At 25.9% G+C, this 57671-nt stretch carries 55 protein-coding genes and 6 tRNA genes (1 of these 61 cut by a window edge); 28 read left to right on the forward strand and 33 right to left on the reverse strand.

Features of this window, described 5'->3' with window-relative positions; genetic code table 11:
* Window positions 1-20 precede the first annotated feature (20 nt).
* Both AB4W64_RS01880 and AB4W64_RS01885 read right to left on the reverse strand, forming a co-directional pair.
* Window positions 21-2888, reverse strand: a complete 2868-nt coding sequence (locus AB4W64_RS01880) for a valine--tRNA ligase (RefSeq protein ID WP_367677810.1) — start codon at window positions 2886-2888, stop codon at window positions 21-23.
* A gap of 99 nt (window positions 2889-2987) precedes the next feature.
* Window positions 2988-4493: a leucyl aminopeptidase gene (locus AB4W64_RS01885; RefSeq protein ID WP_367677811.1), complete on the reverse strand. Its 1506-nt coding sequence runs from the start codon at window positions 4491-4493 to the stop codon at window positions 2988-2990.
* Window positions 4494-4780: 287 nt separating this feature from the next.
* Here AB4W64_RS01885 and argF point away from each other — a divergent pair, with 287 nt between their 5' ends.
* The 4 genes from argF to AB4W64_RS01905 all read left to right on the forward strand — a co-directional run bounded on the left by argF (window position 4781) and on the right by AB4W64_RS01905 (window position 7736).
* The gene (gene argF / locus AB4W64_RS01890) at window positions 4781-5797 is read left to right on the forward strand and encodes an ornithine carbamoyltransferase (RefSeq protein ID WP_367677812.1); all 1017 of its coding nucleotides are present in this window, start codon (window positions 4781-4783) and stop codon (window positions 5795-5797) included.
* A 103-nt stretch (window positions 5798-5900) separates the two neighbouring features.
* Entirely contained in the window at window positions 5901-6836 is a 936-nt protein-coding gene (pyrB, locus tag AB4W64_RS01895; protein ID WP_367677813.1) for an aspartate carbamoyltransferase, read from the forward strand.
* Window positions 6837-6838: 2 nt separating this feature from the next.
* A complete protein-coding gene (gene pyrI, locus AB4W64_RS01900) occupies window positions 6839-7300 on the forward strand; it encodes an aspartate carbamoyltransferase regulatory subunit (RefSeq protein WP_367677814.1) in 462 nt (153 codons plus the stop codon).
* A gap of 49 nt (window positions 7301-7349) precedes the next feature.
* Window positions 7350-7736 carry a Rid family detoxifying hydrolase gene (locus AB4W64_RS01905; RefSeq protein WP_367677815.1) on the forward strand — a complete coding sequence of 129 codons (387 nt, stop codon included), beginning with the start codon at window positions 7350-7352 and terminating at the stop codon, window positions 7734-7736.
* Between the two features lie 115 nt (window positions 7737-7851).
* Here the strand turns inward: AB4W64_RS01905 and AB4W64_RS01910 are convergent, their stop codons facing one another.
* From AB4W64_RS01910 to greA, 13 genes are all read right to left on the reverse strand, one after another.
* Window positions 7852-9651: a DEAD/DEAH family ATP-dependent RNA helicase gene (locus tag AB4W64_RS01910; RefSeq protein ID WP_367677816.1), complete on the reverse strand. Its 1800-nt coding sequence runs from the start codon at window positions 9649-9651 to the stop codon at window positions 7852-7854.
* Window positions 9652-10094: 443 nt separating this feature from the next.
* On the reverse strand, window positions 10095-12176 hold the full coding sequence (pnp, locus tag AB4W64_RS01915) for a polyribonucleotide nucleotidyltransferase (protein WP_367677817.1): 2082 nt from the start codon (window positions 12174-12176) through the stop codon (window positions 10095-10097).
* 167 nt (window positions 12177-12343) lie between these two features.
* The gene (rpsO, locus tag AB4W64_RS01920; RefSeq protein ID WP_367677818.1) at window positions 12344-12613 is read right to left on the reverse strand and encodes a 30S ribosomal protein S15; all 270 of its coding nucleotides are present in this window, start codon (window positions 12611-12613) and stop codon (window positions 12344-12346) included.
* A 105-nt stretch (window positions 12614-12718) separates the two neighbouring features.
* Entirely contained in the window at window positions 12719-13651 is a 933-nt protein-coding gene (gene truB / locus AB4W64_RS01925; protein ID WP_367677819.1) for a tRNA pseudouridine(55) synthase TruB, read from the reverse strand.
* Between the two features lie 54 nt (window positions 13652-13705).
* Complete coding sequence (rbfA, locus tag AB4W64_RS01930; protein ID WP_367677820.1) at window positions 13706-14065, reverse strand: 30S ribosome-binding factor RbfA; 360 nt, start codon at window positions 14063-14065, stop codon at window positions 13706-13708.
* Window positions 14066-14109: 44 nt separating this feature from the next.
* Complete coding sequence (infB, locus tag AB4W64_RS01935; RefSeq protein ID WP_367677821.1) at window positions 14110-16752, reverse strand: translation initiation factor IF-2; 2643 nt, start codon at window positions 16750-16752, stop codon at window positions 14110-14112.
* A gap of 17 nt (window positions 16753-16769) precedes the next feature.
* A complete protein-coding gene (nusA, locus tag AB4W64_RS01940; RefSeq protein WP_367677822.1) occupies window positions 16770-18257 on the reverse strand; it encodes a transcription termination factor NusA in 1488 nt (495 codons plus the stop codon).
* 279 nt (window positions 18258-18536) lie between these two features.
* Window positions 18537-18619: transfer RNA gene (locus AB4W64_RS01945), tRNA-Leu, on the reverse strand.
* 53 nt (window positions 18620-18672) lie between these two features.
* Entirely contained in the window at window positions 18673-19002 is a 330-nt protein-coding gene (secG, locus tag AB4W64_RS01950) for a preprotein translocase subunit SecG (RefSeq protein ID WP_367677823.1), read from the reverse strand.
* Window positions 19003-19257: 255 nt separating this feature from the next.
* Window positions 19258-20592: a phosphoglucosamine mutase gene (gene glmM / locus AB4W64_RS01955; RefSeq protein WP_367677824.1), complete on the reverse strand. Its 1335-nt coding sequence runs from the start codon at window positions 20590-20592 to the stop codon at window positions 19258-19260.
* Window positions 20593-20817: 225 nt separating this feature from the next.
* Window positions 20818-22653 carry an ATP-dependent zinc metalloprotease FtsH gene (gene ftsH / locus AB4W64_RS01960; RefSeq protein WP_367677825.1) on the reverse strand — a complete coding sequence of 612 codons (1836 nt, stop codon included), beginning with the start codon at window positions 22651-22653 and terminating at the stop codon, window positions 20818-20820.
* A 67-nt stretch (window positions 22654-22720) separates the two neighbouring features.
* Entirely contained in the window at window positions 22721-23341 is a 621-nt protein-coding gene (gene rlmE / locus AB4W64_RS01965) for a 23S rRNA (uridine(2552)-2'-O)-methyltransferase RlmE (protein WP_367677826.1), read from the reverse strand.
* A 71-nt stretch (window positions 23342-23412) separates the two neighbouring features.
* On the reverse strand, window positions 23413-23889 hold the full coding sequence (greA, locus tag AB4W64_RS01970) for a transcription elongation factor GreA (protein WP_367678296.1): 477 nt from the start codon (window positions 23887-23889) through the stop codon (window positions 23413-23415).
* A gap of 456 nt (window positions 23890-24345) precedes the next feature.
* On the opposite strand from greA, the gene AB4W64_RS01975 reads away from it, so the two are divergent.
* From AB4W64_RS01975 to cgtA, 5 genes are all read left to right on the forward strand, one after another.
* A complete protein-coding gene (locus AB4W64_RS01975) occupies window positions 24346-24612 on the forward strand; it encodes a BolA/IbaG family iron-sulfur metabolism protein (protein WP_367677827.1) in 267 nt (88 codons plus the stop codon).
* Window positions 24613-24657: 45 nt separating this feature from the next.
* Window positions 24658-25908, forward strand: a complete 1251-nt coding sequence (gene murA, locus AB4W64_RS01980) for a UDP-N-acetylglucosamine 1-carboxyvinyltransferase (protein WP_367677828.1) — start codon at window positions 24658-24660, stop codon at window positions 25906-25908.
* Between the two features lie 155 nt (window positions 25909-26063).
* Window positions 26064-26387, forward strand: a complete 324-nt coding sequence (rplU, locus tag AB4W64_RS01985; RefSeq protein ID WP_367677829.1) for a 50S ribosomal protein L21 — start codon at window positions 26064-26066, stop codon at window positions 26385-26387.
* 3 nt (window positions 26388-26390) lie between these two features.
* The gene (gene rpmA, locus AB4W64_RS01990; RefSeq protein WP_367677830.1) at window positions 26391-26645 is read left to right on the forward strand and encodes a 50S ribosomal protein L27; all 255 of its coding nucleotides are present in this window, start codon (window positions 26391-26393) and stop codon (window positions 26643-26645) included.
* Window positions 26646-26761: 116 nt separating this feature from the next.
* On the forward strand, window positions 26762-27766 hold the full coding sequence (gene cgtA / locus AB4W64_RS01995) for an Obg family GTPase CgtA (protein WP_367677831.1): 1005 nt from the start codon (window positions 26762-26764) through the stop codon (window positions 27764-27766).
* A 56-nt stretch (window positions 27767-27822) separates the two neighbouring features.
* On the opposite strand, the gene rpsI is transcribed toward cgtA, so the two are convergent.
* Window positions 27823-28215 (reverse strand): 30S ribosomal protein S9, encoded by a 393-nt coding sequence (gene rpsI / locus AB4W64_RS02000; RefSeq protein WP_367677832.1) that lies wholly within the window; start codon window positions 28213-28215, stop codon window positions 27823-27825.
* Between the two features lie 19 nt (window positions 28216-28234).
* Window positions 28235-28663 (reverse strand): 50S ribosomal protein L13, encoded by a 429-nt coding sequence (rplM, locus tag AB4W64_RS02005; protein WP_367677833.1) that lies wholly within the window; start codon window positions 28661-28663, stop codon window positions 28235-28237.
* A 142-nt stretch (window positions 28664-28805) separates the two neighbouring features.
* On the opposite strand from rplM, the gene AB4W64_RS02010 reads away from it, so the two are divergent.
* From AB4W64_RS02010 to rplS, 6 genes are all read left to right on the forward strand, one after another.
* Window positions 28806-29963: a chorismate mutase gene (locus tag AB4W64_RS02010; protein WP_367677834.1), complete on the forward strand. Its 1158-nt coding sequence runs from the start codon at window positions 28806-28808 to the stop codon at window positions 29961-29963.
* 170 nt (window positions 29964-30133) lie between these two features.
* On the forward strand, window positions 30134-31489 hold the full coding sequence (ffh, locus tag AB4W64_RS02015; protein ID WP_367677835.1) for a signal recognition particle protein: 1356 nt from the start codon (window positions 30134-30136) through the stop codon (window positions 31487-31489).
* A gap of 94 nt (window positions 31490-31583) precedes the next feature.
* On the forward strand, window positions 31584-31841 hold the full coding sequence (gene rpsP, locus AB4W64_RS02020) for a 30S ribosomal protein S16 (RefSeq protein ID WP_367677836.1): 258 nt from the start codon (window positions 31584-31586) through the stop codon (window positions 31839-31841).
* Complete coding sequence (rimM, locus tag AB4W64_RS02025) at window positions 31832-32377, forward strand: ribosome maturation factor RimM (RefSeq protein WP_367678297.1); 546 nt, start codon at window positions 31832-31834, stop codon at window positions 32375-32377. The genes rpsP and rimM overlap by 10 nt, the downstream gene beginning before the upstream one ends.
* Window positions 32374-33147: a tRNA (guanosine(37)-N1)-methyltransferase TrmD gene (gene trmD / locus AB4W64_RS02030; protein ID WP_367677837.1), complete on the forward strand. Its 774-nt coding sequence runs from the start codon at window positions 32374-32376 to the stop codon at window positions 33145-33147. The genes rimM and trmD overlap by 4 nt, the downstream gene beginning before the upstream one ends.
* A gap of 26 nt (window positions 33148-33173) precedes the next feature.
* Window positions 33174-33521 carry a 50S ribosomal protein L19 gene (gene rplS, locus AB4W64_RS02035; RefSeq protein ID WP_367677838.1) on the forward strand — a complete coding sequence of 116 codons (348 nt, stop codon included), beginning with the start codon at window positions 33174-33176 and terminating at the stop codon, window positions 33519-33521.
* 95 nt (window positions 33522-33616) lie between these two features.
* Here the strand turns inward: rplS and tldD are convergent, their stop codons facing one another.
* The gene (gene tldD / locus AB4W64_RS02040) at window positions 33617-35068 is read right to left on the reverse strand and encodes a metalloprotease TldD (RefSeq protein WP_367677839.1); all 1452 of its coding nucleotides are present in this window, start codon (window positions 35066-35068) and stop codon (window positions 33617-33619) included.
* A gap of 161 nt (window positions 35069-35229) precedes the next feature.
* Here tldD and aroQ point away from each other — a divergent pair, with 161 nt between their 5' ends.
* Complete coding sequence (aroQ, locus tag AB4W64_RS02045; RefSeq protein ID WP_367677840.1) at window positions 35230-35679, forward strand: type II 3-dehydroquinate dehydratase; 450 nt, start codon at window positions 35230-35232, stop codon at window positions 35677-35679.
* A gap of 130 nt (window positions 35680-35809) precedes the next feature.
* Here aroQ and fis read toward each other — a convergent pair whose 3' ends face one another.
* A complete protein-coding gene (gene fis, locus AB4W64_RS02050; RefSeq protein ID WP_367677841.1) occupies window positions 35810-36106 on the reverse strand; it encodes a DNA-binding transcriptional regulator Fis in 297 nt (98 codons plus the stop codon).
* Between the two features lie 134 nt (window positions 36107-36240).
* Entirely contained in the window at window positions 36241-37188 is a 948-nt protein-coding gene (rluD, locus tag AB4W64_RS02055) for a 23S rRNA pseudouridine(1911/1915/1917) synthase RluD (protein WP_367677842.1), read from the reverse strand.
* A gap of 136 nt (window positions 37189-37324) precedes the next feature.
* Between rluD and AB4W64_RS02060 the strand changes: the two genes are divergently transcribed.
* The 6 genes from AB4W64_RS02060 (at window position 37325) to gshA (ending at window position 43181) form a co-directional block, all read left to right on the forward strand.
* Entirely contained in the window at window positions 37325-38059 is a 735-nt protein-coding gene (locus AB4W64_RS02060) for an outer membrane protein assembly factor BamD (RefSeq protein WP_367677843.1), read from the forward strand.
* A gap of 120 nt (window positions 38060-38179) precedes the next feature.
* A complete protein-coding gene (gene alaS, locus AB4W64_RS02065; RefSeq protein WP_367677844.1) occupies window positions 38180-40813 on the forward strand; it encodes an alanine--tRNA ligase in 2634 nt (877 codons plus the stop codon).
* A gap of 157 nt (window positions 40814-40970) precedes the next feature.
* Window positions 40971-41156: a carbon storage regulator CsrA gene (gene csrA / locus AB4W64_RS02070; RefSeq protein WP_367677845.1), complete on the forward strand. Its 186-nt coding sequence runs from the start codon at window positions 40971-40973 to the stop codon at window positions 41154-41156.
* Between the two features lie 153 nt (window positions 41157-41309).
* Window positions 41310-41402: transfer RNA gene (locus tag AB4W64_RS02075), tRNA-Ser, on the forward strand.
* Window positions 41403-41421: 19 nt separating this feature from the next.
* Window positions 41422-41495 (forward strand) — tRNA-Arg (locus AB4W64_RS02080).
* Window positions 41496-41600: 105 nt separating this feature from the next.
* Window positions 41601-43181 carry a glutamate--cysteine ligase gene (gene gshA / locus AB4W64_RS02085; RefSeq protein WP_367677846.1) on the forward strand — a complete coding sequence of 527 codons (1581 nt, stop codon included), beginning with the start codon at window positions 41601-41603 and terminating at the stop codon, window positions 43179-43181.
* A 113-nt stretch (window positions 43182-43294) separates the two neighbouring features.
* On the opposite strand, the gene metK is transcribed toward gshA, so the two are convergent.
* A complete protein-coding gene (gene metK / locus AB4W64_RS02090) occupies window positions 43295-44434 on the reverse strand; it encodes a methionine adenosyltransferase (protein ID WP_367677847.1) in 1140 nt (379 codons plus the stop codon).
* Between the two features lie 315 nt (window positions 44435-44749).
* On the opposite strand from metK, the gene AB4W64_RS02095 reads away from it, so the two are divergent.
* Entirely contained in the window at window positions 44750-45427 is a 678-nt protein-coding gene (locus AB4W64_RS02095) for an endonuclease (protein WP_367677848.1), read from the forward strand.
* Window positions 45424-46179: a 16S rRNA (uracil(1498)-N(3))-methyltransferase gene (locus AB4W64_RS02100; RefSeq protein ID WP_367677849.1), complete on the forward strand. Its 756-nt coding sequence runs from the start codon at window positions 45424-45426 to the stop codon at window positions 46177-46179. Before AB4W64_RS02095 ends, AB4W64_RS02100 begins: the two co-directional genes overlap by 4 nt.
* A 14-nt stretch (window positions 46180-46193) precedes the next feature.
* Here AB4W64_RS02100 and AB4W64_RS02105 read toward each other — a convergent pair whose 3' ends face one another.
* The 5 genes from AB4W64_RS02105 to AB4W64_RS02125 form a co-directional block, all read right to left on the reverse strand.
* Window positions 46194-46787, reverse strand: coding sequence for a 5-formyltetrahydrofolate cyclo-ligase (locus tag AB4W64_RS02105; RefSeq protein WP_367677850.1), 594 nt, complete (start codon window positions 46785-46787; stop codon window positions 46194-46196).
* A gap of 16 nt (window positions 46788-46803) precedes the next feature.
* Complete coding sequence (gene rpiA / locus AB4W64_RS02110; RefSeq protein ID WP_367677851.1) at window positions 46804-47472, reverse strand: ribose-5-phosphate isomerase RpiA; 669 nt, start codon at window positions 47470-47472, stop codon at window positions 46804-46806.
* 186 nt (window positions 47473-47658) lie between these two features.
* A tRNA-Gln gene (locus tag AB4W64_RS02115) sits at window positions 47659-47733 on the reverse strand.
* 37 nt (window positions 47734-47770) lie between these two features.
* Window positions 47771-47852: transfer RNA gene (locus AB4W64_RS02120), tRNA-Leu, on the reverse strand.
* Between the two features lie 5 nt (window positions 47853-47857).
* Window positions 47858-47934: transfer RNA gene (locus AB4W64_RS02125), tRNA-Met, on the reverse strand.
* 134 nt (window positions 47935-48068) lie between these two features.
* On the opposite strand from AB4W64_RS02125, the gene glnS reads away from it, so the two are divergent.
* The 4 genes from glnS (at window position 48069) to queE (ending at window position 53730) form a co-directional block, all read left to right on the forward strand.
* Entirely contained in the window at window positions 48069-49754 is a 1686-nt protein-coding gene (glnS, locus tag AB4W64_RS02130; RefSeq protein ID WP_367677852.1) for a glutamine--tRNA ligase, read from the forward strand.
* A 237-nt stretch (window positions 49755-49991) separates the two neighbouring features.
* Window positions 49992-51614: a CTP synthase gene (locus tag AB4W64_RS02135; RefSeq protein WP_367677853.1), complete on the forward strand. Its 1623-nt coding sequence runs from the start codon at window positions 49992-49994 to the stop codon at window positions 51612-51614.
* Window positions 51615-51667: 53 nt separating this feature from the next.
* Window positions 51668-52972: a phosphopyruvate hydratase gene (gene eno, locus AB4W64_RS02140; protein WP_367677854.1), complete on the forward strand. Its 1305-nt coding sequence runs from the start codon at window positions 51668-51670 to the stop codon at window positions 52970-52972.
* Between the two features lie 101 nt (window positions 52973-53073).
* Window positions 53074-53730: a 7-carboxy-7-deazaguanine synthase QueE gene (gene queE / locus AB4W64_RS02145; protein WP_367677855.1), complete on the forward strand. Its 657-nt coding sequence runs from the start codon at window positions 53074-53076 to the stop codon at window positions 53728-53730.
* Between the two features lie 11 nt (window positions 53731-53741).
* Here the strand turns inward: queE and queD are convergent, their stop codons facing one another.
* From queD to cysN, 7 genes are all read right to left on the reverse strand, one after another.
* On the reverse strand, window positions 53742-54119 hold the full coding sequence (queD, locus tag AB4W64_RS02150; protein ID WP_367677856.1) for a 6-carboxytetrahydropterin synthase QueD: 378 nt from the start codon (window positions 54117-54119) through the stop codon (window positions 53742-53744).
* Between the two features lie 37 nt (window positions 54120-54156).
* Complete coding sequence (locus AB4W64_RS02155; RefSeq protein WP_367677857.1) at window positions 54157-54936, reverse strand: peptidoglycan DD-metalloendopeptidase family protein; 780 nt, start codon at window positions 54934-54936, stop codon at window positions 54157-54159.
* A 244-nt stretch (window positions 54937-55180) separates the two neighbouring features.
* Complete coding sequence (ispF, locus tag AB4W64_RS02160) at window positions 55181-55660, reverse strand: 2-C-methyl-D-erythritol 2,4-cyclodiphosphate synthase (protein ID WP_367677858.1); 480 nt, start codon at window positions 55658-55660, stop codon at window positions 55181-55183.
* Between the two features lie 14 nt (window positions 55661-55674).
* A complete protein-coding gene (ispD, locus tag AB4W64_RS02165) occupies window positions 55675-56388 on the reverse strand; it encodes a 2-C-methyl-D-erythritol 4-phosphate cytidylyltransferase (protein WP_367677859.1) in 714 nt (237 codons plus the stop codon).
* 56 nt (window positions 56389-56444) lie between these two features.
* Window positions 56445-56654, reverse strand: coding sequence for a septum formation initiator family protein (locus AB4W64_RS02170; RefSeq protein WP_367677860.1), 210 nt, complete (start codon window positions 56652-56654; stop codon window positions 56445-56447).
* 42 nt (window positions 56655-56696) lie between these two features.
* Window positions 56697-57317: an adenylyl-sulfate kinase gene (gene cysC, locus AB4W64_RS02175; protein ID WP_367677861.1), complete on the reverse strand. Its 621-nt coding sequence runs from the start codon at window positions 57315-57317 to the stop codon at window positions 56697-56699.
* 1 nt (window position 57318) lies between these two features.
* Window positions 57319-57671: the final stretch of a sulfate adenylyltransferase subunit CysN gene (cysN, locus tag AB4W64_RS02180; RefSeq protein WP_367677862.1), read on the reverse strand. The gene runs 1069 nt beyond the window's last position; the window shows 353 of its 1422 coding nt (coding positions 1070-1422); its start codon lies beyond the right edge, outside the window — the gene reads right to left on this strand; the stop codon is at window positions 57319-57321.

Here is a 57671-nt window from a genome sequence, read left to right on the forward strand (position 1 = left end):
CCTTTTATTTTTTAAAAAAATTATTTTTTTTCAGATAAATTAGTAAAAATTTTTATTTGTCGTGATATTTTTTGATATATTTTATTCAATTTTAATAATTTTATTTTCTCTTGCATAACTATTTTTTCTGGAGCATTAGATATAAAATTTTTATTTGATAGTTTATTTTTAATTTTTATTAAATTCATTTGTATTTTGTTAAACTCTTTTTTTAATCTATTTAATTCTATTGTTTTATCTACAAGATTTAATATAGGTAATATAATTTCTGCTCCATCAATTATTTCTTTAATACATAAATCTTGATTATATGCTTCAAATAATATTGTAATTTCATTTAAAAAAGATATTTTTTTTAGTAAAATAGCATTTTCCTTAATTATTCTTTCTTGTTCAGAAGTTATTTTATATAAAAACAATGGGATTAATTTAGTAGCATTAATATTCATATTAATTCTAATATTTCTTAAAAATATTATTATTTTTTTAATCCAATAAACATGTAATAATATTTTTTTATCAGATAATAAATAATTATACTTTGGAAATTTTTGCAACATAATTGTTTCAGCTTGAATATTTTTAACTATTTTTACACGTTGCCAAATTGTTTCAGTAATAAAAGGTATAATAGGATGAGCTAATCTTAAAATTGACTCTAAAACATATATTAAAACATTTTTAGTAAAATATACTTCTTCAGAAGTATTATTTTTAAAAATAATTTTTACAAATTCTAAATACCAATCACAAAAAATATTCCAAATAAAATCATATAAAATATTAGATGCAACATCAAAACGATAAGTATCTAATGATGCACGATATAATTTAATTGTATTATTTAATTCTATTAAAATCCATTTATTTACTATTAGCATTCGATCTGTTATATTAAATTTTACAAAAAAATGATTTTTTGTATTCATTAAAACAAAACGACTAGCATTCCAAATCTTATTACAAAAATTACGATATCCTTTTAATCGATTCATATCCCACTGTATATCACGTGTATTAGACGCTAATGCAGAAAAAGTAAAACGAAGTGCATCTGTACCAGTAGATTCAATACCTTGAGGAAATTGATGAATAGTACGCTGAACAATACTATTAAATACATTTGGTTGTAACAAATTACTTGTTCTTTTTTTAATTAATTCTGTTAAAGAAATGCCATCTATCATATCTAAAGGATCAAGTACATTTCCTTTTGATTTTGACATTTTCTTCCCCTCTTCATCGCGAATTAAACCTGTTATATAAACATTTTTAAAAGGAACTTCTGGTTTTCCATGTTCATCTTTAATGAAATACATAGTTAACATAATCATTCTAGCTATCCAAAAAAAAATGATATCAAATCCGCTAACTAAAATATCCGTGGAATGAAAAATTTTTAAAAATGATGTTTTTTCCGGCCATCCTAAAGTAGAAAATGTCCATAATCCAGAAGAAAACCAAGTATCTAATACATCATCATCTTGAATTAATAATATATCTTTTGATATAGAATATTTTTGACGTATTTCTTTTTCGTTTCTTCCAACATATGTATTTTTTTTATTATCATACCAAACTGGAATACGGTGACCCCACCATAGTTGACGAGAAATACACCAATCTTCAATATTGTTCATCCAAGATAAATACATACTTTTATACTGCTTTGGGATAAATGTAATTTTTTCATTTTTTACTGCATCAAGAGCTGTTTTTGACAATTCTGATATCTTTAAATACCATTGATTAGTAAGCATAGGTTCAATAATTGCACCACTTCGCTCACTATAAGGAGTAATAATCTCACATTCTTCAATCTTTTCTAGAAATCCTATTTTTTCAATTTCTTCCACAATTTTTCTTCGTCCAGATAAAATGTCTAAACTTTGAAATTGCAATGGAATATCTGTATTATATACATTAGATTTATGGCCATCATAGCTGTAAACTTCGGAAATACATCTAATTTTTCCATCAAAACTAAAAATATTAATCATAGGTAATTTATGATTAAAACCTACTTTATAATCATTAAAATCATGTGCTGGCGTGATTTTAACACAACCAGTTCCTTTTTCTATATCAGCATATTTATCTGAAATAATTGGAATAATTCTATTAATTAATGGGCATTTTACAAATTGACCAATAAATTTTTTATATTTATTATCCTTAGGATTTATAGCAATAGCTGTATCACCTAATAAAGTTTCAGGTCGAGTTGTCGATACAATTAAATACTTTATTTTACTATTTGAAACAATATTATTCTGAACAATAGGATATCGAATAAACCACTTTTTACCTTTTACTACACGATGTTCAACTTCTAAATCAGAGATTACAGTTTCTAATTTTGAATCCCAATGCACTAATCTTTTTTTCTTATAAATTAATTTTTTTTTGTATAATAAAATGAAAGCTTCTCGGACAGCAACAGAAATATCATCATCTAAAGTAAATTTTTCACGGTCCCAATCAACAGAAACACCTAAACGTCGCATTTGTTTAGTAACAATACTATTGTATTTTTTTTTCCAAATCCAAATTTTTTTAATAAAGTCATCTCTACTATAGTCTTTTTTAGTTTTTTTTTCTTCTAAAAATATTTGACGTTCAACTAACAATTGCGTTGCTATTCCAGCATGATCTGTTCCGACTTGCCATAATGTATTTTTTCCTTGCATTCGATGATAACGAACTAATATATCCATAATTGTTTGTTGAAATGCATGCCCCATATGCAAGCTTCCTGTAATATTAGGAGGAGGCATCATAATACAAAAAGCAGGTTTTTTTTGATTATTAGGTTTAAAATATCCATTTTTTTCCCAAAAATCATATAAAGATTCTTCAATATTCTTAGGATTATAAATTTTTTCCATTTTCTTCAACTATTTGTATTAATAAAAAGGCGATATTGCCATATTATGCAACATAATATCTAAATTTAAAATAAACTTATTTTCTGCAATTAAATAAACTTAATATAGTTTATATTCTTTAATTTGATTTAACAAAAATTGACATAAAAGTTCAACAGGACGACCTGTCGCTCCCTTACTACCAGATTTCCATGCAGTTCCGGCAATATCTAAATGGGCCCAATTATATTTTTTTGTAAAATAAGAAAGAAAACAGGCTGCAGTTATAGCTCCAGCTTTACTGCTTCCTATATTAGAAATATTTGCAATAGGAGAATGCAATCCTTTTTTATATTCTTCCAGTAATGGTAAACGCCATACTTTATCATCTGTTTCTTGGGAAGCATATTTTAATTCTCTTGAAAGATCTTCACTATTAGAAAAAAGACCACTGATGGATTCACCTAAAGCTGTAACGCATGCTCCAGTCAATGTAGCAACATCAATGACTATACTTGGAAAAAAACGTTCTACATACGTTAACGAATCACATAAAACTAAACGTCCCTCGGCATCAGTATTTAATATTTCTACGGTCTGTCCTGACATAGTAGTTACAACATCTCCAGGTCTAAAAGAATTACTTCCTAGCATATTTTCGCAACCAGATAAAACTCCTATTATTGTTAAAGGTAAATTTAATTGAGCAGCCATAATTAAAGTCCCATATACTGCCGCTGCACCACACATATCATATTTCATTTCATGCATATTAGAGGCAGGTTTTATAGATATTCCTCCTGAATCAAAAGTTAATCCTTTTCCCACTAAAGCAATAACTTTATTATTATTACTATTTCCAGTATATTTTATGACAGACATAAATGGTTTATTTTTTGCTCCACTTCCTACAGCTACATAAGCATTCATTCCTAATTTTTTCATTTTTTCTATATCAATTATTTCAACTTTAATATTATCTTGATATTTTTGAGCAAGTTTTTGTGCTTGATAAGATAAATACAAAGGATTGCAAATATTAGGTGGTAAATTACTTATATTTTTTGCAGACGTAATTCCAGAATCAATAGCTAATGCGTGTTTTAAAGCTATTTTTGCTGTAAATAAATCATTTTTTTCAAAAAAATTAAAACTAATAATATTTAAATTAATACTTTTTTTACATGAACTATTGATTTTAATAACTGTATGTAAAAATTTCTTTATCGCAAGTATTGTAAATCTAGTTATCCAATATATATTATTTTTGACGTTAATATTTAGTTCGGTAAAGGAATAAATGACATTTTTTATAGATATCTTTTTTAACATATTTATAGTTTTTTTCAATATCTTATTTACACTAGATCTAGTTATCTTATCTTTTTCCCCGCAACCAACTAATAATACTCTCTTTGCAGAAATATTAGGTACGTGGTATAACATTAGTAGTTCTCCTGTTTTACCTGTTATATCACCTAATTTTAATAAAGATGTTATATGTCCATTACTACATCGATCTAAATAGTGCAAAGCAGTAGAAAATCGACATGAGTCGAAAATATTTACTACTATACAATCAGTTTTTTCTTGATCCAAATGACAGTTTTTTATAAAAAATTTCATTATCTTTACTCTTTTAAAAAGATTGTTAACGAATATAATTCAAGTTTTTTTAGAATTATAAATACATTGACTGTATTTTTTATACTAATATTGCTTGTTTTTATTAATCATAAAAATGATTAATACAAAAAAATATTTTGTATAAATTTATTTTATTATTTAATTAAATCATTATAATTAATTTTAATATTACAATACAAAAAATATTATATACTATAATAATATTTATTATCTCATTTCAATTTAATTAAAAACATATTTTTTATTCAATACTGAGACTTTAATATATGAATGATCTTTATCAACGCGATTGTTTGAGACTATTAGATTTTAATTCTAAAGAATTAAAAAAAATTATTTTTTTAGCTCAAAAATTAAAACAAAATAAAAAAAATCATCAAGAAATCCCGCTTCTTAAAAGAAAAAATATTGCTTTAATTTTCGAAAAAGAATCTACTCGCACAAGATGCTCTTTTGAAGTGGCTGCATTTGATCAAGGAGCCAACGTTACGTATCTTGGACCAGGAAGTACACACTTGGGAAAAAAAGAATCAATTCAAGATACTGCAAAAGTTCTTGGACGTTTATACGACGGTATTCAATATCGGGGTCATTGTCATAAAACAATAGAAACTTTAGCAAAATATTCACAAGTACCAGTTTGGAATGGTTTAACTGAAAAATTCCATCCAACACAACTACTTGCGGATCTATTAACTATAAAAGAAATTTTTCCAAATAAAAAATTTCATGAAATAAAATGCGCATATGTTGGAGACACACGCAATAATATGGGAAATAGTTTATTAGAAGCAGCCTCATTAACAGGATTAGATCTACGATTAGTTTCTCCTAAAGAATGTTGGCCTGATAAAAAATTATTTAGACTCTGTCAAGAAAAATATAAAAACAAAAAAGGCAAAATTACTTGTACTGAAAATATTTTAACAGGTGTTAAAAACGTAGATTTTATCTATACAGATGTTTGGGTGTCGATGGGAGAACCTGAAGAAATATGGGAAAAAAGAATTGAATTACTTAGTGCTTATCAAGTAAATGCTTCTATGTTAAACCTCACTAATAATAATAAAGTAAAAGTATTACACTGCCTTCCTGCTTTACATGATCAAAAAACAATCATAGGACAATCTATATTAAAAAAATATGGATTTGAAAATGGCATGGAAATAACAGACGATATTTTTCAAAAGCATGAACAAATAATTTTTGAACAAGCAGAAAATAGGTTGCATACAATCAAAGCAATTCTTGTATCTAGTCTATTAAAAACCATTGATTTTTAAAACGCTTAAAATAAATATAAATATTTAGTATTTTTTTATAGAGTTTTCTATAATTCAGAGTGTCTTACTCTATCTTTTCTGATATTTTTAAGGAAAATCAAATTTGAGAAATTCTCTATATAGAAAACATATCATTTCGATTAATGATCTTCATCGTAATGAATTAGAATTAGTTTTAAAAAAATCTGCAATTCTCAAAAAAAAATCACGTTCTAATTTGTTAAAAGATAAAATTATAGCTAGTTGTTTTTTTGAAGCCTCCACTCGCACTCGCTTATCATTTGAAACTGCTATGTATCGATTAGGAGCTTCAATAGTCGGATTTTCTGATGGAAACAACATTTCTTTAGGAAAGAAAGGAGAAACATTAGCAGATACCATTTCAGTGATTAGTTCTTATGTAGATGCTATTATTATTCGACATCCAAAAGAAGGTTCTGCACGATTAGCATCAGAATTTTCTAATGGCGTACCAGTTTTTAATGCAGGAGACGGAGCTAATCAACATCCTACACAAACACTTTTAGATCTATTTACTATTCAAGAAACTCAAAATAGACTAACTCATTTAAATATTGCTATAGTCGGAGATCTTAAATATGGAAGAACAGTACATTCACTAACACAAGCATTGGCAAAATTTAAAAATAATAAATTTTTTTTTATTTCTCCTGATGCATTAAAAATGCCTAATTATATTAACGATATGCTTAATAAAAAAGAAATTTGTTGGAAAAGATATAAAAATATTGAAGAAATAATATCTGAAATAGATATTCTTTATATGACTCGCGTTCAAAAAGAAAGGTTAGATTCTACTGAATATGCAAATGCAAAAGCCAAATTTGTATTACATTCTTCAACTTTAAGAAATGCACGTAGTAATTTAAAAATATTACATCCTCTTCCTCGCATAGATGAAATAGATTATGATGTTGACCATACACCTTATGCTTGGTATTTTAAACAAGCAGAAAATGGAATTTATACACGTCAAGCAATTTTGTCCTTAGTATTAATAGAAAAACACTCACAATAAAAATGCAAATAAATAAACTTCAAGTGGAAGCTATTAGATCCGGTAGCGTCATTGATCACATACCTGCACATATTGGTTTTAAATTATTGTCTTTATTCAAATTCACAGAAACAGAAAAAAGAATTACTATAGGACTAAATTTACCTTCTCAAAAATTAGGAAAAAAAGATATTATAAAAATTGAAAATACTTTTCTAAGCGATGATCAAATTAATCAATTAGCAATTTATGCGCCACATGCAACTGTAAATTATATTAATGAGTATAATCTTGTAGGAAAAACTTTTCCAAAATTACCAAAAAAAATTGATCGAATTTTAATTTGTCCAAATAGTAATTGTATCAGTCATGATAATTTTATAACTTCTAGCTTTATTTTTCAAAAAGATAAATTGAATCATTTACGTTTAAAATGTAAATATTGTGAAAAAGAATTTTCTAAAAGAATAGTTTTATCATATTAATGATGATGCTAATCTAAATAAGATTAAACATAAAAAATGGTGATTCCGAATGAAAAATATAATTAACAGTAAAAATGCACCTAAACCTATTGGACCTTATTCACAAGCCATTCAGATTAACAATACTCTTGTATTATCAGGACAAATACCTATTGATGTTGCATCTAACAATATTCCAGAAAATATCTCCGAACAAACATATATTGTGTTAATGAATATAAAATCTATTTTAATATCTTCAAATTTTCAAGTAAGAGATATTATAAAAACTACGATTTTTACCACTAATTTAAAAGAAATTAACATTATTAATGAAATTTATATGAAATTTTTTATAGATAATAAATCAGAATTTCCTGCTAGATCTTGTATTGAAGTTCAAGCTTTACCTAAAAATGTAAAAATAGAAATTGAAGCTATAGCATGTAAAAAATAAAAAAATATATTTAAACTATTTATAAATAAAAGAATACTTTTATATCTTCTATAATCTTATTATAAGATATTAAATATAATTAATATGCCGCAAAGCGGCATAAAACTTAGACAAGTTAAACATTTCTACGACGAAAAAAAGATGTTTTAGATTCGTTTTTAGTAGTGCTGGATTTATTTAGACGATTTTCAGAAAAACGACGATTACTATTTTTATCCCTGTTAAATACTGCACGACTAGATGTTTTAGTCTCATAAATTTTAGAGTCACGTAATAATTGCATGTTAATAGGTTTACTTAAAATTCTAGTATTAGTAAAGTTTTGTAATAAATCTTTAGACATACTCTTAGGTAATTCAATCGTAGAATAAGAAGAAAATAGTCTAATATTGCCAATATTACGACTATTAATATTCCCTTCATTAGCAATAGCTCCTACTATATGACGAACTTCTACTCCATCATTACGACCTACTTCAATACGATATAAGTCTACATCTTTATTATCACGACGCTCACGACGTTGTCGAGTATGACGTATTTCTTCACGCCGACGTTCATCTTTAAAAAATACATCTTTTGATGAGCGATGGACTTTATCAGGTTTAATAATTAAAGGACGCTCTCCTTGAGCCATTTTTAATAAAGCAGCAGCCAAAGTTTTTATGTCTAAATCATCAGTAGAATACAGTTTATCTAATAGAGCACTATATTGTTCTAAATCTCGACTTTCTAATTGCTGCTGCACTTTTTTAGCAAATTTTTCAAGACGTCTTTGAGATAATAATTCAATTTTTGGTAACTGTACTTCTGGAATAGATTGTTTAATAGTGCGTTCTATATTGCGTAATAAACGACGTTCACGATTTTCAACAAATAATAATGCTCGACCTGCTCGACCTGCTCGACCCGTACGACCTATACGATGAACATAAGATTCAGAATCCATAGGAATGTCATAATTGATAACAAAACTAATGCGATCAACATCTAGACCTCGTGCTGCAACATCTGTGGCAATTAAAATATCTAATCGACCATTTTTTAATCTTTCCAAAGTTTGTTCTCGTAAAGCTTGATTCATATCTCCATTTAATGCAGCACTATTATATCCATTTCGTTCTAAAGCTTCTGATACTTCTAATGTTGCATTTTTTGTTCTAACAAAAATAATTGTAGCAGAAAAATCTTCTGCTTCTAAAAAACGAATCAATGCATCAGTTTTTCGACCATATACCATCCAGTAACTTTGTTTAATATCTGGACGTGTAGTAATATTAGATTGTATTTTTACTTCTTGTGGATTTTTCATAAATCTTTTAGAAATACGACGTATTGCCTCTGGCATTGTAGCAGAAAATAATGCAGTTTGATGTTCTTTAGGAATCTGTGCCATAATAGTTTCTACATCTTCAATAAACCCCATACGTAACATTTCGTCTGCTTCATCTAAAACTAATCCATGTAAGTTTGAAAGTTTAAGAGTTCCTCTTTTTAAATGATCTAATAAACGTCCTGGAGTTCCTACAACAATTTGAGGTCCTTGTCTTAACGCACGTAATTGTAGTTCATATCTTTGACCACCATATAAAGGTAATACATGTACGCCGATCATATATTTAGAAAAATCTGAAAAAGCTTCAGCTACTTGAACAGCTAACTCTCTTGTAGGAGCTAATACTAATATTTGAGGAGATTTTAAATTAATATTAAGATTATGTAATAATGGTAATGAAAAAGCAGCGGTTTTACCACTTCCAGTTTGTGCCATTCCCAATACATCACGTCCTTCTAAAAGTAAAGGAATACAGGCTGCTTGAATAGGAGAAGGTTTAACATATCCCATTTCAGTTAAAGATTGAATAATAAAAGGATTTAAACCAAGAAAAGAAAATGTGCTTTCAATATGAGTCATGCAGTAGATATGCCTTTTAAGTTACAGTGGCCAGTCTACATAGCTCATGATGAAAATATTGATTTATTCTCATTGAAAAGTGTGAACCGGCTCAAATTAAATGATTTAACAAATATAAAATTGAATTTTTATAACAATAAAATTATATTTGTTAGTTATTGCTAATGATTTTTTAAATATATATTTTTTATTAAAAAAAATAACATTAGCAAATGATTGAAGTTTATTTTTTTAAAAATCATAAATCTATTTTTTTAGATCAAGATAATTTTAAAAATAAAATGAATTAAGTTTTATATCATATCTATGGTACTATTTGAAAAGATATAAATCTATATTTTATTAAAAATGTTTCATTTTTTAGATAATAATAAAAAATTTATATTTCATTAATTTAAAACAATTATATCAGATAATATTATTATTTATTGAGAATAATATCATTATTCTATTTCTTTAATGCTTAATCTTAAACGACCTTGACGATCTATTTCTAAAACTTTTACAGATATTATCTGATCAATTTTTAAATAATCAGATACTTTATCTACTCTTTTATCCGCAATTTGCGAAATATGTACTAAACCTTCTTTTCCAAAACCAATTGAAACAAAAGCACCAAAATCAACAATGCGAGTTACTTTTCCTGAATAAATTCTCCCTACTTCAATTTCAGCTGTGATCTCCTCAATCCTACGAATAGCATGTCTGGCTTTTTCTCTAATAGTAGCTGAGATTTTCACTGTACCATCATCGTCAATTTCAATGATAGTTCCAGTCTCTTCAGTCAACATTCTAATTACAGAACCTCCTTTACCTATAACATCTTTTATTTTTTCAGGATTTATTTTAATAGTATGAATACGAGGAGCAAGATCAGAAATTTCACTTCTTGATTTACTTAAAGCTTGATTCATTACATTCAAAATATGTAGTCGAGCAGATCTTGCTGCATTTAAAGAAGCATGTATAATTTCATTTGTAATACCTTCTATTTTCATATCCATCTGTAACGCTGTAATACCTTGTTCTGTTCCAGAAACCTTAAAATCCATATCGCCTAAATGATCTTCATCTCCTAAAATGTCTGAAAGTAATACATATTTTTCTCCTTCTTTCACTAAACCCATAGATATTCCAGCAACAGCAGATTGAATAGGAACACCAGCATCCATTAAAGCTAAAGATGCACCACAAACAGAAGCCATAGAAGATGAACCATTAGATTCCGTAATTTCAGATACTATTCTAACAGTATAAGGAAAATCATCTATTTTCGGCATTACAGCTAGAAGACTTCTTTTAGCAAGACGACCATGCCCAATTTCTCGTCTTTTTGGTGAGCCTACCGCTCCTATTTCTCCAACAGAATAAGGAGGAAAATTATAATGAAATAAAAAGTTATCTGTTCTATCTCCTAATAATTCATCTAAATTTTGCGCATCTCGAGATGTCCCTAAAGTCACTGATACTAAAGATTGGGTTTCCCCTCTAGTAAACAAAGCAGAACCATGTGTACGCGGTAAAATTCCTGTACGAACGTCTAATGCACGAATCATATCTTTTTCACGCCCATCAATTCGTGTTTCATTATTTAATATACGTTTACGTACAATCTTTTTTTCAATTTTTTGAAAAATATCTTCTATTTCTGATACAGAAACATTAGAATTATCATCAGAGAATTTTTTTATTATCTCTTCTTTAATCATACTTAATTTTTCAAATCGTTCTTGTTTGTTAAAAATTAAATAAGCAAAACCAATCTCTTTTTCATATAATTCAATAATTTTAAGTTCTAATGCCTTATTGATATCTGGATAAGACATAATCCAAGGTAATTTACTAGCTTCATTTGATAAAGAACGAATATTATTAATTACTACTTGTTGTTGTTGATGACCAAAAATAATAGCTTCAAGCATTTTTTCTTCACTGAGTATTTTTGATTCTGCTTCTACCATAAGAACAGCGTTCTGAGTACCTGAAATTACTAAATCTAAAGAACTATTTTTCATATCTTCACTAGTAGGATTTAATATATACTGATCATTGATATAACCAACCCTAGCAGCACCTACTGGACCATAAAATGGAATCCCTGATAAACTCAATGCCGCTGATGCACCTATAATAGAAATAATATCAGGATTAATTTGAGGATTAACTGAGACTACTGTAGCAATAATTTGAATTTCATTTAAGAAATTTTTAGGAAATAAAGGACGAATAGGTCTATCAATTAATCTAGCTATTAATATTTCATTTTCACTAGGACGTCCTTCTCTTCTGAAAAAACCACCAGGTATTCGACCTGCAGCATATGTACGTTCTTGATAATTAACAGTAAGTGGAAAAAATTTTTGTCCTGGATATGTTTTTTTTTGTCCTACAACAGTTACAAAAACTGCTGTATCATCCATACTAGCCATAACAGCAGCTGTAGCTTGTCTAGCCATTATACCTGTCTCTAAGGTAATAGTATATTGGCCATATTGAAATTTACGTACAATGGGATTTAGCAAAATAATATCCTTAACATAAAACTACTTTTTTAAACTTTAATTTAATGAACAAACATTAATATTTAATCTATAAAATTTAAATAAAGATTGTAAAAAAAGGGCTAAAAAAGCCCTTTGCAAAAAAATATATTTTCATCAAAAAATTTTTTAATTTTTAAAATAAATATTTACCGTCTTAAATGCAAATCTTCAATCAGTATAGAATACCGAGAGATATTTTTTTTCTTTAAATAATCTAATAATTTACGGCGTTTAGAAACCATATTTAAAAGACCTCGACGACTACAATGATCTTTTTTATGTTTATAAAAATGCATTTGAAGGTGATTAATTTGAGTCGTTAATAATGCAATTTGAACCTCTGTTTTTCCACTATCTTTTATGTTTTGTCCGTATTTTAAAATAATTTCTTTTGTGTCTATTGCACACAGAGACATATAATACTCCATATATGAAAGTAATATTTAATTCATTACATAATTTAATTAACTTATCTAAAAATAATATCATGCTCATCTTAAATTTAATAGTATATAACTTAATTAGTACATAGTAGAAAGTAATCGATGTGGTATTAATAATTCTTCTGTAATCTTTCCTAATCCAATAAATTTTTTATGTTCTTGTTCTATTACACGTACTAAACTATTTTTAACTTTGGAATAAAAATTTAATGTCTGTCCTAATTTAAAATAGTATGATTGCTGAAAAGAAAGATATATTTTTGGCAAAAAAGATACAGGACTATCTATAGGCATTAACAAATGATCAATTTTTTTAAAAAGATTGATATCTTTATTTTTTTCTTTATTTAACAGTTCATACAAATGAGACATTTTCACTAATTTATCATAAGAATATGATGCTATCTGCAAACGCCGTAGAAAAATTACATGAGCCCCACAACCCAACTTTTCTCCTAAATCTTCAACAAGCGTTCGAATATATGTACCCTTTGAGCAAAGTACTTGAAATTCAATTAAATTATTTTCTTGAGAAATATGATCAATGTTATATATTGACACTTCTCTTATACTACGCTTAATATTTAAACCTTTTCGTGCATATTTATATAAAGGTATACCATTAAATTTAATTGCCGAATACATTGAAGGAATTTGATTGATGACACCAGTAAGTTCTTTTATAGATGCATCAAGATGAAAAGATGTGAATGAAACAGGACGTTTTTGTATTACAATACCATAAGAATCAGACGTAGACGTTTTTTCTCCTAATTTTGCAATTACATGGTATCGTTTTTTAGATTCTGTTAAATAACTGGAAAATTTTGTACATTCTCCAAAACAAATTGGCAACATTCCTGTTGCTAAAGGATCTAAAGTACCAACATATCCTGCTTTCTTTGCATTAAAAATAAACTTTACTTTTTGTAAAGCGTAATTAGAAGACATCCCTGGAGGTTTATCTAATAATAACAATCCATGAATATTGCGTTTTTTTTGAAAAAACATCTATCTATCCTCTTCATACTCTATTTTTTGTTCACAATATATAATGTATTTTCATTATTTTTTTTCTAAATTATTTAATAGCATTGATATATAATTACCTTTTAATAAAGAATCATCATGATAAAAAATAATATTTGGTATAATGCGCAATCTCATGTTTTTACATAATAATTTCCTAATATAACCTGAAGTTTGATTTAAAATTATTAAAAATTTTTTTATATTTAATTTTTCTTCAATATTGAAAAAACTAACAAATACTTGAGCATGAGATAAATCTTTAGACATTTGTACTTGAGAAACTGTTACAATTCCTTTAATACGAGGATCTTTTAGTGAATGTTGTATAATTATAGCAATTTTTTTTTGTAATTCTTGTGCAATACGTACAGATCGATTAAAAGTTTTATCCATTATTATATTACCAAATAAATTTTTTATAAAAAACATGTTTGTATTTATAAAATTCTTTTAATTTCTTTCATTTCAAAAACTTCTATAATATCTTTAACACGTATATCATTATAATTTTTTATTCCAATACCACATTCTAATCCGTTACGTATTTCATTAACATCTTCTTTAAAACGACGTAAAGATTCCAATTCACCTTCGTATATAACTATGTTATCTCTCAATACGTGAACTGGATTATTACGTTTAATTACACCTTCAATAACCATACAACCAGCAATTAAGCCAAATTTAGGAGATTTAAAAGTATTTCTAACTTCAGCTAATCCTATAATATTTTGTTTATATTCAGGTGATAAAAGACCTGTCATGGCAGATTTTACTTCATCAATTAAATCATAAATAACTGAATAGTAACGAAGATCTAAATGTTCTGTATTAATTATTTTTTTAGCAGAAGAATCAGCTCTAACATTAAATCCTAAAATAATAGCATTTGAAGCAACAGCTAAAGAAGCATCTGTTTCTGTAATTCCACCAATGCCTAATCCAATTATTTTCACTTTGACTTTATCATTAGATAATTTTAACAAAGCACCTGAAATTGCTTCTAAAGAACCTTGCACATCAGATTTAAGAATAATTTTAAGTTCTGAAATATCGTTTTTATTAATGTTATCAAACATATTATCTAGATTTATTTTATTTTGATTCATTAATTTTTTTTCACGAGATTTTTCTTTTCGATAAGATGCAACTTCTTTTGCTTTTTTTTCATCACGCACTACAGTCACTGTATCTCCGGAAAAAGGTACTTTTGATAATCCTAAAACTTCTACTGGAATTGATGGCCCTGCATTCAACACTTCTTCTCCAGATTGATTACGTAGAGCTTTAATACGACCATATTCACAACCACATAATATAATATCTCCTTTGTGTAAATTACCTTTTTGAACTAATACAGTGGCTATAGGTCCTCGACCTTTATCAAGAAAAGACTCAATTACGATACCTTCTGCCATACCAGTAGGTACTGCTTTTAATTCTAATATTTCTGCTTGTAATAAAATTATATTTAATAATGTATTAATACCTTTTCCCGTCTTTGCAGAAATAGGAACAAATATGTTATCACCACCCCATTCTTCTGAAAGAATATTATATTTCATTAAATCATTTTTTACTTTATCAATATCTGAATCTATTTTATCAATTTTATTAATAGCAACAATAACTGGTACATTAGCTTCTTGTGAATGATGAATAGCTTCAATAGTTTGTGGCATCACTCCATCATCTGCAGCTACAACTAAAACAACGATATCAGTTATTTTGACTCCACGAGATCGCATGGCAGTAAAAGCTGAATGCCCTGGAGTATCTAAAAAAGTGATAGATCCTAAATCAGTATTCACATGATAAGCACCAATATTTTGTGTAATACCTCCAGCTTCATAAAAAGCTGTTTTCGTTGAACGAATGTAATCTAATAACGATGTTTTTCCATGATCAACATGACCCATTATAGTTACTACTGGTGCTCTAATAGTAGAAATGCTATTTCCTATATCACGATCTTTCATAATCATTTCTTCTAACATATTTTCTCGATGCAGAATAACTTTATGACCCATTTCTTCAGCAATGAGCTGAGCTGTGTCTTGATCAAGAATATGATTAATATTTCCTATAATTCCAATATTCATCATGCTTTTAATTAACTCAGAACTTTTTATGGCCATTTTGTTCGCTAAATCAGACACAGAAATCATACCGCTAATTACAACATCTCTATTGATAATAGATTCGGGTTTTTTAAAAATTTGTTGTAATAAAATAGGTTTATTTTTTTGTTTGATATTTTTTTTCTGACGATTAGAAATTCGAATTTCTTCTTTATGATGTTTTCCATTATTAAAATTTTTATTATTTTTTTTCTGACGGTAATTTTTTGCAACTCGATTATAATTTCTTTTATCTTTTTCCATATCTCTATCATCATCGTCTTCAGCTTGACGAGCATGCAAAAATGTTGTCAAATGATAATCTTTTTTTTCTTCTTTATAAGATTTTCTAATATCTATAATTTCTTTTGTTCTTTTTTTTTCATTTACATTGCTAAAATTATATTCTGCATTTTTTATTTTTTTATTTTTTTCATCTTTACTAAAAACATTTAAATTTTTCGATTTATTTATTTTTTTTGAATTTAAAGGTTCTGTGTTAATTGGATTAAATGGTAGTATTTCAATCTTGTTTGTATATTTTTTTTCTGGAATATTATTTTCTATTAATGTTTTTAAAGTATTTTTTTGTTTATTTTTTAAAAACGCTTCCTTTTGAAGCGAAGATGTATTCGTACCGGAGATATTTGATAAAGTCGTAGTTTCAAATTTGTTATTTTTTATATAAGTTCTTTTTTTTCTAATTTCTACTTGTATAGATTTATTTTTTCCACTAATCGTTGATACACTTAAAGTGCTACGTGTTTTTCTTTGTAAAATTAAAGTATTTAAAGAAGATTTCTTTATAGATTCTAAATGTTTTAATAAAATATTTTTTTCAATTACACTAATTTGATCATTTTCATTTTTTACTATACCTATACTAGATAATTCTTTTATTAGTTCTTTAATTGATATTTTTATTTCATGAGATAAAACTTTTAAGCTTATATCTGTCATACTATTTCTTCCTATTATCAGACTTTACTACCAAACCAACAGATATTACGAGCAGTCATTATTAATAAACCAGCTTGTTCAGAATTTAAACTTTTAATATCAGTTAAATCATCTATCCCTTGATCAGCTAATTCTTCTAAAGTAAATATATTTTTTTCAGCTAATTGTAAAGCTAGCATTGAATTCATACCATTAATATTTAATAAATCTTGTTCTGTTTTTTTTTCTTGTATTTTATTTTTTTGATCTAATTCGATTAGACGCAATCTACTTTTTGCACCTTCACGTACTAATTTTGCTTCTTCTCTAGTCAAATTATCAATTTCTAACAACTCATTAAATGGTACATAAGCTAATTCTTCAAGAGAAGAAAAACCCTCTTTCACTAAAAGTTTAATAACATTTTCGCTAATATTTAGATTTTTTTTAAAAGTATTAAAAGCCGCATGAGCTTCTTCTTGATGTTTATAATGAAGATCTTCTGTAGTCATAACATTTAACTCCCAACCACTAATTTGAGAAGCTAAACGAACATTTTGACCATTTCGACCAATAGCTTGTGCTAAATTTCCAACATCTACAGCTATATCCATGGTGTGATGATCTTCATCTACAACAATTGACGCAACATCAGCAGGGGCCATAGCATTAATAACAAATTGAGCAGGATTATCATCCCATAAAATAATATCAATACGTTCACCACATAACTCACTTGATACTGCTTGTACACGGGCTCCTCTCATTCCTACACAAGCCCCTACTGGATCTATACGTTTATCATTAGTTTTTACTGCAATTTTTGCACGAGAGCCTGGATCACGTGCAGCAGCCTTTATTTCTATAACTTCTTCACCGATTTCTGGAACTTCTATTCGAAATAATTCAATTAGCATTTCTGTTTTTGAACGACTAATAAATAATTGAGCACCACGAGCTTCTGGATACACTCCATACAAAATACCACGAATACGATCACCAGGACGAAAATTTTCTCTAGGTAACATACCTTCTCGTAAAATTAATGCTTCAGCGTTATTACCTAAATCTAAAGTGAGATTGTCTCGATTAATTTTTTTTACTATACCAGTAATTATTTGACCTACATATTTGCGAAATTGGTCCACTAACATTGCTCTTTCTGCTTCACGTACTTTCTGTACAATTACTTGTTTTGCAGTTTGAGTAGTTATTCTATCAAAATTAACAGATTCCATTTGATCTTCTATATAATCATGTAACTGAATTTTTTCACCTTCAAAACAAGCTGCTTCTAAAGTGATTTCTCTAGTAGGTTGAGTTACCACGTCCACCACCATCCAACGTCTAAAAGTAGTAAAATCTCCAGTTTTTCGATTTATACTAACTCTAACATCAATTTCTTGTTCATGTTTTTTCTTAGTTGCTGTTGCTAAAGCAATTTCCAAAGCTTCAAAAATTTTTTCGCGAGGGAGAGATTTTTCATTAGAAACAGCTTCTACAACAGCTAAGATTTCTTTATTCATATTAGAGCACCTCAAAATAAAAACTTTTAAAATGAGTAATAATTCATTTTGCATGTATTAATTACAAAAAAATAATTTTTAAATTAAATAATTAACACACTAATTTTTATGAAGTAAGAGTGTATATAATTAATTATTATTTAATATTTAAAGAATTGTTAATATTACATAAAATGACAATAATCCTTCTAATAAAAAACCCCGAAAGTTCGGGGTTTTAGGCAATATCACCCTGTATATTAAATTGTTAATCTAAAAATTTTAAATAAAAATAAGTAGTACCGAGGATGGGATTTGAACCCATATGCTTATTTAGCACTATCCCCTCAAGATAGCGTGTCTACCAGTTTCACCACCTCGGTATAGAAAATTTATTATTAAAATCAAGATACAGCATTATATATTTTATTAAAAATTAATGAGGTATATCAGAATTTGATAATTTTTTATCTAATATAATTTTATTATGTATATTATTTTTTGTACTATTTTCTAAAAAAAAATCTGGTTCCATTTTTCTATTATTAATATTACACAATATAACGCTTGTTAATAAAAACAAAAAAGAAAAGATACTAATAATATTAGTAATAAAACTATTAGAACTAATACCACTAAAAGATTTAGCATTATTTTTGTTATTCACATTGAATGTATTACTAAATCCTTTTCCCGGTTGTAATAAAATTAAAAAAATTAAAGATAAAGAAATAAAAATAAAAAAAATTAAAAAAAAACAATACATAAAAAATTATTTCCTTTTTCATAAAATATAAATTATTTATAAAATATTCATTTTGAATAAATAATTTATATATAAAATGATTACATATAAATTATCTATATTATTTTGTTTAAATAAATACAATTTTTCTATTATAATCTATAAACTATATTACTATAACATCGATGTATTCTGACTACTGAAATTTTTTTAAATAAACTTTAATTAATTTAACATCTAATAATTATAAATAATATTCAGATAATAAAATATACATTAAATTAATTTAATCTTTTCTGCAATATCGTGAGCTAATTTATGAACTTTTAAATAATTCTCACCTTCAACCATAATTCTAATACACGATTCTGTACCAGATTTACGAAGTAAAACTCGACTATTACGGCCTAAAATATTTTTATATTCAGAAAGAATTTTTTTTATTGTTGGTTCTTCTTCTAAATTGACATCTTTTTTAAAAAAAACATTTAATAATATTTGAGGAAAAAGTTTTATTTCCTTCAATAAATGATTTAAATTCATATTATTATTAATCATACTTGATAAAACTTGAAGACTAGCTATGATACCATCACCAGTAGAGTGCTTATCAGATAAAATAATATGTCCTGATTTTTCTGCTCCCAACATCCATTTTTTTTCTTGAATCTTTTCATATATATTACGGTCTCCTATTTGTGCTGAACAAAAAGGGATACCAATCTTTTTTAAACTTAAAACAACTCCCATATTAGTCATTAAAGTACCTACTACACCTCCATTTAACTGTTTTTTTCTTAAATATTCTTTAGCAATAATATAAATTATTTGATCACCGTCTATTTCATTACCTAGGTGATCAATCATAATAACACGATCTCCATCACCATCAAATGCCAAACCAATATCTGCTTTTTTTGATATAACTAATTCTTTTAATTTTAAAGTATTAGTAGATCCTGAATTTTTATTAATGTTTATTCCATTAGGCCGAATTGCACAAGTAATTATTTTTGCACCTAAATCTTGAAAAATCTTAGGCGCAACTCTATACGTTGATCCATTAGCACAATCTAAAGCAATAGTCAATTTAGATAAATTTAAATTTTTAGAAAAAGTATTTTTACAAAAATTAATATACTGATTTTCAGCATCAAAAATCTGATGAGAATAACCAAAATAAGTAAAATCAAGATCAAAATAAGTATGTAATATCTTTTTTTCTACAGAAAGTTCAATTTTTTTAGTTAACTTGATTCCATTTTTATCAAAAATTTTTATTCCATTATCATTAAAAAAATTATGAGAGCCAGAAATCATAACACCTGCAGAAGCATTGTAAAATCTTATTAAATAAGCTATTGCTGAAGTAGGTATGCAATCAGTTAATAAAGTAGATACTCCTGTTGATAAAATACCAAACTCTAAAGCAGACTCTAACATAGATCCGGAAATACGCGTATCTTTTCCTATAATAATCTTTTTAGTTTTATTTTTTCCTAAAACTGTTCCAATAGCACGTCCTAATTTTAATAAAAAATCTGGTTTAATCGGATTTTTTCCTACTTTTCCACGTATACCATCTGTTTTAAAATATTGCAAATCACTCATAATAATTTTATTCCTGTATTATTCAAATACGATTAAATTTGCAATAAATATAATAAAATTTATTTTTCTTAAAAAAATAAGATGAAGCTATAATCTTATTACTTCATCTTATTTTTATGCATATCAAATGAACTAATCTTAAAAAGAATAAATTAATATCTTTTATATTAAATTGTTTTCTAAACATATATAAAATATATTTATATTGCTAATTTTTTAAAAAAATTATTTATTTATATCTATCTCTTTCCATCCCTTTGGTTTACGTACTTCACGTCTTTCCATCAAATCATCAATTTGAAAAGCATCAATAGTTTCATATTTTATTAATGCATCTTTCATAGCGTGTAATATATCAATATTTTCATTCAAAATATTTCGAGCCCGTCTATAATTAATTTCAATTAATAGTTTTACTTCTTCATCAATAATTCTGGCTGTTTCATCAGACATATGCTTAGCTTTTGATACTGAACGACCTAAAAACACTTCTTCTTCTTCTTCAGAATACAATAAAGGTCCTAATTTGTCTGAAAAACCCCATTGAGTTACCATATCACGTGCTAAATTTGTAGCTACTTTAATATCATTACAAGCCCCAGTAGAAACATTTTCAGGACCATAGATAATTTCTTCCGCTAAACGACCGCCATATAGAGTTGATATTTGACTTTCTAATTTTTGACGGCTAACACTAAGTATATCTGATTTCGGTAAAAAAAACGTTACGCCTAATGCTCGCCCTCTTGGTATGATAGTTACTTTATGTGCAGGATCGTGATCAGGTACTAATCTCCCGATAATAACATGACCAGCTTCGTGATATGCAGTTGACTCTTTTTGAAAATCACTCATAACCATTGATTTTCTTTCAGAACCCATCATCATTTTATCTTTTGCTCTTTCAAACTCTAACATAGATACTACACGATTGTTTAGTCTAGCAGCAAAAAGAGCTGCTTCATTAACTAAGTTAGCTAAATCAGCCCCCGAAAAACCAGGAGTACCACGTGCAATAATCATAGGATCTACATCTTTAGACAAAGGTACTTTTCTCATATGTACTTTTAAAATCTGTTCTCGTCCACGAATATCTGGAAGAGCTACAATCACTTGACGATCAAAGCGACCTGGACGTAATAAAGCCGGATCTAAAACATCAGGTCTGTTAGTAGCAGCTATTAAAATAATCCCTTCATTACCGTCAAAACCATCCATTTCTACTAACATTTGATTAAGTGTTTGCTCTCTTTCATCATGCCCACCACCTAATCCAGCACCCCTTTGACGTCCTACTGCATCAATTTCATCAATAAATATTATACATGGTGCAGATTTTCTTGAATGTTCAAACATATCTCGTACTCTAGAAGCACCTACTCCAACAAACATTTCAACAAAATCAGAACCTGAAATGGTAAAAAAAGGTACTTTAGCTTCTCCAGCAATTGCTTTTGCAAGAAGTGTTTTTCCAGTTCCAGGAGGACCAACCATTAATATACCTTTTGGAATTTTACCTCCTAATTTTTGAAAACGACTAGGTTCTTTAAGATACTCAACTAATTCACTCACTTCTTCCTTGGCTTCATCGCATCCTGCAACATCTTTAAAAGTAGTTTGAATTTGATCTTCTGAGAGCATACGTGCTTTACTTTTTCCAAATGACATTGCACCTTTCCCGCCTCCCATTTGCATTTGTCGCATGAAAAAAATCCATACACCGATTAGTAATAACATGGGAAACCAAGAAATAAAAACAGAAATAAGAAGACTTGGCTCTTCAGGAACAGAACCAATAATCTTAACATTTTTTATTAAAAGATTATCTAATAATTTAGGATCATTAATAGGAATATAAGTGGTATATTTACTACTATCTTTTTTGGTAACGCTAATCACACGTCCATTAATATAAGCTTCACGTACTTGATCTTGATTGACCTCTGACAAAAAAGTAGAATAATCAACTCTATGATTATTCACATCATTAGTATTGAAATTTTGAAAAATAGACATTAATACAACTGTAATAACCAACCAGAAGATCAGGTTTTTAACCATGTCACTCAAGGGAACAACCTCTCATTGAATCTATAATATTTAAAAACAACACAGAATGTTGTAATGCTTATCTGGTTGCTAAAATGAATATTTCTCGAGATCTTGTTCGAGAAGTTTTAGGTTTACAAATTTTAACTTTGGAAAATAATATTTTAATTTTTTTATAAAATTCATTAAAACCTTCTCCTTGAAATCCTTTTAATAAAAAAACACCATTTTTAGATAAAACATAATCTGATATTTTTAATGCTAACTCACATAAATTAATAATACGAGGCATATCAATAGAAAAATTTCCTGTTATGTTAGGTGCCATGTCTGACATAACTAAATCTGGTTTAATGTTATTTAAAGAATTTAACATTAAATTTAATACTTTCTTATTAGAAAAGTCTCCTTGAAAGAAATTAACACCTGTTATAGGCTTCATAGGTAATATATCACAAGCGATAACACATCCTGTTTTACCTATTCTATGAACTGCATATTGTGACCAACCTCCAGGAGATGCACCTAAATCAATAACATTCATACCAATTTTAAATAATTTATAACTTTTATCTAATTGTTCTAATTTAAACCAAGCCCTTGAACGTATTTTATTTTTTTGTGCTTTCTTGACATATTGATCTTGAAAATGTTCTAATAACCAACGCCTAGAACTTTTTGTTTTTTTTTGAGAAATCATATTGTCATAATTTTAAAATTTATTTTTTAATATACTTAATTTAAAAACAGTGTAATCAAAAGATTGCATATCTATATATAGTCAATTTTTAAAATTTTATATTCAACTTCACCACCTGGTGTACATATAATTACATGAGTATTACTTTTTTTTCCTATAAGACCCCTTGACATTGGAGAATTAATAGAAATTAAATTTTTTTTAAAATCAGCTTCATCATCACCTACAATTTGATAAGTAAACTGATCATTGTTTTTTATATTTAAAACTGTCACAGTAGAACCAAAAACAACTTTTCCGTTATTAGATAATTTCGTTATATCTATAATTTGAGAATTAGATAATTTTGCTTCAATTTCTTTAATACGCCCTTCACAAAAACTCTGTTCTTCACGAGCAGAATGATACTCAGAATTTTCTTTTAAATCACCATGTTCTCTCGCTTCTGCAATTGCAGCAATAATACGAGGACGTTTAATACTCTTTAATTGCTGCAGTTCTTGACGAAGTTTTTCTGCACCTCTTGCGGTCATTGGAATTAAATTAATCATATGAAACATACTCCATGATTTTTTCTTATTGAATATTGTAAAAATAATTTCATTTATAAAATAAAAATATTTTTTAAAATTTAAAAAAATGTTAAAATTTTAATTTATATTCTTAGTAAAATATATATTTTTTTTTTATAAAATTGTATCTTTCCTGCAATTTTTTATTAATATATCTTATTATATTTTTTATAAAACTAAATTAATTTTCTATAGATGATAAGATGTATATTGAAAACATATTTAAACAGGATAATGTGAATATTTCGAAACAAATCTATTTTAAAGTAAAAAATATAATTTATCAAAATTTTAAAAAAATTTAGTGACATCTTTTTATATTCTGTATTTACAGTGTTTAATAATATTCTTTATTCATAATAAAAAAATTCATTTAAGTATTTTCATACAATTTTAACACTAATTTAACATTTCATTAAAAGTATATTCAAAATGGACAATCAAGATATAAAGTTATTACTTATTAAAAAATTAAAATTACAAAAAGCTTATGTTACAGGAGATAGTAATCATATTAAAATTCTTGTCATAGGAGATATATTTAAAGGAATTAGTCAAGTAAAAAGACAACAAATAGTTTATACACCTTTAATAAATATGATTACACAAAAACATATCCATTCTGTATCTATTATGTCTTATACAATTGAAGAATGGAAAATAAAAAATAAAAATATGGATCATTCTGAATATGCATAATAAGAAAAAAAATTTTATATCGATAAAATAGAGATTTGTTAATAAATGAATAAATTATGCATAGAAGGTGATAAAAAATTAAATGGCAGTGTTACTATTTCTGGTTCTAAAAACGCTGCATTACCCATTTTATTTATGACTATATTAACAGAGGAAAAAATTAAAATAAGCAATGTTCCTAATTTAACAGATATTAATATAGCACTTCAGTTACTCGTATATCTAGGAGCAAAAGTAAATTATAAAAAAATATTATCTATTGACACAAGCTTTATAAATATTTTTTCTGCTCCATATGATCTTATAAAAAAAATAAGAGGTTCTATCTGGATATTAGCACCTCTTCTAGCAAGATTTGGACAAGCTAAAATATTTTTACCTGGAGGGTGTAAAATAGGTAGTAGGCCTATAGATTTACATTTAAATGGTTTAATAAAATTAGGAGCAACAATTGATTTAAAAGATAATTGTATTAACGCTTTTGTAAAAGGACGTTTACAAGGGAAACATATTTTAATGGAAAAAATAAGCGTGGGTGCTACTATTACTATTATGAGTGCTGCTACCTTAGCTCAAGGTTTAACTGTTATTGAAAATGCAGCACGCGAACCAGAAATTATTGATATAGCAAATTTTTTAAATACTTTAGGTGCTAATATTATTGGTGCAGGCAGTAATAAAATATTTATTAAAGGTGTGTCAAAACTAACTGGTGGTCATCATCAAATAATTCCAGATAGAATTGAAACAGGAACTTTTTTAGTAGCTGCAGCAGTATCTAGAGGATGCATCACTTGTCATAAAACTGAACCAAAACACTTAAAAAGTGTACTAATAAAACTCACTGAAGCGGGAGCACATATTCAAACAGGAAAGGATTGGATTAAATTAGACATGAGAGAGAAACAACCTAAAGCTTTAAATATTTGTACTTTGCCTTATCCAGGATTTCCAACAGATATGCAAACTCAATTTGCCTTATTAAATACAATTGCTAAAGGAATAGGTACAATAACTGAAACTATATTTGAAAATCGTTTTATTTATATTTCAGAATTAATTAATATGGGAGCTAAAATAAAAATTAAACACAATAGTATTGTATCTAATGGAATACCACAATTATGTTCTTCTAATGTTTTTTGTACCGACTTGAGAGCTGCAGCAACATTAGTATTAGCAGGATGTATTGCTATAGGTATAACAATAGTCAATCAAACTTATCATCTTGTTCGAGGATATGAATCATTTCCTAGTAAATTAAACAAATTAGGAGCTAATATAAAAATTATATAAATGTAATTTATCTTATTTATAAGTATGTAATAAATCCTTTTATTAATACATATTTTTATAAATATTTTTTATATTAATTTTAACTAAATATTTATTATTTATTATGAAAATAATACATAAAGGTACAAATACTTAATAAATAAATGGAGTGTTTTATGTATGCAGTGTTTATAAGTGGTGGAAAACAATATCGAGTAGTTAAAAATCAAATAATTAGATTAGAAAAATTAAATAATCCTGTTGGTACAACTATAGAATTCAATCAAATATTAATGATTTCTAATAAAGACTCTGTAAAAATTGGCAGCCCTTTTATAACTAGCGGAACAATAAAAGCTAATATTGAAAATCACGGTCGGTTAAAAAAAATTAAAATTATAAAATTTAACCGCCGAAAACATTATAAAAAACAACAGGGTCATCGTCAGTATTTTACTGATGTAAAAATTATAGATATTAATTCTACAGGAGAAAATTAAACAATGGCTCATAAAAAAGCAGGTGGCTCCAGTAGAAATGGACGCGATTCTAATGCTCAAAGATTAGGTGTAAAATGTTTTGGGGGCGAATTAATTTCAGCAGGAAGTATAATTGTTAAACAACGTGGAACTAAATTTCATCCTGGAAAAAATGTAGGTTGTGGAAGAGATCATACTATTTTCGCAATTGTAAATGGAACAGTAGAATTTAAAAAAAAAGGATTAAAAAAAAGAACATATATAAATATTCTAAATTAGAATAATTAAATAATATAAAAAAAACCCCTTTTTTAGGGGGTTCTGTTTTTACATATAACATATTAATAAAAAAATAATGCTCATTAATGTCAGAAATATTTCAAGATGGATAAAAAATGAAATTTATTGATCAGACCATAATAGAAGTAATTGCAGGAAACGGCGGAAATGGTTGTGTTAATTTTAGAAGAGAAAAATATATTCCAAAAGGAGGTCCAGATGGTGGAGACGGTGGAGATGGCGGAAATGTTTGGCTAGAATCCAATAATAATTTAAATACTCTTATAGATTTACGATTTAAAAAAAAGTTTCAAGCTCAAAATGGACAAAACGGATCAGGTAAAAAATGTTCTGGTAAAAAAGGAAGTGATATAACAATACATGTACCTATAGGAACAAAGGTAATAAATTATCAAACACGTGAAATAATAGCTGATTTAACTGAAGATAAACAAAAAATATTAGTTGCTAAAGGAGGTTGGCATGGGTTAGGTAATGCTAGATTTAAATCTTCTACGAATAGAACTCCAAGAAAAAGTACATTAGGAACAATAGGAGAAAAAAGAGATATACAATTAGAATTAATTTTGATTGCTGATGTGGGAACACTAGGAATACCTAATGCTGGAAAATCTACTTTTGTAAAAAGCATATCTGGAGCTAAAACAAAAGTTGCAGATTATCCATTTACAACATTGAATCCCATTTTAGGTAGTGTAAGTGTTCCAAATAAAAAAAAATTCATAATAGCAGACATTCCAGGCATAATTCAAGGAGCTTCACATGGATTAGGATTAGGAATTCGTTTTTTAAAACATTTAGAAAGATGTAAAATACTGCTTCATATCGTTGATTTAAAACCTCAAAATAATTCTCATCCTATAGATAACATAAGAATCGTTTTAAATGAATTAAAAAAATATAGCATGGTTGTATACAATAAACCAAGATGGTTAGTTTTTCATAAAATAGATTTATTAACTTCACAAGAAGTTAATGACAAAATTAAAGAAATTCAAAATCAATTAAAAATACAAGAAAAATATTATTGTATTTCATCAATAAAAAAAATAGGAATAAAACAATTATGCTTTGATATTATTGATTTTTTAGCGAAATAAAAAAGAACTCGGTTTTTTGAAAACCAAGTCCCTATAAAAAACTAATAAATTAATTTTTAACGTTTAGAAAATTGTGGACGTTTTCTAGCTTTACGTAAACCTATTTTCTTACGTTCAACTTGACGTGAATCTCGGGTAACAAAACCAGATTTTCTTAATTCGTATCGTAATGACTGATTATATTTAATTAAAGCACGAGTAATACCTTGACGAATAGCACCTGCTTGACCAGAAATTCCTCCACCTTTCACAGTAATATAAATATTAAACTTACTTATCATATCAACCAATTCTAATGGCTGACGAACAATCATACAAGAAGTTTCACGACCGAAATATTCACTTAAAGAACGTTTATTTACAGTAATTTCACCATTTCCAGATCTAAGAAAAACTCTAGCAGAAGAGCTTTTACGACGACCAGTACCATAATTTTGAGTATGAATCATTAATTTTTCAACCTCTTTATCAAATATTTAAAAATTGAGGACATTGTGCAATATGATTGTGTTTGTCATGAGAAAAAACTTTTAATTTTTTTAACATAGCACGTCCTAACGGACCTTTAGGCAGCATACCTTTTACAGCAGTTTCAATTACTCTTTCTGGATGGCGAGATATCATTTCTTCAAATCTAGCCTGTTTTATACCACCTATATAACCTGTATGATGATAATAAATTTTATCAATCTTTTTTTTTCCAGTAACTAATATTTTTGAAGCATTTAAAACAATAATATAATCTCCAGTGTCAAGATGAGGAGTATATTGAACTTTATGTTTTCCTCGAAGATGAAAAGACAATACACTTGCTAAACGTCCTAATATTTTATTAGTTGCATCTACATAATACCAATTTCTTTTAATATCACTTAATTTCGCTGAGAAAGTTTTCATTTTAAACTCATTAAAATATAATTATTTGTAGAGAAAATAATACTATGATTATAATTAATAAGATATAGTAAATATATTCAACTAAAATATTTTTTAAAATATTTCTTTTTTATATTAATATATACTCTATAGGTGATAAATTATGCCCAATAAAAACTCTTTATTATTTTTTCGTAATGAAATTAATTATATAGATGAAAAAATAGTCAAATTATTAGCAAAAAGAAAAGATCTTATCTTAGAAATTGCTGAATCAAAAATAAAGAACAACAAACCTATACGAGATATAGAACGCGAAAAAAAAATGCTAGAAAAATTAATTTTTTTAGGAAAAAAAAATCAGCTAAAACCTGAATATATAACTCGCTTATTTCAATTAATAATTGAAGAATCAGTATTAACTCAAGAAAAATTATTAAAACAATTTTGTGATAATCATCAATTAACTCGTAACAGTTTTTCTATTTTAGGACCTAAAGGCTCTTATTCTCATATCGCAGCTTCTGAATATGCAAATCGAAATTTTAAAAAATGTGTCATAAAAGAATGCTCTACATTTGAAAAAGTTATTCTATCAGTCGAAAATAATCAATCGGATTACGCTGTTTTACCAATAGAAAATACTTGTTCTGGTTTTATTTATGAAGTCTTCAATCTTTTGAAAAAAACTAATCTATTTATCATTGGTGAAATTAATATTTTTATAAATCACTGCTTACTAGCAATTAAAAAAATTCCATTAGATAAAATTAAAACTGTATACAGTCATCCCCAACCATTTCAACAATGTAGTAATTTTATTCAAAAATTTCCAAAATGGACAATTAAATATACTAAAAGCACAGCTGATGCAATGAAAAAAATTAATAAATATAATGACAAATATAATGCGGCGTTAGGAAGTGAAATAGGAAGTAAAATTTATGGACTAAATGTTTTATCTAAAAATTTAGCAAACCAAGAAAAAAATATTACAAGATTTATTTTATTACATCGAAATTCTATTACGTTTTCTTCAAAAATACCCACTAAAACAACGTTGATTTTTAGTACAGGACAAGAATCAGGTGCTCTTGCTGAAGTCTTGTTAATATTAAAAGAAAATAAATTAATCATGAAAAAAATTACTTCACAAAACATTTATAAAAATCCATGGGAAGAAATGTTTTACATTGATATACAAGCAAATCTATCCTCAGAATTAATGCAAAAAACTATAGAAAGAATTAAAAAAATAACTAAATTTATAAAAATTTTAGGATGTTATCCAAGTGAAAATATTTGTCCAATAGTGCCATGATTCTTTAAATAAAAAAACTGTTTTAAAAAAATCAAATTCTTATATTTAATATATAAAAAATATTAAAAAGTTTTTAATATAGTTTTAAAAAAAATAAATCTAGTAAATTTTTTAATATAAACATGATTATATGAATAATTTTTTATAAATTTTAACATGAGCAATAGATAATGTTTAATAATTTAACTCAGCGTCTTTCACAAAGTTTACGTAAAATTATCAATAAAGGCAGACTAACAGAAGACAATATTAAAGATACAATAAGAGAAGTACGAAAAGCATTATTAGAAGCAGATGTAACGTTATCTGTAGTTCAAAAATTTATAGATAATGTTAAAAAAAAAGCAATTGGTCATGAAATAAATAAAAGTTTAACTCCTGGTCAAGAATTTATAAAAATAGTTAAAAACGAGTTAATATTTGCAATGGGTGAAAAAAATAATATTTTAAATTTATCTATTGCACCACCAGCTGTTATATTAGTCATAGGTTTGCAAGGAGTAGGAAAAACTACTAGTTTAGCAAAAATAGGAAAGTGGATACAAAATAAACATAAGAAAAAAATATTAATTGTATCAACTGATATTTATCGTGCGGCAGCTATTAAACAACTACAAATATTATCTCATCAAATTAAAGTAGATTTTTTTGAATCCAATCAAGATGAAACACCAATACAAATTACTCAAAAAGCATTAAAACATGCACAAAAAAAATTATATGACGTTTTATTGATTGATACAGCAGGAAGATTACATATTGATCAAAAAATGATGGATGAAATTCATGAAATACAAAACTTATCAAATCCGATCGAAACATTGTTAATAGTAGATTCAATGATGGGTCAAGATGCAGTAAATATGGCAAAAATATTTAATAATAAATTGTTTATATCTGGTATAGTATTAACTAAAACAGATGGTGATTCTAGAAGTGGAATTGCTTTATCTATGCGTCATATTACTGGAAAACCCATTAAATTTATAGGCACTGGAGAAAAAATCACAGAGCTAGAAACATTTTATCCGGAAAAAATTGCCAATAGAATCTTAGGAATGCATGATGTTACGACTTTAATTGAAGATATAGAAGACACTGTTGATCAATCTCAAGTGCAAAAACTTACAAAAAAATTAAAAACAGGTGAAAATTTCAATTTAAATGATTTTTTAATCCAAATTAAGCAAATGCAAAAAATTGGAGGATTAAATTTTTTCATCAATAAATTTTTTAAAAATAATTCCTTATCTAATAATATATCATTATTAAATATGGATAAGAACGCATTGAATAAAGTTGAAGCAATGATATCTTCAATGACACCTAAAGAACGATTAACGCCAAGTATCATTAAAGGATCAAGAAAACGTAGAATTGCTTTAGGATCCGGAACGAACGTACAAGATGTTAATAAATTATTAAAAAATTTTGATGTTATACAAAGAATTATGAAAAAAATAAAAACTAGTGGAATATCTAAAGTAATGAGAGGAATAAAAAACATAATACCTAAAAATTTTTAACAAATCAAATAATAAAAATATAATATAGTAGATATTTTCTAATTAATTCGAAATTTATCTTTCCAAAATATATAAATTCAAAGAAGAATAGAACATGGTAAAAATTCGCTTAGCTCGATATGGAACAAACAAACGTCCATTTTATAAAATGGTAGTAGCTGACAGTCGTTTTTCTAGAGATGGTCGTTTTATTGAACGTGTAGGATACTTTAATCCTATTGCTCGAGGAAAATCTCGTTTAATACAAGTAAATTTAGATCGTATTCGATATTGGAAAAGCCAAGGAGCGCAAATATCAAAAAGAACTGAAAAAATTATTAAATTATATAATAAAAAAGAGGTATTCTCATAAATAATATAAATATACCAGTTCAACCATTATTAATAGGAAAATTTGGCAAATCTTATGGAATATTAGGATGGATAACTATTTTTTCTTTTACAGAAGAAAAAGAAAAAATATTTGATTATTTTCCATGGTTTTTTTTTAAAAAAAAATGGACAAAAGTTCAAGTTAAAAACTGGAAAAAATATAAAAATCATTTTATTGTTTATATAAAAGGTATTTCTAATCGTTCAGATGCTAGAGAACTAACTAATTTAAATATTGTTATTAGTAAACACACATTGCCTAAATTAAAAAAAAATGAATATTATTGGAACGATATTATTAACTACAAGGTAGTGAATACATATCAGCATTACTTAGGTAAAGTAATAGATTTAATACGTACAAAAAATAACGATATCTTAATAGTAAGCAATACATTAGCAATATCTAAAAAAAACATCTTTATTCCATTCATTGAAAAAAAAATAATAAAAGAAATAAATTCCAACTATAAACTTATAACAGTTCAATGGAACTCAATTACACCTTATAAATGAAAAACAAATATGATAATACTTTAATATGGTTTAAAATCATTACTATTTTCCCAGAAATGTTTAATGCAATTACTAATTATGGTATTACTAGTAGAGCAATTAAAAAACGAATAATTAATATTGATTTTTTAAATCCAAGAAATTTTACTAAAAATAAATATAAGTCTATAGATGATCGTCCTTATGGAGGAGGACCTGGTATGATAATGAGTGCTGAACCATTGTATCAATCCATTCAGCATGCAAAATCTGAACTAAAAAATGCTACTGTAATCTATTTATCTCCTCAAGGAAAATTGTTAAAACAAAATTGCATAGAACAACTTATTAAGAAAAAACAAATTATTTTTATATGTGGTCGATATGAAGGAATAGACCAAAGAATTATTGATTCTCAGGTAAATGAAGAATGGTCAATTGGAAATTACATACTTACTGGAGGAGAATTGGCAGCTATGATTATGATTGATTCTATATCTAGATTCATTCCAGGAGTGATAAAAAAAAAACAATCTATAGAAAACGAATCTTTTTCTAAAAATTTACTTGATCATCCTCATTACACTCGACCAAAAAAAATTCACAATATGTCAGTTCCAGAAGTATTATTATCTGGAAATCATAGTGAAATTCGTCTTTGGCGATTAAAACAATCATTAGGAAAAACTTGGACGAAACGCCCCGATCTTTTAAAAAAACATATTTTAAATAAAGAAGAAATAATTTTATTAAACAAATTTAAAAAATACAAAAATAAAAAAGTTATTTAAGTTATCTTGTTGTAAAGGAAAAATCCATGAGAAATGTGATTAAAGAGATAGAAAAAAAACAATTAAAAAAAAATATACCTATTTTTAGACCTGGAGATACTATAGAAGTTAAAGTATGGGTGATTGAAGGTTCTAAGAAACGCATACAATCTTTTGAAGGAATAGTAATTGGAATAAGAAATCGTAATTTAAATTCATCTTTTACTATACGTAAAATATCTAATGGAGAAGGTGTTGAACGTGTTTTTCAAACACATTCTCATAGCATTGATGAAATTATTATGAAAAGAAAAGGTTTAGTGAGAAAAGCAAAATTATATTATTTAAGAACTCGAACTGGTAAAGCTGCACGTATTAAAGAAAGACTTAATTAATATTGATCAAAATAACTTTAATATGCAGTCATGACATAATTCTTGACTGCATTATTTTATATAACACATAAATCATGAATATTTTTTATAGTAAACTAAACTGTTCCACCTATAGTTAAATGTTCTAATTTAATAGATGGTTGTCCTATTCCTACTGGAATATTTTGTCCATCTTTTCCACAAATACCCATTCCTTGATCCATTTTTAAATCATTACCGACCATTGATATTTTTTGCATTACTTCTAAACCAGAGCCTATTAATGTAGTGTTTTTAATCGGTGAAGAAATTTTTCCTTTTTTTATTAAATAAGCTTCTGAAGTAGAAAAAACAAATTTTCCAGAAGTGATGTCAACTTGACCCCCAGAAAAATTTACAGCATATATTCCATATTCAATACTTTGAATTATATCTTCTATTTTAGATGTACCAGATAACATATAAGTATTAGTCATACGTGGCATTGGTAAATATGAATATGATTCGCGACGTCCATTTCCAGTAGACTGTGTTCCCATTAAGCGCGCGTTAAGTTTATCTTGCATATATTTTTTTAATATTCCATTCTGTATTAAAACGTTATATTGTCCAGGAGTTCCTTCATCATCGATACTTAATGAACCACGTTGATCTTTTATTGTACCATCATCAATAATAGTACATAGTTCTGATGCAACTTTTTTTCCAATCATATTAGTAAAGACTGATGTCCCTTTTCTATTAAAATCACCTTCTAAACCATGGCCTATAGCTTCATGTAATAAAACACCTGGCCATCCAGAACCTAAAACTACAGGAAAAGTTCCTGAAGGCGCTTCTTTTGAAGATAAATTTAATAAAGCTATACGAACAGCTTCTCTAGACCAATGATCAATTCTATTTTCTTTTGATAAATCATCTTTATTTATAAAAAAATTATAATCAGCACGACTGCCACCCCCACTTCGACCTCGTTCTCTTTTTCCGTGATCTTCAACTAAAACACTAATGGAAAATTGTACTAAAGGTCTTATATCTGTTGCTAAATCTCCATCAGTAGAAGCTATTAATATTTGCTCATATGAACCTGTTAAAGTAGCATTCACTTCTATAACACGATTATCGACACTACGTGCTATATGATCTGCTCTATAAAGCAAGTCGCTTTTCTCTCTAGAAGAAAACATTTGCAAAGGATTAATAACATTATAAAATGGTTTTACTTTTTTTTGTGAAAACGTTTTTGTTTTTCCTAGACCTTTAACAAAAATAATACTACGTGCCATATTAGTGCTTTTTCTTAAAGAATCTATGGATATTTGGTCGGCATATGCAAATCCTGTAGTCTCTCCTCGAATAGCTCTAACTCCAACTCCTTGATCTGAATGATATCTGCCTTCTTTTATAATTCTGTTTTCTAACGACCAAGATTCATAAAGATGAGATTGAAAATAAAGATCTCCGTAATCTAATTTACGCATACATAGTTCTTCTAAACACACTGAAAGATCTTGTTGAGTTATTTTATTAGCAATTAATAAAGATTCAGAAACTAATTCAAATGTCATTTAAACTCACTTAATTTATAATAATTTGATAAAAACTTATTATAAAAGATAAAAGATAAAATAAAAAATATTTTTTAATACAAAATATTATATAATAAGTTTCTTTTTTTTTAAAAATTAATTATTTAAATTTAAAATACTATCTTTAACAGAGATGAAATATGAAAAATATATTATTAATTAATGGACCGAATTTAAATCTTCTCGGAACACGAGAAACTGAAATTTATGGTGAATGTACTCTAACTGATTTATTAAATAATTTAAAAACAAAAGCTAAAAAACTCAATCTTTCTTTGGATCATATACAATCTAATGCAGAACATGTATTAATTAATAAAATTCATTCTTCAAGAAATAATGTCCATTATATTATTATTAATGCTGCAGCCTTTACGCACACTAGTATAGCTATAAGAGATGCTTTAATAGCAGTAAGCATTCCTTTCATTGAAGTTCATATTTCAAATATTTATTCTAGAGAAGATTTTCGCACTCACTCGTGGTTATCTGATATTTCTCAAGGTGTAATTTGTGGACTCGGTCTTGATGGTTATTATTGGGCATTAAAAACAATATCTAATAGGCTTTTAAAATTAAATAAAAATTAAAAAAATTTTATATAAATACTTTTATACATTTATATAAACTGTATTTTTTAATAAAAATATGAAAAAATAAAAAAATATATTTTTTGCACTCTCTTAATTTTCATTAAAATAGAAAGTGCAATAGAAAAAATTAATTCATACCATATTTTTTTAATTTTTTCCGTAATGTACTACGATTTATACCCATCATTAAAGCTGCACGAGTTTGATTTCCTCTAGTATGCTGCATAACCATATCTAATAATGGTTTTTCTAATTCAGCTAATGCTAATTCATATAAATTATTGACATATTTACCATTCAAGTTTAATAAATAGTATTTCAAAGCTTGTTTTACTAATTCACGTAAAGGTTTTTTTACGATACGATCCTGAGAATCTGCACTAGATAAAACAAAAAATTCATTTTTTATTAGTTCTTCTAACATAATACTATCAGCTCTTTATTTTTTAAATTTATATAGTTTTTAAAAAATTAAAAAATATATTTTTTTTGAACTTTTTTTCATACTATGAATAATATGTTTTATTAAAAACAAATACAATAAATAAAATTTATTTGTTATAGATTTTGCAAACATACAAGAAGTTTTTTCATATCTTCAGGAAGAGAAACAGTCCAAGACATTAAATTTTGAGTAATAGGATGTTGAAAAGAAATATGACTAGCATGTAATGCTTGACGAGGAAATTCATATATTTTATTTGTATTTTCATTAGTTTTGTAATTTATACCCCGAATAATACCTTTGTAAACACGGTCACCAACTAATGGATGTTTTATATATAACATATGAACACGAATTTGATGTGTACGTCCTGTGCCTAATCGTATTAATATATGCGTATGAAATTTAAAACGATTAATAATTTTATAATAAGTAATTGCTTGTTTACCTAAGTGATGTACTGTCATAGATATTCTTTTAATATGATGACGCATTATAGGAGCATTTATTGTTCCTCCTGAAATCATATTACCTATAACTATTCCTTGATATTCTCGAATAATTTTTCTTTTTTTTAATAATTTTACTAAATAACTATACGATTGAATAGTTTTAGCAATTACCATTAATCCAGTAGTATCTTTATCTAAACGATGTACAATACCAGCACGAGGTAAATATTTAATATTTTTATAATGATACAATAATGCGTTTAAAACAGTTCCTGTATTATTACCAGCACCTGGATGAACAACTAAACCGGCAGGTTTATTAATCACTAATATCTCATTATCTTCATAAATAATATTTAAAGTAATATTTTCAGGAATATTCAATCTTATATCTTGAAGAGTAGGATAAATGGTGATGGTTTCTCCTCCCAATATTTTTTGATCAGGTTGATTAACAACAATTTTATCAACAAGTACTTGATTCATAATAATTAATTGTTTTAAATAAGAACGAGAATATTTTTTAAATAATTGAGCTAATACTTGATCTAATCTTTTTCCTGATAAAGAAATACAAGATACCATTTCACTTAATTCTATTTTTTTCAATAAAATGTTCCTTATCATAATAAATATTTTTTATACGTCTAAAACGAAATCTTGAATTCTTATAAAATATGATATTCTATATTTTATTAAATAAAATATTGTAAAAAAATATTAATTTACTTTTTAAAATACCATAATGAAAAAACAAAATAACATTACATGCATTTTTTTAATTGTATGTTTAAACTTAATGACACAATGTGAATCATCTAATAATAAAATTTTTAAAGAAACATATTCTTTTTATGAAAACGCTAGAAGAGAATTAAGAGAAAAAAACTTTAACAATGCAATATACATATTAGAAAAAATTAAAAAAAATAATATGTATAACTTTATTAATGATAAAATTCAGATTAATTTAATTTATTCTTACTATAAAAATTTAAATTTAAATACAGCAAAAAAAAATATCAAACAATTTATAAAAATTTATCCAAATCATCCAAATATGGATTATATTATATATATTCAATGTTTAATTGATATATCTATGGATAAAAATATATTTTTTAAAAATTTACCTATCAATTATCATAAAAATGATCCTCATTACGCAATAAATGCATTTTTTAAATTAAAACATTTCATTTATCAGTATCCTAAAAGCCCTTACGTAATAAATGCTAAAAAAAATTTAATATATTTAAAATATCGTTTATCCGAACATGATTTAAAAATATTAGAATATTATTTTTTGCATAAAAAATATATAGCTGTTGTGAATAGAGGAGAGGAAATGATACAAAAATATCCAGAAATGCCAGCTACACGAAAAGCACTTATATACATGAAGAAAGCTTATATCGAATTAAACATTTTTAAAACAGCTGAAAAAATATCAAAAATAATTTCATTAAATAAAATTTAAAAATTTTTAAAAAAATATAAAACACTTTATTATAATGTTGAAAATATACATTAATAAAAAAATTTAATAAATCTCTTTATGTAATTAACATATTTTTTATTTCAATTAATAAGAATAATTATGAACACAACAACCAATAAAATACGTCAAGATTTTTTAAATTTTTTTGAAAAAAAAGGACATGTAATTATTCCTAGTAGTTCTTTAATTCCATATAATGATTCTACATTATTATTTACCAACGCAGGTATGAATCAGTTTAAAGAGATTTTTTTAGGTCAAAAAAAAAGTCATAACCCTTGCGTAGCTACTGTGCAGCGCTGCTTGAGAACTGGAGGAAAGCATAACGATTTAGAAAATGTAGGATATACTTCAAAACATCATACATTTTTTGAAATGCTTGGAAACTTTAGTTTTGGTGATTATTTTAAGAAAGAAGCTATTGAATACGCTTGGGAATTACTAACATCAAAAAAATGGTTTAATATACCAAAAAATAAATTATGGGTTTCTGTATATCAAGATGATGATGAAACATATCAAATATGGAAAAATATTATTCAAATACCTTCTCAACGTATCATTAAAATTGGCGATAAAAAAAATTTAAAATATAATTCAGAAAACTTCTGGCAAATGGGTGATACTGGACCGTGTGGTCCTTGTACTGAAATATTTTATGATTATTATAGTAACAATGCAAGTAATTCTTTCGAATTTTTAGAAAATAAAAATGATCGTTTTATTGAAATCTGGAATATTGTTTTTATAGAATTTAATCGTATTTCAAAAACAAAAATTATCTCTTTACCAAATAAATGTATTGATACAGGTATGGGATTAGAAAGAATATCTGCTGTTTTACAGAATGTTTCTTCTAATTATGATATTGATATATTTCAAACATTAATAAAAACTATAGCTACATTTTCTAATGTAAAAGATTTAAATCATATTTCTCTAAAAATCATAGCAGATCATATTCGATCTTGTACATATATTATAGCAGACAATATTGTACCATCAAATGAACATCGAGGTTATGTTTTAAGAAGAATTATTAGAAGAGCATTAAGACATGGTCATAAAATTGGCATAAAAGAAAATTTTTTTTACAAACTTGTTTCTAGTGTTATTAAAGTTATGGGTGATAGTAGTAATATTTTAAAACAAAAAAAGAAAAAAATAGAAGAAATATTAAAAACAGAAGAAATACAATTTTCTCATACTCTTGATAAAGGTCTTAAAATATTAAATAATGAAATAAAAAAAACACATAATAATATTCTCTCTGGAAAAACTGTATTTTATCTGTATGATACTTTTGGATTTCCAGTTGATTTAACAGCTGACATATGCCGCGAAAAAAATATTAAAATAGACTACACAAGCTATGAGTTGTCTAAAGAAAATCAAAAACAACAATCTAATGTTAATAAAAAATTTTATAAAAACTATAATGACTATATTGTAATCAGTGACAAATGTATCTTTCAAGGTTATCGCAAAAACACAGTAAAATCGTTAGTAAAATATATTTTTGTTAAAAATAATCCGGTTTTAGAACTTAACACCAATGAAGATGGAATAATTTTTCTTGACACAACATCTTTTTATGCAGAATCAGGAGGGCAAATTGGTGATATAGGTAGAATATATAATGAAAAATCATGTTTTGTAGTAAAAAATACGAAAAAATATGGAAAAACAATAGGACATATTGGAAAATTAATTTCAGGAAAAATTATAGTAAATGATTATATCTACAGTCAAATTGATCAAGATCATAGACATTCTATTGAATTAAACCATTCAGCAACACATTTGCTACATGCTGCGTTAAAAAAAATTTTAGGAGAACATGTTAGCCAAAAAGGATCTTTAGTTACTAATACACATTTAAGATTTGATTTTTCGTATTCTAAAACCATATCACTCATTCAAATACAACAAATTGAATATATTATCAATCTTAAAATTCGTAATAATATTATTATTACAACAAAAGAATTAAGCTTAGAAGAAGCAAAAAAAAATCAAGCCATTGCTTTGTTTGAACATCAATATAAATCTATAGTTCGAGTAGTATTTATAAATAATTTTTCCAGAGAACTTTGTGGTGGAACACACACTAAAAGAACTGGAAACATTGGACTTTTTAAAATTATTAATCAATCAAGTATAGCATCAGGAATTAAAAGAATTGAAGCTGTTACTGGACAAAAAGCAATAGATTATTTACACAAAAAAGATAAGTATATACAAGATATATCTCTTTTTTTAAATTGTAATTATTCTCATATTAAAGAAAAAATAAAAAAGATAATGGTTACTATAACAGATTTAGAAAACAAAATTATTGAATTTCAAAAAAAAGAAAATACATATTATATAAAAAAATTAATACAAAATATTGTATATATAGAAGAAATAAAATTTATTGAAAATATATTTTATAACTACGAACATAAATTAATGAGAGAAATAGTTGATCAATTAAAAAAAGAATTAAAAACCACAATTATTGTATTAACAAATATTAAAAATAATTGTTTTACAATCATTGTAGGAATTACAAAAAATTTAATTAACAATATAACAGCAATAGAAATCATGGACATTATTATGAAACAAACAAATGGAAAGGGAGGAGGTAAAAAAGAGACTGCTGAAGGAGGCGGTGTTAATATAGAAAACTTACCTATAGTTTTAAAAAATATTAAAATATGGATTCGTAAAAAATTTAAAAAATAATAAATATTTATAATCTATAGATTATAAAGTAAAATATTCATTTAAAATATATAATGTATAGTTAAAAAAATTTTTATGGTCTACGTTTAACCCTGTATTATTCATAACGCCAGGAACTGGAAAGGCCGAACTCTTTTAATATTTCAAGGAAAAAAGAATGCTTATTCTAACTCGTCGAGTTGGTGAAACGTTAATAATTGGCGACGAAATAACTGTAACAGTACTAGGAGTTAAAGGTAACCAAGTTCGTATTGGTGTAAATGCCCCTAAAGAAGTTTCGGTACATCGTGAAGAAATATATCAACGTATTCAAGCTGAAAAACAACAACAAAAAATTTGCTAATCAACACTGCATCTTGCTAATATCAAGTAAGATGCAGTTTTTATATTTATCTGATTTAAAAAATAACAAATATCTTATATAAAATATATTTGACTTATATAGAAAAAAAAGTAAAATAAAAATACAAAAAATTTTTTTATAAAATTGTAATCAGGTGAGATGGCCGAGAGGTTAAAGGCGCTCCCCTGCTAAGGGAGTATGTAGAAAATATCTGCATCGAGGGTTCGAATCCCTCTCTCACCGCCATCATTTAATTTTTAAAATTGCATCCGTAGCTCAGTTGGATAGAGTACTCGGCTACGAACCGAGCGGTCGGAGGTTCGAATCCTTCCGGATGCAAAATAAAAAACCAAAACATCCTTATTTAAAAAACACGCAAAATATATATTATATATTCAAAAAAATTATATAAAATCATTTAATATTTTATATCAGGAGACAAAATTGATACAAGATATCTCCAAAAAAATCAATTTTTTAAAAGAAAATCCAAAAATATTAGAAGGCATTTTAAGAGGAATTGAACGTGAAACTTTAAGAATTCAAAAAAATGGAAATTTTTCTGAAAATAAACATCCATGTTCAATTGGATCACCGCTAACTCACAAATGGATTACAACTGACTTTTCAGAAAACTTATTAGAATTTATTACACCTACAAGTAATAATATAGATTATTTATTATCTTTTTTAAAAGATCTCCATTCCTTTGTAGCATCAAAAACACAGCATGAACGTATGTGGCCTTTTAGCATACCATATTCTTATAATAAAAAAACAAATATCAAAATAGCCGATTATGGAACTTCTAATATAGGAAAAATAAAATCTATTTATCGAACAGGTTTAAAAAATCGTTATGGTAAACTTGTTAACACAATCTCTGGTGTACATTATAATTTTTCATTGCCTTTAAAATTTTGGCAACATTGGAAAAATTGGCAAGAAAAAAAAGATGAAAAAAGTAATAAAGATTACATTTCATCAGGTTATTTAAATTTAATTAGAAATTATTATAGATTTGGATGGATAATTCCTTATTTGTTTGGATCATCACCAGCAGTATCATCATATTTTTTAAAAAATACAGATAAAAAATATCAATTTCAAAAAAATCAAGAAAATATATTTTATTTGCCATGGTCAACTTCATTAAGAATTAGTGATTTTGGATACACTAATACTAAAATTATAGATTTAAACATTTTATTTAACGATTTACATTCTTATGTAAAGTCATTAAAAAATGCCCTCGAAACACCTTCAAAAAAATTTGTTCATATAGGACTAAAAAATATAAAAGGCGATTTTAAACAATTAAATACTAACATTTTACAAATGGAAAATGAACTCTACACACAAATTAGACCAAAAAGAAAAACAAAAAATGGAGAATCACTTATAGAAGCGATCGAAAAAAGAGGCATTGAATATGTAGAAATACGTTCTTTAGACATTAATCCTTTTTCTTCTATCGGTATAAGTAAAAATCAAATATTGTTTTTAGATTTATTTTTAATTTGGTGTGCTTTAATTGATGCACCTATCATGAAAAAAAAAGATTTTTTACTAACTACTAAAAACTGGGAAAAAATAATTTTTGAAGGAAGAAAACCCAATCAAACTATTTATATTAAAAATAAAAAAGAAAAAACTTTATTTGAAATTAGTGAAATAATGTTTCAAGATTTAAATCAAATTGCATTAATATTAGATTATAATGAAAATAATGCATTATATCAAAAAGCTTGTAAAAAAATAATGTTATATTTTAAAAACCCAGAATTAACTTATTCCGCTAAGTTTTTAAAAAATATAATTAATATAGGTATCAAAAAAACAGGAATAAACTTAGCTAATAAATATCATAAAAAATTTATTGATAGATCTCATATAAATTACCATAAAAAATTTTTAGAAAAAGAAGTTTTACTTTCTCATCAAAAACAAAAAAAAATAGAACAAGAAGATACATTATCTTTTGAAGAATATATAAAACATAAAAAAATTCTCCCATGCCAGTAAACATGGGACATATAAAAATATAAAAATATCAATATATTCATATTCAATATTCTTAATTATATTAAAAAAAGTATTTTTAAAATTTTTAATAAATAGTAAAAAAATAAATAATTTTATTCAGACAATGCATTTACTTTATCAGTTTTTTCCCATGGAAATTCTTCTCTACCAAAATGACCATAAACTGCTGTATTCAAATAAATCGGTTGTAGAAGATTAAGCATTTTAATTATTCCGTATGGACGTAAATCAAAAATTTCACGAATTAAAGAAATTAAAGAAGCATTACTGATTTTTCCAGTTTTAAAAGTATCAACCATAATAGAAGTTGGCTCTGCTATTCCAATTGCATAAGAGAGTTGAATTTCGCAGCGATCAGCTAAACCTGAAGCAACAATATTTTTAGCTACATATCTCGCTGCATATGCTGCAGAACGATCTACTTTTGAAGGATCTTTTCCAGAAAAAGCACCTCCTCCGTGTCTAGACATGCCACCATAAGTATCAACAATGATTTTACGACCAGTTAAACCACAGTCTCCCATAGGTCCACCTATAACAAATCTTCCGGTAGGATTAATAAAAAATTTTGTATTTTTTGTTAGCCATTTTTTCGGCAATACCGGTTTTATAATTTCTTCCATAATTGCTTCCTGTAAAACATTTTGACTAATGCTTGCTTGATGCTGTGTCGAAAAAACTACAGTATCAATTCCTACTATAGTCCCATTTTTATATTGAAATGTCACCTGACTTTTAGCATCAGGTCTGAGCCACGATAAAATATTCTTTTTTCTTAATTCAGATTGTTGCTTCATTAAAAGATGAGCATAAGTAATAGGTGCTGGCATTAACACTTCTGTTTCGTTTGTAGCATAACCAAATATAATTCCCTGATCTCCAGCTCCTTGTTCTAAAAAATTAACATTCTCTATACCTTGATTAATGTCTGGTGATTGTTTTCCTATCGCACTTAAGACTGCACAAGAATTAGCATCAAATCCTGCATCAGAATTAACATAACCAATATTATTAATAGTATTTCTAGTAATTTCTTCAACATCAACCCATGCAGTTGTTGTAATTTCACCTCCAATTAACACCATACCTGTTTTTACATAAGTTTCACAAGCAACACGTGCTTTTAGATCTTGCTTAAGTATTGCGTCTAGCAACGCATCAGAAATTTGATCAGCAATCTTATCTGGATGACCTTCTGAAACTGATTCAGATGTAAAAAAATATTCAGCCATTTTATATCTACCTTACTCAAATAATTTTATTTTAATTATTTTTAAAAAAATATTTTTTATATAAAAATCTTTAATATTAAATATTGTTAATATTTTTATCTTGTTTAAAATATATTAAAATGTTAATTAGAATATCTTTATTAAAAATAATAATAAATTATTATTCATTTCTAATAAAATTTATGTTTTAAATTTTTAAAAAAATAGATATATTTATTATATCCAAATAAAATATATCATATAAAAAATAATTTTTTAAAATAGATAAAATAAAATGATAAAAAAAATATTTATCTTAATTAGTATGTTTTTTTTTTGTTCTTAAATAAAAAAAACCATTTTTATAAACATCACGTACAAAATTTTTACCAATCAAAACTTATAGCAATTAAAATTCATAAAAATGCACCAGGATCTTTTTATTGTGGATGTACAATTATTTGGAAACAAAAAAAAGGCATTCCTAATTTATCATCTTGTGGATATAAAATTCGAAAAAATAAAATTCGTGCAACAAGAATTGAATGGGAACATATAGTACCAGCATGGCAATTTGGCCATCAAAAAAAATGTTGGAAACAAGGAGGGCGTAAAAAATGTATTAAAATAGATCCAGTATATAAAAACATTGAATCTGATATTCATAATTTACAACCAGCTATTGGAGAAATCAATGGAGATCGTTCTAATTTTATGTATGGTCAATTAAATGATACAGTTTCTCAATACGGAAAATGTAATATAAAAATAGATTTTAAAAAAAAAATAGTTGAACCACCTGAAAGATCTCGAGGAGCTATAGCACGAACTTATTTTTATATGAATAAAAAATATAAAATAGTTTTATCTCATAAACAAAAAAAATTATTTATCTTATGGGATAAACAATTTCCTGTAACAAAATGGGAATGTGAAAGAGAACAATTAATATTTCATATACAAGGTTATCATAATAATTATATTTATAAAAAATGTATAAAAAATAACAAATGAAAAAAAATAAAAAAAAAATTCCACGCATTTATATTCAAGATAATTTTAAAATTCATCAAGTCTTATTTTTATCAAAAGATCATATTCATTACGTTAAAAATGTTTTAAGAATGAAAATAAAAGATGTATTAGAAATATTTAACAACACTAATCATATTTTTTTCGCTGAAATCATAAATATTTCTAAAAAAATAATTCAAGTAAAAATTTTTAAGAATAAATTTAAAAATGTTGAATCACCGCTGCATATTCATTTAGGACAAGTAATTTCTGCAAATGAAAAAATGGATTTCACTATTCAAAAATCAATTGAAATGGGTGTAAATATTATTACACCATTATTTTCTCAATATTCTGATACTCAAACAAAAAATATAAATATTCCTAACAAGATGAAACGCTGGGAAAAAATAATTATTTCTGCATGTCAACAATGTAATCGAAATATTATTCCAATTATTAAAGATCCAAAAGATATTTTATCTTGGTGCAAAAATGATAAAAATAATAGCATAAAGGTTATTTTTCATCCAAAAGCTATATTAACTATTAATGATTTACCAAAATCTATAAAATACATTCGAATAATTATTGGCGCTGAAAAAGGTTTTTCAAATAACGAAATCCTGAAAATTATTAAATATGGTTTTCTTGCAATAAAATTAGGCTCAAGAATTTTAAGAACAGAAACTGCGTCTGTTGCCGCTATAACTGCATTACAAATAAAATTTGGTGATTTAACAACAATTTAAATATTTTTATATTTTTATTTAAAAATCCATATCTTATTAGGTGTTAAAACAATAGGCAATGAAACATCCCAGGACTGTTTAGGTATATTATCGACCAATTGAAAATTATAAGAAAAACCTACTGGTAGAAAATTTTTTTTTCTCCAGTGATTTAAACAGACATCATAAAAACCTCCACCCATACCTAATCTATTTCCCTGCGAATCAAAAGCAACTAATGGTACTATAACTACATCTAAATTAGATATTGAAATAATATCTTCAATATGAAAAAAAGGCTCAAATATGTTATATGGATTACGATGTAACAGAGAATGAGAAGTAAAGTGAACAAATAATAATTTTTTATCATAAATAGAATTTATAACAGGAAGAAAAACTGTTTTTTTATTTAACCACAACTGAAAAATAAAAGGATATGTATTTATTTCTCCATCAAAAGGCAAAAAAACAGCAATATTTTTAGCTTTACAAATAAAGCTAAAATTAAAAGCAAATTTAGCAATTTCTATAGATGCTTTGTACTTTTGTGTGATATTTAATGATTGACGCATAAAACGCATATGTTGACGAATTTTTTTGCGATCTTGTAAAAATTTTGTTAACATAGATTCTTATTAAAAATTATTTTTGTTTTTTTGTAATGGTTTTTATTCCTGTTTTTGTACCAATTAAAACAATATCAGCACTTCTAGAAGCAAATAAACCAACTGTTACTACTCCAGGTAAAGCATTGATTTTTTTTTCCATTGATATAGGATCTTTAATACGTAGATTATACACATCTATAATGACATTTCCGTTGTCTGTAATTACATCTTTTCGATATTTTGGCTTTCCTCCAATTTTTATTATTTCTTTTGAAATATAAGATATTGCCATAGGGATAATTTCAATAGGTAATGGAAAATTTCCTAAAATATCTACTTTTTTTGATTTATCAACAATACAAATAAAGCTCTTTGCCATCGCAGCAATAATTTTTTCTCTAGTTAAAGCGGCCCCCCCGCCTTTAATCATCTGTAAATGATGATTTATTTCATCAGCACTATCAACATAAAGAGCTACAGAACTAAAATTTTTTAAGTTAAAAACTTGTATTCCTTGTTCTTTTAACAAAGCAGTAGAACTGTTAGAACTAGATACTGTTCCATATATTAAATTCTTTTTTGTACTTAAAGCTTTGATAAAGTAAAAAATGGTTGTACCAGTTCCAACTCCTATAACAGAGCCAGGATAAATATAATCTAATGCAGCCCATGCTGCTTGTTTTTTTAATTTATTTAAATCCATAATGTAAAAAAATTATTGTTTATTTTCAAATTTTGGTTTTTTTAACAGAAAAAAATAATATATTTTTGATCTTCTTTAGGTAAAGATTTAGTATATGAAATTAGTATTTTTAAATAACAAATTTAAATTTTTGATTTAATAAATATTATTTATACTAGACAGTAAAAAAAAGATATTTTTTCAGAATGGCTGGGGTACCTGGATTCGAACCAGGGATGCCGGTATCAAAAACCGGTGCCTTAACCGCTTGGCTATACCCCAAAATTTTAATAATATATTTTAAAGAATTTTTAGATTATACGGGAGGCGAGATTTGAACTCGCATACCTTTCGGCGCCAGAACCTAAATCTGGTGCGTCTACCAATTTCGCCACTCCCGCTAAAATGGTAGCTACGACGGGAATCGAACCCATGACCCCAGCGTTATGAGTGCTGTGCTCTAACCGACTGAGCTACGTAGCCTATTAAAAAATTTATTAATTTACTTATTATATTTTATAATATATCAATTAAATAATCAATAAAATTATATTAAAAATATACAACACATTTTATACATTTATAAAATATATGTATATATTAACAAGAGAAATAAAATGAATAAAGAAATCAAGAAATATAACAATTTTATTTGTCAAATTATCAATGAAGATTTTATACAAAATAAAGATTTATCATTTCATACTCGATTTCCACCTGAACCAAATGGATATCTTCATATTGGTCATGCAAAATCAATATGTTTAAATTTTGAATTAGCAAAAATATATAAAGGAAAATGTAATCTTAGATTCGATGATACTAATCCATTAAAAGAAAATATCAAATATATTAATGCTATTCAATATGACATTCACTGGTTAGGTTACAAATGGAATAAAAACCCATTTTATTCTTCACAATATTTTTCAAAACTATATAAATATGCACAAGAATTAATTCAAAAAGGTTTAGCTTATGTAGATCAATTAACAAAAGAACAAATACGTGAATATAGAGGCGATCTCAAAAATCCAGGAATAAATAGTCCATATAGAAATAGAACAGTTCAGGAAAATATAGAACTTTTTGAAAAAATGAGAAATGGTGAATTTAAAGAAGGAGAAGTATGTTTACGAGCTAAAATTAATATGAATTCTTCTTTTCTCATTATGCGTGATCCTGTTTTATATCGTATTATTTTTTCCGAACATCATCAAACTAAAAAACAATGGTGCATATATCCTATGTATGATTTTGCTCATTGTCTATCTGATTCTATTGAAGGAATTACTCATTCTTTATGCACATTAGAGTTTCAAGATAATAAACGTTTATATAACTGGATTTTAAAAAATACAAGTGTTACAAAATATCCTAAACAATATGAGTTTTCTCGACTCAATCTAGAATTTTCACTCTTATCTAAAAGAAAGATAAAAATACTAATTGACAAAAATATTATCAAAGGATGGAACGATCCTCGTATATCTACACTTTCTGGATTAAGAAGAAAAGGATATACACCATCTTCTATCAAAGAATTTTGTCGAAAAATTGGAGTCACTAAACAAAATAATTTAATAGAATTTTCTATGCTAGAACACTGTATTAGAACAGAAATGAATAAGACTGCTATACGCACTATGGCTATATTAGAACCAATTAAAATATTTTTATATAATTTAAATGAAAATCATGAAGAAAAATTGATAGTTCCAAATCACCCAAATAATCCAGAATTAGGCACTCATGAAATTATTTTTACTAACATTATATATATTGAACGTTCAGATTTTAAAGAAAAATATGATAAAAAATATAAAAGATTAAAAATTGGAGAAGAAATACGATTAAGACATGCTTATGTGATAAAAGCAGAAAAAATAGATAAAGATGAACATGATAATATTATTAGTATAATATGTTATTGTGATACAAAAACTTTAGGGAAAAAACCAAAAAATAAAAAAAATCCTTCAGTAATACATTGGATTGCAATAAAAAATTCATTTCCAGCAGAATTTAGATTATATAACCAATTATTTAAAATAAAAAATCCAGAACAAGAAGAAAATTTTTTATCATATATCAATCCAGAATCATTAATAATTAAAAAAGGATTTATTGAAAATAATCTAGCAAAAAAAATTCAAAAAGAAATACACATAAAAAATCAAATAATATTTTTTCAATTTGAAAGGATTGGATATTTCTGTATAGATAATATCGATTCTAAAAAAAACAAATTAATATTTAATCGTACTGTTAGTTTGCGTGATTCGTCGAAATTAAAAAAATAAATTAAAATAAAAAACATTAATAATTAGTATCAGTATATAATCTTAATTATATTTCATAAAAAAAATCAAGTAATCAAATGCTTATAAAAAAATTATTTTAAATTAATTTATTTCAATATGTTTTAAATTATATTAATTTTAATAATATAAAAATTTTTTTATTAATATCTATATTTAAATATAATAAAATTTTTAAATAAACATTTATTTATCTTAACTAACATTTTTATATTTAGCATGAATAAAAATTATATTTTCATCACTGGTGGAGTAGTTTCATCTTTAGGAAAAGGAATCGCAGCTGCTTCATTAGGTGCAATATTAAAAGCACGCAACCTAAAAGTAACAATAATAAAATTAGATCCATATATTAATGTAGATCCCGGAACAATGAGTCCTACCCAACATGGAGAAGTATTTGTTACTGAAGACGGCGCAGAAACAGATTTAGATTTAGGTCACTATGAAAGATTTATTCACACTAAAATGACATGTTTAAACAATTTTACAGCAGGAAGTATTTATTCTCAAGTTTTAAAAAAGGAAAGAAGAGGAGATTATTTAGGTGCCACAATTCAAGTCATACCTCATATCACAAATGCTATTAAAGAAAGAATTGTTTTATGTTCAAAAAATCATAATATTATTCTTGTAGAAATAGGTGGTACTGTTGGAGATATTGAATCTCTTCCATTTTTAGAAGCAATTCGTCAAATGGCAGTTGATATTGGCCGTAAAAATGTTATATATATACATTTAACACTAGTTCCTTATATTTCCACAGCAGGTGAAATTAAGACAAAACCTACTCAACATTCAGTAAAACAACTACTTTCAATAGGAATACAACCAGATATTTTAATATGTCGATCTGAGAAAACTGTTCCTATTAATGAAAGAAAAAAAATTGCATTGTTTTGTAATGTACCAGTTAATGCCGTGATCTCTTTAAGAGATGTTGATTCAATATATAAAATTCCTAACTTATTAAAAAATCAAAAATTAGATGATTATATTTGTAAATATTTTAAATTAAATGTCCCTGAAGCTAATTTATCAGAATGGGCAAAAGTAATTAGTGCAGAAAATAATGCTAATAAAACAATTATTATTGGTATTATTGGAAAATATATTAAATTACCTGATGCTTATAAATCTGTCATTGAAGCTCTGAAACACGCAGGTTTAAAAAATAAAATAAAGGTAAATATACAACTAATTAATTCAGAAAATATAAAAAATAAAAACGTTAAACAACTCAAAAAACTTAATGGCATTTTAATACCTGGTGGTTTTGGCGATCGTGGAATTATCGGGAAACTATTGTCTATACAATACGCACGAGAAAACAATATTCCATATTTTGGTATTTGTTTAGGTATGCAGATAGCAATTATAGAATTCGCACAAAATGTAGTAGGAATAAAAGATGCTAATTCAACAGAATTTGATCCTAAATGTAAATATCCTGTCATTGATTTAATACAAAACATAAATATTCATATATGTAAAAATCATAGCAAAAAAAATAATTTAGGTGGTACCATGAAATTAGGTAGTCAACCTTGTAAGTTAAGCACCAATAGTTTATCTAGAAAATTGTATAATAAAGATGTAATTATAGAGAGACATAGACATCGATATGAAGTGAATAACATTTTATTAAAAAAAATAGAAATAGCAGGATTAAAAGTCACAGGACGTTCTCAAAATAATAATGTAGCAGAAATTATTGAAATTTCTAATCATCCATGGTTTTTAGCATGTCAATTTCATCCTGAATTTACTTCTACACCACGTGATGGACATCCATTATTTATAGATTTTATAAAATCAGCAGGAAAAAACAAAAACAAATAATATAAAATATTTTTATATTAAAAACATTTACAATATGTATTAAGGTAAAAACCATGTCTAAAATTATTAAAGTTATCGCTCGTGAAATAATAGATTCTCGAGGCAATCCTACTATAGAATCTGAAGTACATTTAGAAGGCGGATTTTTTGGATGTGCTTCTTCTCCCTCTGGAGCTTCAACAGGCTCTTTAGAAGCATTAGAATTACGAGATGAAGATAAAAATAGATTTATGGGAAAAGGAGTAAAAAAAGCAGTTACATTAATTAATGAAAAATTATCGAATGCGTTAAAAAATAAAAATGCTCAAAATCAAAAAAATATTGATCAAATTATGATTGATTTAGATGGTACGATCAATAAGTCTAAATTTGGTGCAAATGCTATTTTATCTGTATCTTTAGCGGTTGCAAAAGCAGCTGCTTCATCTAAAAGAATGCCTTTGTATGAACATATTGCAGAAATTAATAATACAAAAGGTATGTTTTCTATGCCTCTTCCTATGATTAACATTATTAATGGTGGAAAACACGCTAGTAATAATATTGATATTCAAGAATTCATGATTCAACCAATTAGCGCAAAAACAATAAAAGATGCTATACGTATGGGATGTGAGATATTTCATGCGTTAGGTCAACTACTAAAAGAAAAAAGAATGAGTACAACAGTAGGAGATGAAGGTGGATATGCCCCCAACTTAAAAACTAATGAAGAAGCTTTCAGCATTATTCAAGATGCTATACACAAAAAAACTAAATATAAATTAGGTGAAGATATACGATTTGCTATAGACTGTGCTGCATCTGAATTATATAATAAAAAGAACAAAAAATACGAATTGAAAGGAGAAAAAAGTGATTTTTCTTCGAAGGAATTTACTCATTATCTAGAACAAATATCTAATAAATATCCTATTGTATCTATTGAAGATGGACAAGATGAATCTGATTGGGAGGGTTTTTTATATCAAACAAATCTCTTAGGAAAAAAAATACAACTAGTAGGAGATGATCTATTTGTTACTAATACAAAAATTTTAAAAAAAGGCATTAAAAAAGGTATTGCAAATTCTATATTAATTAAATTAAACCAAATTGGTACACTAACAGAAACTCTTGAAGCTATAAATATGGCAAAACAAGCAAATTATAATGTAATTATCTCTCATCGATCAGGTGAAACAGAAGACACATATATAGCTGATTTATCTGTCGGAACATCATCAGGACAAATTAAAACTGGTTCTATGAGTCGCTCAGATAGAACAGCTAAATATAACCAATTAATTAGAATAGAAGAAAGATTAGGTAAAAACGCACCTTTTCAAGGATTAAATGGAATTAAACTTACATTTTAATTATTATCAAGTAAAATACAAAAAAAGAATCAGGTATTTTATAATATATGCCTGTTTCTTACCTTGAAAAACATTCTAACTAAAATGAAAAATAGAAAAATATGAATTATCCAATTAACGAAATGTTTCAAACAATACAAGGTGAAGGTTATTATACTGGAACTCCAGCAATCTTTATTCGATTACAAGGCTGTCCAATTCATTGCAAATGGTGTGATACTAAATATACATGGAAATGTTTAAGTGAAAATAAAATTTCTTATGAAGAATTAATTAAAAAAACAACATCGAACCAAAAATGGAGTTATATTAACATAACAAAAATTCTTAAAAATATTCAAATAAAAGAATGGACCGCTAAACATGTAGTAATCACTGGTGGAGAACCATGTATATATAATTTGTTAGATCTTACTGAAAAATTAGAAGAAAAAGGATTTAAATGTCAAATAGAAACTAGTGGAACTAAAAAAATTAAATGTTCTGAAAATACTTGGGTAACAGTGTCACCTAAAAAAGACCAAAAAACATTACACACATCCATATTACGTTCTAATGAGATTAAATATCCTATTTTAAAAGAAGAAGATTTGTTGTATTTAGAAAAAATTTTATTAATAGTCCAGAACAAAAAATATCGAGTTTTTTTACAACCAATTAGTCAAAATCAACAAGCATTAGAAATCTGTATAAAATATTGTACAATAAAAAATTGGCGACTTTCTATACAATTACATAAATATCTTTTAATCAGATAAAGATCTTATGCTTATTTTTTAATTTTATTATCACCTTTATAAATACAACCTGATGTACAAGTTTCTTGAATGATTATAGTACTTAAAAGAGGTAAATTTGGCTTTAAACGAATCCAAATCCATTTGGCTAAGTTTTCACTAGTAGGATTTTCTAAACCAGGTATACGATTTAAAAAATGATGATCTAATTGTTTATAAATAGGTTGAAAGATTGTTTTTAAATCAGAAAAATCTATTATCCAACCAGTTCTTTTTTCAATCTCACCTTCTATTTCTATACGAATTAAAAAAGAATGACCATGTAATCTTCTACATTTGTGCTCTCTAGGAACATAGGGCAAGTAATGTGCGGCTTCTAAATAAAAATTTTTAAATATAGTAGTTTTCATTTATAATAAATATTTAATTTTATTAAAATTACAATAATCATTCTTTTATATCATTTTTAGATAAAACATTCAATGGATTTATAGATTTTCCTTTGTAACGTATTTCAAAATACAATTGTGCTGTTTTCTTCTGAGATAATCCCATTGTCGAAATTTGTTGATTTATACTTACTTTCTCTTCTTGTTTTACTAAAATCATATCATTAAAAGCATAAATACTATGATAATTTTGATTATGTTTTAAAATAATTAATCGACCATATTTTTTAAACATGTCAGTAATAAATACTACTTTTCCTGAAGCTGCAGCAAAAACAGGTTGCCCTTTAAAGCCAAAAAATTCTATTTCTTTATTAGTTGATTTATCATCATATTCATATCGAATATGTTTACTTTTAATAGGCCAGTCCCATTTTTTATCTGAGTTAAAATATTTTTTGTTATTAACTATTTTGTTACAAAACAAACATATTTTACTTGTTTTATATTGTATATATTTTTTAAAAAAACTTGAAGCTTCAAATTTTTTGTTAAATATTGTTTGGCAAGCAGTATATTTTTTTTTATCATTTTTATTTAAATTTATAATAAAGCAATTATTCTTAATTTCATTTATTAAAAAATCTCCTATCCATATTTTTTGACCTATCATGATTTTATAAGGTTTTTTAATAAAATTTACTTTAGACAATTCATAATAACTATGGCCAGATTTTTTAGCAATGGAATAAAGAGTGTCTTTTGGTTTAACAACATAAAACATTTTAAATCGATCTTCTTGAAAAATACCAAAAAAATTTTTATTACTAATATTCAATATATCTTGTTTTATAAAGTTTTTTTTTTAATTTAAACAATGAAAAACATTCATTTTTATTTAAAAAATTTAACTTTTTTTTATTTAAGTAAATATTTGAATAATTTTGATTCTTAATTAATAATGTCTTATTACCTTTCTGAAGAGACATACTTAAAGAAATATTGCAATAAATCAATGATAAACACATAAAAAAAAATTTTAATAACATTATTTATGCCATTTTGATTGTATAAAAGTAAATTTATTTTTTATTCTTTATAAGAATTATAGCAGCGTGACAAGCAATCCCTTCTGCTCTTCCAATACATCCTATCATTTTAGACGTTGTAGTTTTAACACTAATATTATCTATTTTAGTATTTAGATCCAGTGATAAATTAGATCTCATAAAAAATATATAAGAAGACAATTTTGGATATTCTGCAATAATCGTAGTATCAATATTACATATATCATAATTTTTTAATTGAATTCTTTTCCAAATATTTTTTAGTAGTATTCTACTATCAATATTTTTATATTTTTGATTGCTACTAGGAAAAAAAGTTCCAATATCACCCATGGCAGTAGCACCTAATAATGCATCAATTATAGAATGTATCAACACATCACCGTTAGAATGAGCAATAAGACCTTGTTTAAAAGGAATTAAAACGCCACCAATAATCAATGGTTTTTTACTTCCAAAAGCATGTAGATCAAAACCATATCCAATTCTCATGAATATATCCTTTATTATTCATTTTTCATGCATGTTTTTAAATAAAACTCTGCAAAAACTAAGTCTTCTGGAGAAGTAATTTTAATATTATTACAACTCCCTGAGACTAACAATGGATGATACCCACAATATTCTAGTGCTGATGCTTCATCTGTAATAGAAATTTTATCTTTAATAATTTTTCTTAAACAGTATTTTAATATATTGATTTGAAATAATTGAGGAGTTAATGCATGCCATAAATTTTCTCTATGTACAGTATATAAAGATTTATTTTTTTTAAAATTACTATATTTAATGGTATCAGATACAGGTTTTGCTAAAAAGCCACCTACTGGATTATTCTTAATAATAGATATTAATTTTTTTAAATCGTGATAACTTAAACAAGGACGAACAGCATCATGTACTATAATCCAATTAGCATGTTTTGCTATTTTTAATCCTGATAAAACTGAATTTATTCTTTTTTTTCCACCTACAACAGAAGTGACACGACAATGCGATGATATAGACAACTTATGAAAATAATCATCTTTCTGATTTAAACTAACAACAATACGAATTATGTTAGGATGTAATAATAATGTTTTTAAAGTATGTTCAAGTATAGTACGATTGTGAATTTTTATATATTGTTTTGGTAAATCTAATTTCATTCTACTACCTATGCCTGCAGCTGGAACTATAGCTATAATTTTGGGTCTTAATGAGCTCACTAATATCATTTTATATCCAAAATAATATTATCAAAAAATTTTTAATGAATTTAAAAAAATTTTTTCTAAACATTATTGTTTTTAAGACTATTATTTAAATTTTCAATTTCTAATATTATTTGATTATTACGAATATCAAGATCTGCGTTATTTTTTTTTTCTTTTATAACTTTTTTATAGATTTTTACATAATCTAAAACACCGTTTTTTCCTAACCAAAGAGAATATTGGAACCAAATAAGTAAAAATAATAAAAATATCTTTAATATTCTCATATAATTTTCTAAAAAACCATTTTTTATTCTTATAAAAAAAATTTAATCTATTTCAATGGAAGATGTTATACTATTATCATACAATATTTTAATTATTTTTTTAGAATTTTTTTTTAAAGAATCTGTGCCATCTAAAGTCAAATCAGGATTTTCTGGAATTTCATATACATCATTAATACCAGTGAAATTAGATATAATTCCAGCACGAACTTTTTTATATAATTTTTTAGGATCACGATCCTCGCATATATTAATTGGAGTATTTACAAATATTTCTAAAATATTTTGTTTTCCTAACATATTACTAATCATATTTCTTTGGTGTCTATATGGAGAAATAACTGATACTAATGTTATAATACCAATCTCTAACATTATTTTTGCCACTTCACCAATACGTCTAATATTTTCTATGCGATCAATCATTTTAAAACTCAAATCTGAACACAATCCAGATCTAATATTATCGCCATCGAGTACACAAGTATGAAAATTATTGTTAAATAATATTTTTTCTAAATAATTAGCAATACTAGATTTCCCAGAACCCGATAATCCAGTAAACCATATTACAATTGATTTATGACCATATTTTTGTTCACGTTTAACACGCGTAATTAAATTTTTCTGCCAAAAAATATTACTTTGATAGTTACTATTCATTTTAACTAGAAACCTTTTTTACTACCAATTCTGGTATATTCCAATGAGGAAAATGTTTAGAAATAAAAGCATGAAAATCTATTTCGAAATCTTTTTCATTATTATATAATATGCTTTTTTTTATTGCTAAATTACTTTTTATCATTCCTGCACCTACTGTGATGTTTGATAACAAATCGATAAAAATTATGTTACCTGTCATACGATTATTATCATAATTATCAAAAATCATAGGCTCGCTAAATACTATTTTTATTCGTCCAATACTATTTAGAGAAAGAGAGTTGGTTTTTGTTTTTATTAAAGTATTAACATCTCTTTTAAATAAAATTTCTTTTATATAAACACGTGTTT

It is taken from the genome of Buchnera aphidicola (Brachycaudus tragopogonis), from assembly GCF_964059175.1.
GTDB classification, from domain to species: domain Bacteria; phylum Pseudomonadota; class Gammaproteobacteria; order Enterobacterales; family Enterobacteriaceae; genus Buchnera; species Buchnera aphidicola_BM.

Excerpts from the sequence above, each read along its gene's own strand:
- AB4W64_RS01880 (WP_367677810.1), bottom strand. The coding sequence starts at position 2,888 with ATGGAAAAAATTTATAATCCTAAGAATATTGAAGAATCTTTATATGAT.
- AB4W64_RS01885 (WP_367677811.1), bottom strand. The coding sequence starts at position 4,493 with ATGAAATTTTTTATAAAAAACTGTCATTTGGATCAAGAAAAAACTGAT.
- argF (WP_367677812.1), top strand. The coding sequence starts at position 4,781 with ATGAATGATCTTTATCAACGCGATTGTTTGAGACTATTAGATTTTAAT.
- pyrI (WP_367677814.1), top strand. The coding sequence starts at position 6,839 with ATGCAAATAAATAAACTTCAAGTGGAAGCTATTAGATCCGGTAGCGTC.
- AB4W64_RS01905 (WP_367677815.1), top strand. The coding sequence starts at position 7,350 with ATGAAAAATATAATTAACAGTAAAAATGCACCTAAACCTATTGGACCT.
- AB4W64_RS01910 (WP_367677816.1), bottom strand. The coding sequence starts at position 9,651 with ATGACTCATATTGAAAGCACATTTTCTTTTCTTGGTTTAAATCCTTTT.
- rpsO (WP_367677818.1), bottom strand. The coding sequence starts at position 12,613 with ATGTCTCTGTGTGCAATAGACACAAAAGAAATTATTTTAAAATACGGA.
- truB (WP_367677819.1), bottom strand. The coding sequence starts at position 13,651 with ATGTTTTTTCAAAAAAAACGCAATATTCATGGATTGTTATTATTAGAT.
- rbfA (WP_367677820.1), bottom strand. The coding sequence starts at position 14,065 with ATGGATAAAACTTTTAATCGATCTGTACGTATTGCACAAGAATTACAA.
- infB (WP_367677821.1), bottom strand. The coding sequence starts at position 16,752 with ATGACAGATATAAGCTTAAAAGTTTTATCTCATGAAATAAAAATATCA.
- nusA (WP_367677822.1), bottom strand. The coding sequence starts at position 18,257 with ATGAATAAAGAAATCTTAGCTGTTGTAGAAGCTGTTTCTAATGAAAAA.
- secG (WP_367677823.1), bottom strand. The coding sequence starts at position 19,002 with ATGTATTGTTTTTTTTTAATTTTTTTTATTTTTATTTCTTTATCTTTA.
- glmM (WP_367677824.1), bottom strand. The coding sequence starts at position 20,592 with ATGAGTGATTTGCAATATTTTAAAACAGATGGTATACGTGGAAAAGTA.
- ftsH (WP_367677825.1), bottom strand. The coding sequence starts at position 22,653 with ATGGTTAAAAACCTGATCTTCTGGTTGGTTATTACAGTTGTATTAATG.
- rlmE (WP_367677826.1), bottom strand. The coding sequence starts at position 23,341 with ATGATTTCTCAAAAAAAAACAAAAAGTTCTAGGCGTTGGTTATTAGAA.
- AB4W64_RS01975 (WP_367677827.1), top strand. The coding sequence starts at position 24,346 with ATGGACAATCAAGATATAAAGTTATTACTTATTAAAAAATTAAAATTA.
- murA (WP_367677828.1), top strand. The coding sequence starts at position 24,658 with ATGAATAAATTATGCATAGAAGGTGATAAAAAATTAAATGGCAGTGTT.
- rplU (WP_367677829.1), top strand. The coding sequence starts at position 26,064 with ATGTATGCAGTGTTTATAAGTGGTGGAAAACAATATCGAGTAGTTAAA.
- rpmA (WP_367677830.1), top strand. The coding sequence starts at position 26,391 with ATGGCTCATAAAAAAGCAGGTGGCTCCAGTAGAAATGGACGCGATTCT.
- cgtA (WP_367677831.1), top strand. The coding sequence starts at position 26,762 with ATGAAATTTATTGATCAGACCATAATAGAAGTAATTGCAGGAAACGGC.
- rpsI (WP_367677832.1), bottom strand. The coding sequence starts at position 28,215 with ATGATTCATACTCAAAATTATGGTACTGGTCGTCGTAAAAGCTCTTCT.
- rplM (WP_367677833.1), bottom strand. The coding sequence starts at position 28,663 with ATGAAAACTTTCTCAGCGAAATTAAGTGATATTAAAAGAAATTGGTAT.
- AB4W64_RS02010 (WP_367677834.1), top strand. The coding sequence starts at position 28,806 with ATGCCCAATAAAAACTCTTTATTATTTTTTCGTAATGAAATTAATTAT.
- ffh (WP_367677835.1), top strand. The coding sequence starts at position 30,134 with ATGTTTAATAATTTAACTCAGCGTCTTTCACAAAGTTTACGTAAAATT.
- rpsP (WP_367677836.1), top strand. The coding sequence starts at position 31,584 with ATGGTAAAAATTCGCTTAGCTCGATATGGAACAAACAAACGTCCATTT.
- trmD (WP_367677837.1), top strand. The coding sequence starts at position 32,374 with ATGAAAAACAAATATGATAATACTTTAATATGGTTTAAAATCATTACT.
- rplS (WP_367677838.1), top strand. The coding sequence starts at position 33,174 with ATGAGAAATGTGATTAAAGAGATAGAAAAAAAACAATTAAAAAAAAAT.
- tldD (WP_367677839.1), bottom strand. The coding sequence starts at position 35,068 with ATGACATTTGAATTAGTTTCTGAATCTTTATTAATTGCTAATAAAATA.
- aroQ (WP_367677840.1), top strand. The coding sequence starts at position 35,230 with ATGAAAAATATATTATTAATTAATGGACCGAATTTAAATCTTCTCGGA.
- fis (WP_367677841.1), bottom strand. The coding sequence starts at position 36,106 with ATGTTAGAAGAACTAATAAAAAATGAATTTTTTGTTTTATCTAGTGCA.
- AB4W64_RS02060 (WP_367677843.1), top strand. The coding sequence starts at position 37,325 with ATGAAAAAACAAAATAACATTACATGCATTTTTTTAATTGTATGTTTA.
- alaS (WP_367677844.1), top strand. The coding sequence starts at position 38,180 with ATGAACACAACAACCAATAAAATACGTCAAGATTTTTTAAATTTTTTT.
- csrA (WP_367677845.1), top strand. The coding sequence starts at position 40,971 with ATGCTTATTCTAACTCGTCGAGTTGGTGAAACGTTAATAATTGGCGAC.
- metK (WP_367677847.1), bottom strand. The coding sequence starts at position 44,434 with ATGGCTGAATATTTTTTTACATCTGAATCAGTTTCAGAAGGTCATCCA.
- AB4W64_RS02100 (WP_367677849.1), top strand. The coding sequence starts at position 45,424 with ATGAAAAAAAATAAAAAAAAAATTCCACGCATTTATATTCAAGATAAT.
- AB4W64_RS02105 (WP_367677850.1), bottom strand. The coding sequence starts at position 46,787 with ATGTTAACAAAATTTTTACAAGATCGCAAAAAAATTCGTCAACATATG.
- rpiA (WP_367677851.1), bottom strand. The coding sequence starts at position 47,472 with ATGGATTTAAATAAATTAAAAAAACAAGCAGCATGGGCTGCATTAGAT.
- glnS (WP_367677852.1), top strand. The coding sequence starts at position 48,069 with ATGAATAAAGAAATCAAGAAATATAACAATTTTATTTGTCAAATTATC.
- AB4W64_RS02135 (WP_367677853.1), top strand. The coding sequence starts at position 49,992 with ATGAATAAAAATTATATTTTCATCACTGGTGGAGTAGTTTCATCTTTA.
- eno (WP_367677854.1), top strand. The coding sequence starts at position 51,668 with ATGTCTAAAATTATTAAAGTTATCGCTCGTGAAATAATAGATTCTCGA.
- queE (WP_367677855.1), top strand. The coding sequence starts at position 53,074 with ATGAATTATCCAATTAACGAAATGTTTCAAACAATACAAGGTGAAGGT.
- queD (WP_367677856.1), bottom strand. The coding sequence starts at position 54,119 with ATGAAAACTACTATATTTAAAAATTTTTATTTAGAAGCCGCACATTAC.
- ispF (WP_367677858.1), bottom strand. The coding sequence starts at position 55,660 with ATGAGAATTGGATATGGTTTTGATCTACATGCTTTTGGAAGTAAAAAA.
- ispD (WP_367677859.1), bottom strand. The coding sequence starts at position 56,388 with ATGATATTAGTGAGCTCATTAAGACCCAAAATTATAGCTATAGTTCCA.
- AB4W64_RS02170 (WP_367677860.1), bottom strand. The coding sequence starts at position 56,654 with ATGAGAATATTAAAGATATTTTTATTATTTTTACTTATTTGGTTCCAA.
- cysC (WP_367677861.1), bottom strand. The coding sequence starts at position 57,317 with ATGAATAGTAACTATCAAAGTAATATTTTTTGGCAGAAAAATTTAATT.